General features: G+C 61.4%; 54 protein-coding genes and 1 pseudogene (2 of these 55 only partly in view). 33 read left to right on the forward strand and 22 right to left on the reverse strand.

Annotation, left to right across the window (positions count from 1 at the left end; genetic code table 11):
• Positions 1-127: the 5' end (the start) of a hypothetical protein gene (locus CRX69_RS15815; RefSeq protein ID WP_047227706.1), read on the reverse strand. 134 nt of this gene lie to the left of the window's left edge; the window shows 127 of its 261 coding nt (coding positions 1-127); it begins with the start codon at positions 125-127; the stop codon falls past the left edge of the window.
• 142 nt (positions 128-269) lie between these two features.
• Here CRX69_RS15815 and CRX69_RS15820 point away from each other — a divergent pair, with 142 nt between their 5' ends.
• The gene (locus tag CRX69_RS15820; RefSeq protein ID WP_047227705.1) at positions 270-620 is read left to right on the forward strand and encodes a hypothetical protein; all 351 of its coding nucleotides are present in this window, start codon (positions 270-272) and stop codon (positions 618-620) included.
• A gap of 177 nt (positions 621-797) precedes the next feature.
• On the opposite strand, the gene CRX69_RS15825 is transcribed toward CRX69_RS15820, so the two are convergent.
• Positions 798-1,232 (reverse strand): GNAT family N-acetyltransferase, encoded by a 435-nt coding sequence (locus CRX69_RS15825; RefSeq protein WP_076385461.1) that lies wholly within the window; start codon positions 1,230-1,232, stop codon positions 798-800.
• A gap of 201 nt (positions 1,233-1,433) precedes the next feature.
• Between CRX69_RS15825 and CRX69_RS15830 the strand changes: the two genes are divergently transcribed.
• From CRX69_RS15830 to CRX69_RS15840, 3 genes are read left to right on the forward strand one after another with little or no spacing between them, the layout of a single operon-like run.
• On the forward strand, positions 1,434-1,967 hold the full coding sequence (locus CRX69_RS15830; protein ID WP_047227703.1) for a cysteine hydrolase family protein: 534 nt from the start codon (positions 1,434-1,436) through the stop codon (positions 1,965-1,967).
• A 37-nt stretch (positions 1,968-2,004) separates the two neighbouring features.
• On the forward strand, positions 2,005-3,231 hold the full coding sequence (locus CRX69_RS15835) for a helix-turn-helix domain-containing protein (RefSeq protein WP_107322305.1): 1,227 nt from the start codon (positions 2,005-2,007) through the stop codon (positions 3,229-3,231).
• Between the two features lie 34 nt (positions 3,232-3,265).
• Positions 3,266-3,898, forward strand: a complete 633-nt coding sequence (locus CRX69_RS15840; RefSeq protein ID WP_107322306.1) for a Vgb family protein — start codon at positions 3,266-3,268, stop codon at positions 3,896-3,898.
• 56 nt (positions 3,899-3,954) lie between these two features.
• On the opposite strand, the gene CRX69_RS15845 is transcribed toward CRX69_RS15840, so the two are convergent.
• Positions 3,955-4,926: an EamA family transporter gene (locus CRX69_RS15845; RefSeq protein WP_107322307.1), complete on the reverse strand. Its 972-nt coding sequence runs from the start codon at positions 4,924-4,926 to the stop codon at positions 3,955-3,957.
• A gap of 298 nt (positions 4,927-5,224) precedes the next feature.
• Between CRX69_RS15845 and CRX69_RS15850 the strand changes: the two genes are divergently transcribed.
• Both CRX69_RS15850 and CRX69_RS15855 read left to right on the forward strand, forming a co-directional pair.
• Positions 5,225-6,355 carry a sensor histidine kinase gene (locus CRX69_RS15850; RefSeq protein ID WP_107322308.1) on the forward strand — a complete coding sequence of 377 codons (1,131 nt, stop codon included), beginning with the start codon at positions 5,225-5,227 and terminating at the stop codon, positions 6,353-6,355.
• Positions 6,356-6,452: 97 nt separating this feature from the next.
• Positions 6,453-7,544, forward strand: a complete 1,092-nt coding sequence (locus CRX69_RS15855; protein WP_047227698.1) for an SMP-30/gluconolactonase/LRE family protein — start codon at positions 6,453-6,455, stop codon at positions 7,542-7,544.
• A gap of 115 nt (positions 7,545-7,659) precedes the next feature.
• Here CRX69_RS15855 and CRX69_RS15860 read toward each other — a convergent pair whose 3' ends face one another.
• The 4 genes from CRX69_RS15860 to CRX69_RS15875 all read right to left on the reverse strand — a co-directional run bounded on the left by CRX69_RS15860 (position 7,660) and on the right by CRX69_RS15875 (position 12,227).
• Positions 7,660-8,040: a DUF1850 domain-containing protein gene (locus CRX69_RS15860; RefSeq protein WP_107322309.1), complete on the reverse strand. Its 381-nt coding sequence runs from the start codon at positions 8,038-8,040 to the stop codon at positions 7,660-7,662.
• The gene (locus tag CRX69_RS15865) at positions 8,037-10,064 is read right to left on the reverse strand and encodes a TRAP transporter permease (RefSeq protein ID WP_107322310.1); all 2,028 of its coding nucleotides are present in this window, start codon (positions 10,062-10,064) and stop codon (positions 8,037-8,039) included. Before CRX69_RS15865 ends, CRX69_RS15860 begins: the two co-directional genes overlap by 4 nt.
• Positions 10,065-10,144: 80 nt before the next feature.
• Positions 10,145-11,095, reverse strand: a complete 951-nt coding sequence (locus CRX69_RS15870) for a TAXI family TRAP transporter solute-binding subunit (RefSeq protein ID WP_047227696.1) — start codon at positions 11,093-11,095, stop codon at positions 10,145-10,147.
• 112 nt (positions 11,096-11,207) lie between these two features.
• Positions 11,208-12,227: a LacI family DNA-binding transcriptional regulator gene (locus CRX69_RS15875; protein WP_107323264.1), complete on the reverse strand. Its 1,020-nt coding sequence runs from the start codon at positions 12,225-12,227 to the stop codon at positions 11,208-11,210.
• Between the two features lie 178 nt (positions 12,228-12,405).
• Here CRX69_RS15875 and CRX69_RS15880 point away from each other — a divergent pair, with 178 nt between their 5' ends.
• The 3 genes from CRX69_RS15880 (at position 12,406) to CRX69_RS15890 (ending at position 16,096) form a co-directional block, all read left to right on the forward strand.
• On the forward strand, positions 12,406-13,572 hold the full coding sequence (locus CRX69_RS15880; protein ID WP_107322311.1) for a Gfo/Idh/MocA family protein: 1,167 nt from the start codon (positions 12,406-12,408) through the stop codon (positions 13,570-13,572).
• Positions 13,569-14,669, forward strand: coding sequence for a sugar phosphate isomerase/epimerase family protein (locus CRX69_RS15885; protein WP_047227693.1), 1,101 nt, complete (start codon positions 13,569-13,571; stop codon positions 14,667-14,669). Before CRX69_RS15880 ends, CRX69_RS15885 begins: the two co-directional genes overlap by 4 nt.
• A 194-nt stretch (positions 14,670-14,863) precedes the next feature.
• Positions 14,864-16,096: a nucleoside permease gene (locus CRX69_RS15890; protein ID WP_107322312.1), complete on the forward strand. Its 1,233-nt coding sequence runs from the start codon at positions 14,864-14,866 to the stop codon at positions 16,094-16,096.
• Between the two features lie 15 nt (positions 16,097-16,111).
• Here the strand turns inward: CRX69_RS15890 and CRX69_RS15895 are convergent, their stop codons facing one another.
• Positions 16,112-16,768 carry a polysaccharide lyase family 7 protein gene (locus tag CRX69_RS15895; RefSeq protein WP_076386707.1) on the reverse strand — a complete coding sequence of 219 codons (657 nt, stop codon included), beginning with the start codon at positions 16,766-16,768 and terminating at the stop codon, positions 16,112-16,114.
• 237 nt (positions 16,769-17,005) lie between these two features.
• Here CRX69_RS15895 and CRX69_RS15900 point away from each other — a divergent pair, with 237 nt between their 5' ends.
• The gene (locus tag CRX69_RS15900) at positions 17,006-17,341 is read left to right on the forward strand and encodes a lipoprotein (RefSeq protein ID WP_047227691.1); all 336 of its coding nucleotides are present in this window, start codon (positions 17,006-17,008) and stop codon (positions 17,339-17,341) included.
• 68 nt (positions 17,342-17,409) lie between these two features.
• Here CRX69_RS15900 and CRX69_RS15905 read toward each other — a convergent pair whose 3' ends face one another.
• From CRX69_RS15905 to CRX69_RS15930, 6 genes are all read right to left on the reverse strand, one after another.
• Complete coding sequence (locus CRX69_RS15905; RefSeq protein ID WP_047227690.1) at positions 17,410-17,964, reverse strand: thioesterase family protein; 555 nt, start codon at positions 17,962-17,964, stop codon at positions 17,410-17,412.
• 331 nt (positions 17,965-18,295) lie between these two features.
• A complete protein-coding gene (locus CRX69_RS15910; RefSeq protein ID WP_047227689.1) occupies positions 18,296-18,676 on the reverse strand; it encodes a RidA family protein in 381 nt (126 codons plus the stop codon).
• 37 nt (positions 18,677-18,713) lie between these two features.
• On the reverse strand, positions 18,714-20,540 hold the full coding sequence (gene kefC / locus CRX69_RS15915) for a glutathione-regulated potassium-efflux system protein KefC (protein WP_107322313.1): 1,827 nt from the start codon (positions 20,538-20,540) through the stop codon (positions 18,714-18,716).
• Between the two features lies 1 nt (position 20,541).
• Complete coding sequence (gene kefF, locus CRX69_RS15920; RefSeq protein WP_047227687.1) at positions 20,542-21,063, reverse strand: glutathione-regulated potassium-efflux system oxidoreductase KefF; 522 nt, start codon at positions 21,061-21,063, stop codon at positions 20,542-20,544.
• Between the two features lie 102 nt (positions 21,064-21,165).
• Positions 21,166-22,512, reverse strand: a complete 1,347-nt coding sequence (locus CRX69_RS15925) for a sensor histidine kinase (RefSeq protein WP_076385437.1) — start codon at positions 22,510-22,512, stop codon at positions 21,166-21,168.
• Complete coding sequence (locus CRX69_RS15930; protein WP_076385435.1) at positions 22,509-23,219, reverse strand: response regulator; 711 nt, start codon at positions 23,217-23,219, stop codon at positions 22,509-22,511. Before CRX69_RS15930 ends, CRX69_RS15925 begins: the two co-directional genes overlap by 4 nt.
• 261 nt (positions 23,220-23,480) lie before the next feature.
• On the opposite strand from CRX69_RS15930, the gene CRX69_RS15935 reads away from it, so the two are divergent.
• Genes CRX69_RS15935 through CRX69_RS15945 form a run of 3 tightly spaced genes read left to right on the forward strand, consistent with a single transcriptional unit; the run spans position 23,481 to position 25,044 of the window.
• Positions 23,481-24,266, forward strand: a complete 786-nt coding sequence (locus tag CRX69_RS15935) for an MlaA family lipoprotein (RefSeq protein ID WP_076385433.1) — start codon at positions 23,481-23,483, stop codon at positions 24,264-24,266.
• Positions 24,259-24,504 (forward strand): hypothetical protein, encoded by a 246-nt coding sequence (locus tag CRX69_RS15940; RefSeq protein ID WP_047227683.1) that lies wholly within the window; start codon positions 24,259-24,261, stop codon positions 24,502-24,504. Before CRX69_RS15935 ends, CRX69_RS15940 begins: the two co-directional genes overlap by 8 nt.
• Before the next feature lie 60 nt (positions 24,505-24,564).
• A complete protein-coding gene (locus CRX69_RS15945) occupies positions 24,565-25,044 on the forward strand; it encodes a VOC family protein (RefSeq protein WP_047227682.1) in 480 nt (159 codons plus the stop codon).
• Between the two features lie 161 nt (positions 25,045-25,205).
• On the opposite strand, the gene CRX69_RS15950 is transcribed toward CRX69_RS15945, so the two are convergent.
• Entirely contained in the window at positions 25,206-25,610 is a 405-nt protein-coding gene (locus tag CRX69_RS15950; protein WP_076385431.1) for a RidA family protein, read from the reverse strand.
• Positions 25,611-25,741: 131 nt separating this feature from the next.
• Here CRX69_RS15950 and CRX69_RS15955 point away from each other — a divergent pair, with 131 nt between their 5' ends.
• A complete protein-coding gene (locus CRX69_RS15955; protein ID WP_076385429.1) occupies positions 25,742-26,668 on the forward strand; it encodes a LysR family transcriptional regulator in 927 nt (308 codons plus the stop codon).
• Positions 26,669-26,701: 33 nt separating this feature from the next.
• Positions 26,702-27,094 carry a GFA family protein gene (locus tag CRX69_RS15960; protein ID WP_047227679.1) on the forward strand — a complete coding sequence of 131 codons (393 nt, stop codon included), beginning with the start codon at positions 26,702-26,704 and terminating at the stop codon, positions 27,092-27,094.
• Between the two features lie 15 nt (positions 27,095-27,109).
• On the opposite strand, the gene CRX69_RS15965 is transcribed toward CRX69_RS15960, so the two are convergent.
• The 3 genes from CRX69_RS15965 to CRX69_RS15975 all read right to left on the reverse strand — a co-directional run bounded on the left by CRX69_RS15965 (position 27,110) and on the right by CRX69_RS15975 (position 30,370).
• Entirely contained in the window at positions 27,110-28,570 is a 1,461-nt protein-coding gene (locus CRX69_RS15965) for an aldehyde dehydrogenase family protein (RefSeq protein ID WP_076385427.1), read from the reverse strand.
• A 275-nt stretch (positions 28,571-28,845) separates the two neighbouring features.
• On the reverse strand, positions 28,846-29,244 hold the full coding sequence (locus CRX69_RS15970; protein WP_076385425.1) for a RidA family protein: 399 nt from the start codon (positions 29,242-29,244) through the stop codon (positions 28,846-28,848).
• Positions 29,234-30,370: a DSD1 family PLP-dependent enzyme gene (locus CRX69_RS15975; protein ID WP_107322314.1), complete on the reverse strand. Its 1,137-nt coding sequence runs from the start codon at positions 30,368-30,370 to the stop codon at positions 29,234-29,236. The genes CRX69_RS15970 and CRX69_RS15975 overlap by 11 nt, the downstream gene beginning before the upstream one ends.
• A 95-nt stretch (positions 30,371-30,465) precedes the next feature.
• Between CRX69_RS15975 and CRX69_RS15980 the strand changes: the two are divergent.
• The 14 genes and pseudogenes from CRX69_RS15980 (at position 30,466) to CRX69_RS16060 (ending at position 47,203) form a co-directional block, all read left to right on the forward strand.
• Positions 30,466-31,349, forward strand: a pseudogene (locus CRX69_RS15980) (LysR family transcriptional regulator).
• Positions 31,350-31,779: 430 nt separating this feature from the next.
• Positions 31,780-32,448: a haloacid dehalogenase type II gene (locus CRX69_RS15985; protein ID WP_076385419.1), complete on the forward strand. Its 669-nt coding sequence runs from the start codon at positions 31,780-31,782 to the stop codon at positions 32,446-32,448.
• A 36-nt stretch (positions 32,449-32,484) separates the two neighbouring features.
• Positions 32,485-33,759, forward strand: coding sequence for an NAD(P)/FAD-dependent oxidoreductase (locus tag CRX69_RS15990; protein ID WP_107322315.1), 1,275 nt, complete (start codon positions 32,485-32,487; stop codon positions 33,757-33,759).
• An 86-nt stretch (positions 33,760-33,845) separates the two neighbouring features.
• A complete protein-coding gene (locus CRX69_RS15995) occupies positions 33,846-35,489 on the forward strand; it encodes an ABC transporter substrate-binding protein (protein WP_107322316.1) in 1,644 nt (547 codons plus the stop codon).
• Between the two features lie 45 nt (positions 35,490-35,534).
• Positions 35,535-36,491, forward strand: coding sequence for an ABC transporter permease (locus CRX69_RS16000; protein ID WP_076385414.1), 957 nt, complete (start codon positions 35,535-35,537; stop codon positions 36,489-36,491).
• Positions 36,488-37,363 (forward strand): ABC transporter permease, encoded by an 876-nt coding sequence (locus CRX69_RS16005; protein WP_076385412.1) that lies wholly within the window; start codon positions 36,488-36,490, stop codon positions 37,361-37,363. Before CRX69_RS16000 ends, CRX69_RS16005 begins: the two co-directional genes overlap by 4 nt.
• Position 37,364: 1 nt before the next feature.
• A complete protein-coding gene (locus CRX69_RS16010; RefSeq protein WP_076385410.1) occupies positions 37,365-39,209 on the forward strand; it encodes an ABC transporter ATP-binding protein in 1,845 nt (614 codons plus the stop codon).
• Positions 39,206-39,514 carry a (2Fe-2S)-binding protein gene (locus CRX69_RS16015; protein WP_076385408.1) on the forward strand — a complete coding sequence of 103 codons (309 nt, stop codon included), beginning with the start codon at positions 39,206-39,208 and terminating at the stop codon, positions 39,512-39,514. Before CRX69_RS16010 ends, CRX69_RS16015 begins: the two co-directional genes overlap by 4 nt.
• A complete protein-coding gene (locus tag CRX69_RS16020; protein ID WP_107322317.1) occupies positions 39,496-40,887 on the forward strand; it encodes an FAD/NAD(P)-dependent oxidoreductase in 1,392 nt (463 codons plus the stop codon). The genes CRX69_RS16015 and CRX69_RS16020 overlap by 19 nt, the downstream gene beginning before the upstream one ends.
• A complete protein-coding gene (locus CRX69_RS16025; protein WP_076385404.1) occupies positions 40,884-42,038 on the forward strand; it encodes an NAD(P)/FAD-dependent oxidoreductase in 1,155 nt (384 codons plus the stop codon). Before CRX69_RS16020 ends, CRX69_RS16025 begins: the two co-directional genes overlap by 4 nt.
• A complete protein-coding gene (argE, locus tag CRX69_RS16030; RefSeq protein WP_107322318.1) occupies positions 42,035-43,192 on the forward strand; it encodes an acetylornithine deacetylase in 1,158 nt (385 codons plus the stop codon). Before CRX69_RS16025 ends, argE begins: the two co-directional genes overlap by 4 nt.
• A gap of 267 nt (positions 43,193-43,459) precedes the next feature.
• Entirely contained in the window at positions 43,460-44,917 is a 1,458-nt protein-coding gene (locus tag CRX69_RS16035) for an NAD-dependent succinate-semialdehyde dehydrogenase (RefSeq protein WP_076385400.1), read from the forward strand.
• 40 nt (positions 44,918-44,957) lie between these two features.
• Positions 44,958-46,037, forward strand: a complete 1,080-nt coding sequence (locus tag CRX69_RS16040) for a tartrate dehydrogenase (RefSeq protein ID WP_076385398.1) — start codon at positions 44,958-44,960, stop codon at positions 46,035-46,037.
• A gap of 929 nt (positions 46,038-46,966) precedes the next feature.
• Complete coding sequence (locus CRX69_RS16060; protein ID WP_420821188.1) at positions 46,967-47,203, forward strand: integrase core domain-containing protein; 237 nt, start codon at positions 46,967-46,969, stop codon at positions 47,201-47,203.
• A gap of 138 nt (positions 47,204-47,341) precedes the next feature.
• On the opposite strand, the gene CRX69_RS16065 is transcribed toward CRX69_RS16060, so the two are convergent.
• On the reverse strand, positions 47,342-47,878 hold the full coding sequence (locus CRX69_RS16065; protein ID WP_047225871.1) for an Hsp20/alpha crystallin family protein: 537 nt from the start codon (positions 47,876-47,878) through the stop codon (positions 47,342-47,344).
• Positions 47,879-47,966: 88 nt separating this feature from the next.
• Positions 47,967-49,460: an arginine-ornithine antiporter gene (arcD, locus tag CRX69_RS16070; RefSeq protein WP_052915282.1), complete on the reverse strand. Its 1,494-nt coding sequence runs from the start codon at positions 49,458-49,460 to the stop codon at positions 47,967-47,969.
• 264 nt (positions 49,461-49,724) lie between these two features.
• On the opposite strand from arcD, the gene CRX69_RS16075 reads away from it, so the two are divergent.
• On the forward strand, positions 49,725-50,414 hold the full coding sequence (locus CRX69_RS16075; protein ID WP_047225681.1) for a phosphoribosyltransferase: 690 nt from the start codon (positions 49,725-49,727) through the stop codon (positions 50,412-50,414).
• Between the two features lie 29 nt (positions 50,415-50,443).
• Here the strand turns inward: CRX69_RS16075 and CRX69_RS16080 are convergent, their stop codons facing one another.
• Together CRX69_RS16080 and fnr are read right to left on the reverse strand one after the other, a co-directional pair.
• The gene (locus tag CRX69_RS16080) at positions 50,444-51,091 is read right to left on the reverse strand and encodes a BON domain-containing protein (RefSeq protein WP_076384342.1); all 648 of its coding nucleotides are present in this window, start codon (positions 51,089-51,091) and stop codon (positions 50,444-50,446) included.
• 238 nt (positions 51,092-51,329) lie between these two features.
• Positions 51,330-52,082 carry a fumarate/nitrate reduction transcriptional regulator Fnr gene (gene fnr / locus CRX69_RS16085; protein WP_047225683.1) on the reverse strand — a complete coding sequence of 251 codons (753 nt, stop codon included), beginning with the start codon at positions 52,080-52,082 and terminating at the stop codon, positions 51,330-51,332.
• Between the two features lie 390 nt (positions 52,083-52,472).
• Between fnr and CRX69_RS16090 the strand changes: the two genes are divergently transcribed.
• From CRX69_RS16090 to CRX69_RS16100, 3 genes are all read left to right on the forward strand, one after another.
• Positions 52,473-54,275, forward strand: coding sequence for a sensor histidine kinase (locus tag CRX69_RS16090; protein ID WP_107322320.1), 1,803 nt, complete (start codon positions 52,473-52,475; stop codon positions 54,273-54,275).
• The gene (locus CRX69_RS16095) at positions 54,272-54,634 is read left to right on the forward strand and encodes a response regulator (RefSeq protein WP_076384348.1); all 363 of its coding nucleotides are present in this window, start codon (positions 54,272-54,274) and stop codon (positions 54,632-54,634) included. Before CRX69_RS16090 ends, CRX69_RS16095 begins: the two co-directional genes overlap by 4 nt.
• A gap of 235 nt (positions 54,635-54,869) precedes the next feature.
• Positions 54,870-55,356, forward strand: the 5' end (the start) of a protein-coding gene (locus CRX69_RS16100) for a 2Fe-2S iron-sulfur cluster-binding protein (RefSeq protein ID WP_107322321.1). The gene runs 1,565 nt beyond the window's last position; only the first 487 of its 2,052 coding nucleotides appear in the window; the start codon lies at positions 54,870-54,872; its stop codon lies off the right edge, out of view.

Genomic DNA, 55,356 nt, shown 5'->3' on the forward strand with positions numbered 1-55,356 from the left:
TGTAGCGAATCCGCTTGTCGGTGACGCCGATTCGCTTGGCGATCCAGGCCGGGGTCTGGCCGATCTGGCTGATCAGTTTGTCAGCGTATTCGGTGCTGGGTTTGTAGAACTCGGCATTGGGTGTCATGGGTTGTTCCGCGCGGGCAAGTGGCAATGGCGCGACAGGTTGCGCGAATCATCGCCCGGTGTCGCGTATAAATTTCAGTAAAGCAGCATGAAGGCCCAGGCCGCAGTGCTACAGTCGGTTTTTTTCTCTATGAGTGAACGCAATGCGAATGCTGATGGTGGCCGTGGCCGCAACGTTGCTGGTTGGCTGCGCGGGTTCGGCGATGAACCAGGCCCGTACTCAAGCACCCTATAAGACATTGACTTCGGACAAGCCGCAGCAGGTGGTGGCCGAGTGCGTGCAGTTTTCCTGGCAGGACGAAGCTGTGTTTGGCGTCGATGCCGGTGCCTATCTGCAACCCGGCAAGACGGGTGGCATGACCGTGTACACCCGCTCGGCCGAGTCGTTTGTGGATCTGCAAACCAGCGCTTCCGGCACGGCGCTGAACTACTACGCCCGGCATGACGACTTTGTTGCCAAGCGTCGGTTGGCGGCGTTGGCGACTTGTCTGTAGACCACTTGCACTGCTATCGCGAGCAGGCTCGCTCCCACAGGTTTTTGTGTCGTTTGCAGATCCTGTGAACACTCGCAACCCATATGGGAGCGAGCCTGCTCGCGATGAGGCCGGCACAGCCCACATCACCGCAGTTGACCCACCGCTATCGCGAGTAAGTCCACAAGAGCCTGTATTTCACTCGGTCTGGCTCAGGCGCTTCTGGAAGAAGAAGCGCTGGTGGCCCGGCGGGTAATCGTCGATCTGGCCGATTTCCGTGAAGCCCAGTTGCCTGTAGAACGCGGGCGCCTGGAAGTCGAAGGTGTCCAGCCACATGCCCACGCAGTTTTTCTCTCGGGCAAAGTCTTCGGCCATCTGCATCAACGTCGAACCAGTGCCCTGGCCACGGGCCTGTTCCGGCACCACCAGCAACTCGATATAAAACCATTGAAAGAACACTCGACCGTAGAGCCCGCCCACGGTTTCGCCGCTGTGTTCGTCGCGCACCAGCCAGGCGACCAACTCAGGCACCGTCCCGCCGGTCTTGGCCGTGTTGTAGGCGCGCAGCGGGACGAGGATCGCCTCGCGGTCTTCTGCGGTGGGGGTGTCCGTACGTTCGATTCGTAGCGTCATCGGCAATGTCCTTGTGCGGTGGGGGATGAGCCGCACGAGCCTATCCCAAACCTGGCTTTTGCGTCACCCAAGCGACGGCGAACAGGCGTACTACGCAAACCGGGCCATACTGCCTAGTGTTTTGACGCGATCCGCGACAGGGAATGATCGCCAGGTTGTTAATCTGTTGTCGGGATCCAACACGTTTTGAAGAGGAACGTCATGAACACCGCATTGCTGATCATCGATGTCCAGAGCGCGCTGTGCAGCGGCCAAGAGGAGTGTTTCGACAGCCCACGCATGATCCGGACAATCAACGAGCTCAGCGCCAGGGCCAGGGCCGTCGGCTTGCCGGTGATCCTGATCCAGCACGAAGAGCTGGAGGGGGCGCTGACTTATGGTTCCAGCGCCTGGCAACTGGCCGACGGCCTGTTGACCGCACCGGATGACTTGCGAGTACGCAAGACCACGCCGGACGCCTTCTACCAGACCGATCTGCTGTCGCTGCTGCAAGCGCGGATGATTGATCGCGTGGTGATCTGCGGGTTGCAAACCGACTATTGCGTCAACGCCACCGTACGTCAGGCCCATGCCCTGGGTTACGACGTGGTGCTGGCCGCGGACGCCCATTCCACCGTGGACAACGGCAGCATGGCGGCCGAGCAGATCATTGCCAACCACAACAACCGGCTGGGACGCCTGAGCAGCGCGGTGTCGCGGATCGATGTGCTGCCGGCGGGGGAAATCCGTCTCTGACCGCGACACCCAAACCTGTGGCGAGGGAAACCGGACGATGGCATCGGATGCGTTGATCAGCGCCGCAGCACGAGCACTGGCGGCGGGGGATCCGGTGGCCGCGCTCAATCGCGTTTCCCTGCGTGACGATGCGCCGGCCTTGGCGCTTCGCGGCATTGCCATGGCGCAGTTGGGCGAGCTGGAGCGGGCCAGGGTGCTGATGCGGCGGGCGGCTCGGGCCTTCGGGCCCCGGGAGGCCGTGGCACAGGCGCGGTGCGTGGTGGCCGAAGGGGAGATCGCCCTGGCGTCCCGTGATCTGGCTTGGCCGGTGAAGCGCCTGGAGGCTGCGCGGGCGGTGCTTGAACGCCAGGGCGACCGGACGAACGTCGCCCACGCACGCTCAATCGAAATCCGCCGCTTACTGCTGCTAGGCCATCTCGACGAGGCCGAGGCGAGGCTGGTTGACCTTGACCCGGGCTGTCTTCCACCGCCGTCCAGAGCCGCTTGCGAACTGGTGGTGGCGGGCATCGCCATGCGGCGGTTACGAACGAAAACCGCACGGGCGGCACTTGAACGTGCCACCCAGGCTGCGCGACAAGCCGGCATTGGCGCGCTGACTGCCGAAGTCGAAAGCGCCTGGCGCGTCCTGCAGGCTCCGGCGGCGCGTCTGATTGCAGGGGGCGAGGAGCGCTTGCTGACCCTTGAGGAGGTTGAAGCACTCCTGTCCAGCGACGCGTTGGTGGTGGACGCATGTCGCAATGGCGTGAACAGGGCGAGCCTGCGGATCTCTCTTGCCAGGCGCCCGGTGTTGTTCACCCTCGCCAGGCAATTGGCTCAAGCCTGGCCTGCCGATGTGTCCAGGGAAACCCTCGTTGCCCAGGCCTTTGGCTTGAAACTGACGGATGATTCCCATCGCGCCCGACTGCGTGTTGAAGTCGGGCGCTTGCGCGTGGCGCTGCGCCCGCTGGCCGAGGTGACGGCGACCCCGCGTGGGTTTGCCCTGGTGCCGCGCAGGGAGGGCGAAGTGGTGGTGCTGGCGCGTCCTGTAGAAGAGCCCCACGCCGCAGTGCTGGCGTTGCTGGCCGATGGCCAATCCTGGTCCAGTTCCGCCCTGGCGCTGGCCCTGGATGCCAGCCAGCGCACCGTGCAACGGGCCCTCGATACGCTGGCCGCGTCGGGCAAGGTGCAGTCGGTCGGGCGTGGGCGGGCCTGTCGCTGGCTGGCGCCACCGCTGCCCGGATTCACGACGGTATTGTTACTCACCGCGCTGCTGCCCGATGGTTAGGATGCAGTCACACCCCAACGAGGAGGCTTGCAAGATGAAACGTTCAGATGCGCAGATCCTGCGTGAATACGGCCCTTTTCCCGGCGTCGATTGCGTGCATGGTGTCAGTCATGACGGCGAGCTCGTCTGGTTCGCTTCCGGCGACAAGCTGCATGCCCTCGATCCGGCCAGCGGCCAGACGTTGCGTTCGCTGGACGTTCCGGCAAACGCCGGAACGGCTTTTGACGGTGAACACCTGTTCCAGATCGCCGGAGACACCATTCGCAAGATCGACCCGCGCAACGGCCAGGTACTGGCGACCATTGCGGCGCCCAATAGTGGTGATGATTCAGGACTGGCCTGGGCCGAAGGATCACTCTGGGTCGGCCAGTACAAGGCGCGCAAAATCCTCCAGATCGATCCCTCCACTGGCAAGATCCTGCGCACCCTCGAATCCAACCGCTTCGTCACGGGCGTGACCTGGGTCGACGGCGAACTCTGGCACGGCACCTGGGAAAACGATGAAAGCGATCTGCGGCGCATCGACCCGCAAACCGCAGAAGTGCTGGAAAGCGTGACCATGCCGCCGGGGATTGGCGTGTCGGGGCTTGAGTCAGACGGCGGCGAGCGGTTCTTTTGCGGCGGTGGCAATAGCGCGAAGGTGAGGGCGGTGCGTCGGCCGGCCTGAAGCGTGTGTGGGAGCAGCTTTTGCTCCCACACAGCGACGATGGATGCTGATGTGTTTCAGCTGCGTCCAGCGGCTTCGGCAACCGGCGCTTTGATGCGCTCGACCTTGCGATAAGTCAGCAACACGATGCCGGTGACCACAATCGCGCCGCCAATCACCTGGCCCGGGTTGAGCATCTGGTCCAGCACCAGCCAGCCTATCAGCAGGGTCGCCAGCGGTTCGATGTTCATCACCGGGGCGTTGCGCGGCATGTCCAGGCGGGGCACGGAAATGAATAGCACGATAAACCCGGTGCCATAGAGCACCACCAGGGTCGCCAGGGCAAACCAGCCGGTGCTGCTGGCCGGCAGGTCGAAGCCACCGGGAAGGGCGCCGGTCAGGCCGGCGAGGTTGACGCTGCTGAACACGATGAAAATGGTCAGCAGGCTGCGGACCGAACCGCGCACCTGGGACAGTTTGTGATCGGTGATCCATAGCGCGCAGGCGAACACGCAGGCGGCACAGAAGGCCAGGCCCACGCCGAGCAACCATTGCGGGCCGACGCTTTCTTGCGACGACAGCCGGGCCGGTACTTCCAGCACGAACACCAGGCCAACCAGAATCATGCCCATCAACGCGGCAGTGCGCGCGGTCGGACGTGGCCCGCCGAGTGCCCAGGTCAGCAACGCCAAGAGGATCGGAAAGACATTGCCCACCAACAGCGCCAGGGCGACCGGCACCCGAGCCACGGCGGAATACAGGCACAGACTCTGGGCGGCAATCAACAGCCCCAGAGCCAATTGCCAGCGCCAGACCCCCTGCGGCAGGCGCAGGTTCTGGCGTTGCCAGAGCACCATTGCGGCCAGCACCAGCAAGGTGCCGCCCGAGCGCAGCAGGATCGCCAGCAAGACCCCGGCACCGTCATCAAATGCTGCCCTGGCAGCGACATGGTTGCCGGCGAAGGCACATCCCATGCACAGCAGAACCAGCACGGCGAGGTGCCGAGGGAGCGGAGTGGGGGTGTCAGGTACAGCCGTGGAGCGGGTCATGGCAGGGGGTCTCAAAGGGAGGCCGCCGAAGCAAGACGCTTCGGAACGGCTAATATAGTTATGGGTTGTCGTACAACATCAAAAGGGATTTGTACCGTATAGCGTTGCAAGAGACAAGTGCCCTATTTTGGCGCAAGGCTGTTCATTCAAGCGCCTACGCGGTGTGGCGTCAGCTGCGCGCGCGCCACGATGAATCACAAAGCCCCCTCGGTTTGCTGTACAACAATGGAACCGAGGCCGGCAGCCCATGCGTTGTTGCGTCACTGACCCTCGATAATCCCTTTGTGCGGAGCAACCCATGCGCCTGGCTGATTTCATCCTCGACAATATCGAGCCGATTCTTCAGGCGTGGGAAGACTTCGCCAAAACCATCACACCCGCCTCCCATGGCATGGATTCGGTGGCTCTGCGCGATCACGCCGAGCAGATGCTGCGCACCATTGCCGCTGACCTGCGCACTTCGCAAACCGTCAAGGAGCAGATCGCCAAGTCCCAGGGCGATGCGCCGGCGGCAGAGGCTGAAACTGCAGCCGAAACCCATGCGGTCATTCGCCAGTCCTCGGGGTTTACGGTGGAGCAGATGGTTTCGGAATACCGGGCGCTGCGCACCAGCGTGCTGATGCTCTGGATGCCGCAGACCCAACTGGACCACGAGCAAGTGGTGTCCGACGTGATCCGCTTCAACGAGGCCGTAGACCAGGCCCTGGCGGAGTCCGTGGTCAGCTATTCGGGCGCCGTCGATGCGGGTCGCAATATCTTCCTCGGGATTTTGGGGCATGACCTGCGCAGCCCCCTGGGCGCGATCCTGCTGAGTTCCGAAGTGCTGCTGCGGGCAGGCGACCTGCCCGCCAAAGCCACCAAGATCTCTTCGCGCATCTACACCAGCGTCAAACGGGCCAACAAGATTGTCGGCGATCTGCTGGACTTTACCCGTACCCAACTGGGGGCGGGCATTCCGGTGCAGCGCTTCAACGGTGACCTGGTAGCGGCCTGCGAGGGCATGGTGGAAGAGGCGCGGGCCTATCATCCGGAAAGCAGAATCATCTTTGAAACGACGGGCGCCCTTGAAGGCCTGTTTGACCAGGCGCGTATGGAGCAAGTGTTCGCCAACCTGATTGGCAATGCCGTCCAGCATGGCAGCGAGGGTGCGCCGATTACTGTTTCATTGAGTACCGAAGAGGATACGGCGGTGATTGCCATCAACAACCAGGGCAAGCTTATCGAGAAGGACGCCATTGCCAGCATCTTCAACCCGATGGTCCGGCAATTGCGCAGCGGTGATATGCAGTATGGCTCTGCGGCTGGGCTCGGGCTGGGCCTGCACATCGCGTCCGCCATCGTATCCGCCCATAAGGGCACTATCGAGGTTCATTCCAAGGCCAGATCGGGCACCACCTTCACCGTACGGATCCCGCTCCACGCCAGCTGAATTTTTTCTTGCACAGGGCAGAGCGCATACTTGTACGATGTCCTATCACGGAGTAAAACTGTCGTCGCCGTCCAATAATAATTAACGGAGACGCACGATGGATGCTTCGCAACCTGCAACGACTGCCCATCAGGGCCGCCGGGTATTCCTGAAAAAATCCTTGGTGGTTTCGGCCGCCGCCGCAACCCTGGGCAACCTGCCCGGGCTGACTCAGGCAGAACCCTTGAGCCAGCGCTACCCTGACCCGCTGATCAAGATCCTCGACCCCAGCTTCATGGACCTGCGGCTGTTCAACGCCAGTGTTGAAAAGCTCGCCAGCGGCCTGCGCTGGGCGGAAGGGCCGGTGTGGGTGGGCGACGGTCGTTATTTGCTGGTCAGTGACATTCCCAACAACCGCATCATGCGCTGGGATGAAGTCACCGACAGCCTGTCGGTTTACCGCGAGAACTCCAACTTTTCCAACGGCCTGTGCCGCGATCGCCAAGGGCGCTTGCTGGTCTGCGAAGGCTCCACCACGTCGACTGAAGGCCGGCGCGTCACCCGCACCGAGCACAACGGCACCATCACCGTGCTGGCGGACAGTTTCGAGGGCAAGCCTTTCAACTCGCCCAACGACATCGTCTGCAAGCGCGACGGTTCTGTCTGGTTCACCGATCCACCGTTCCAGACCGGCAACAATTACGAAGGGCATAAAGTCGCCCCTGCCCAGCCCCACGCGGTGTATCGCATCGACGGTGAAACCGGCAAGGTCACGCGAGTGATCGACGACATGGCAGGGCCCAACGGCCTGTGCTTTTCGCCAGACGAGAAGATCCTCTACGTGGTCGAAGGCCGGGCCAAGCCGAACCGCCTGGTGTGGGCGATCACGGTCAAGGACGATGGCACCCTGGGCGAACGGCGCAAGCACATCGAAGGCTTGGATTACGCGGCCATCGATGGGCTCAAATGCGACGAGAGTGGCAACCTCTGGTGCGGGTGGGGCGGTAATGGCGATCCCAAGGCCGACCTGGAAAAGCTCGACGGTGTGCGAGTGTTCAACCCCGAGGGCAAGGCTATCGGCCACATCTCCCTGCCGGAGCGTTGCCCTAACGTCTGCTTCGGCGGACGGGAGGGTAATCGCCTGTTCATGGCCGGCAGCCACTCGTTGTATGCACTGTTTGTGAATACCCGTGGGGCGACGTTTGCCTGAGTGACTGACCTTCAGGCCCTGGGTTTGATTGTGGTGAGGGGGGCAGTTGTGGGAGCAAGGCTTGCTCCCACAAAAAAACCTCGCCACAGAGTTCTGTTTGGACCAGGGGACCTGGTTATCCGCAACTCCACAACTCCACCGTTGGCTGACTTGCCTTGGGCGGTCCGAGCCAATGGCTCATCGGCTGGCAAGCCCCGTCGACGCACAACTGGTAATCACCCGCTTCGGGTGTTCGCCCCAGTTTCAGCGGTTGCAGGGGCGGCAACTGGCGCTGATAGTGCCAGCTGCCGTTTTTCAACCGGGCACCGTCCGGAACTTCCATGCCGGCGCCGTTGCCCTTGACCCTGGCTTCGCCCAGAACCAGGCCTTGTTCAGTCACGCGGTAATCTTCCTCCCAGCGGATTTTCTCGATGGTGTGATTCCACGCCAGGGTGAAATCCGTGACAGGAAGCTGGGCCCAGACCGCACCGGCCAGGCCCAGGCACAAACCGATCACGCCAAGGCCCGTCCGGTGCGCCGCGAGCGCCATACGTGTTGAAAGATCAGCAGAGCCCCCAGCACGAAGCCGATCTCATCGGTCAGCGGCAGCGCCACGACCAGCAAAGCCCCGGCGGCAAAGCACATCAGGCGTTCCCAGATCGGCATTTTCTGTTGCAGGTAGCCGGTGGACGCCATGCCCCACAGCCCGACCGCGAGCATCGTCTTGATCAGCATGTAAGCAGTCATCCATAGGCTGTCGCCCTGGAGCATCAGCGCCGGGTTATAGACCGCCATGAATGGAATGACGAAACCGGCAAGGGCGATGCGCACCGCCCAGAAGCTGATTTTCAGCCCCGTTTCCCTGGCAATGGGCGCAGCGGCGAAGCAGGCCAGCGCGACCGGTGGCGTCAGGTCGGCGAGGATGCCGAAATAGAACACGAACATGTGCGACACGATCAGTGGCACGCCCAGTTCCAGCAGGGCGGGCGCGGCGATCGAACTGGTGATGATGTAATTGGGAATGGTCGGAATGCCCATGCCCAGTACCAGGCAGGTGAGCATGGTCAGGATCAGCGACAGCAGCAGGTTGTCCTTGCCGATGGCCAGGATGTAGCCGGCGAAGGTTGACGCCACACCGGTCAACGACACCACGCCGATGATGATCCCTACCAGGGCGCAGGCAATCCCCACCGGCACCGCATGTCGTGCGCCGTCCACCAGTGCGTGCAGGCAAACCGTCAGGGTTTCCCGCGCGCCTTTGATGAACCAGCAGATCGCCACCAACACCGCGATCACCGCGAATATGACGCCAATGCCTAACTGGAAAAAGCCCACGCACAAGATGCCCAGGGCGATCCAGAAAGCGCAGCGCATTGCAAAGCTCGACACCCGCAAAATGATCGCCGAACCGAGAATCACGATGGCGGTGAGTGCCAGTCCGACCATGCCGGAAAAGAGCGGCGTGCGACCGGAGAACAGCAGGTAGATCAGCACGGCGAGTGGGATCAGCAGGTACCAGTTTTCTTTGACGGCGCCCAGCGCGCTGGGGCATTGGTCTTTGGGCAAGCCCTTGAGGTTGGAGCGCTTGGCTTCCAGGTGAACCATCCAGAACACCGAGCCGAAGTACAGGCACGCGGGAATCAACGCCGCTTTGGCGATTTCAACAAATGGCACGTTGATGGTCTCGGCCATGATGAACGCCACGGCGCCCATGATCGGCGGCATCAACTGACTGCCCATGCTCGAGGTGGCTTCCACGCCGCCGGCAAACGCGGCCTTGTAGCCGAAGCGTTTCATCAGCGGGATGGTGAATTGCCCGGTGGTCACCACGTTGGCGATGCCCGAACCGGTAATGGTGCCCATCAAGGCAGAGGAGGCAACCGCCACTTTGGCCGGGCCGCCGAGCTTGTGGCCGAACAGGCCCATGGCAAAGTCGGTGAACAGCTTGATCATTCCGGCCTTTTCAAGAAAGGAACCGAACAGAATGAACAGGAAAATGTAGGTGGCCGATACGTAGGTGGGCGTGCCGTACAGGCCTTCGGTGCCGAAGGATAATTGATTGACGATCTGATCGAAGCCGTAACCGCGATGGGCCAGGTCGCCTGGCAGGTATTCTCCGAACAGCCCATAGGCCAGGAACAGCCCGCAAATCAGCGGCAGGGCAATCCCCATCACCCGTCGGGCCGCTTCGAACACCAGCACGATCAAAATGATACCGATGATGAGGTCCGTGGACGTCAGGTCACCGGAGCGCTGGATCAGGTCGGCTTCGAACACCCACTGATACACCGCCGTCGCCACGCCGGCCAGGGATAACAGCCATGCCAGGGGCTGCCAGGGGCGGCTTGCGCCATAGGCGGGGTAACTGAGGAACACCACCCACAACAGGAAACCCACGTGCACGGCACGCAGCACCTGGCTGGAAATGGGGGAGAAGGCGGCGGTGATGATCTGGAATACAGAAAACAGCAGGGCCACGTAGAACAGCGTCTTGGGCCAGTCTCGTGGGTCGGAGGGAAGACCGTGCTGAATTTCACTCATTAACTGAAAGCCTCTTGTCTACATCGAAGGTGCGAACCAGGAGGGTGCAACGGCGATCATCGCCGCTGCACCGGGTCGGTCTACAGCGCGCCGACTTCCTTGTAGTAGCGCTCGGCACCGGGATGCAGCGGGATAGGCAGGTTCTTCGCGGCATTTTCCAGCTTGATGTCCTTGGCCGCCGAATGGGCGTTGCCCAGGCGGGTGAGGTTATCGAACATCAGCTTGGTCATCTGGTAGGCCACCTCGTCCGAGACGTCAGCGCGGGTAACCAGGATGTTGGTGATGGCCACGGTCGGCACGGCTTCGGCCTGGCCGTCGTAGGTATTGGCCGGGATATTTGCGCTCTGGTAGGCCGGGTTGCCGATCTTCGCCACCACGTCTGCCGGGATCGACACGTAGTTGAGCGCCATGGTCGAGGCCAGGTCACGAATGGCCGCCATCCCAAGCCCGGAGGACTGGAGCGTGGCATCCAGTTGGCGGTTCTTGATCAGGTCTACCGATTCGGCGAACGGCAGGTACTGGACCTTCATGTCGCTGTAGCTCAACCCTGCGGCCTTGAGGATGGCCCGCGCATTGAGCTCGGTACCGGATTTGGCCGCCCCCACGGAGATGGATTTACCCTTGAGGTCGGCCAGGGTCTTGATGCCCGACTCCTGGCTGGCAACGATCTGGATGTAGTTGGGGTAGGCGCCGGCGATGGCCCGCAGTTTGGTCAGAGGGGCTTTGAAACCGGCATCTTCCACGCCGTTCTTGGCGTCCGCCACCGAGTCGCCCAGCGCCAGCGCCAGCTCACCGCGACCGGCCTGCAGCAGGTTGAGGTTTTCCACCGAGGCCTTGGTGGCCTGTACCGACGTCTTGGAGCCTTCGATCCCGTTGCTGTAAATCTGCGACAGGCCGACCCCGATCGGGTAATAAACCCCGCTGGTGCCCCCCGTCAGGATGTTGATGTACACCGGTGCTGCCTGGGCTGTGGTCGTGACCACCAGTGCTGCCGCGGCGGCCAGAAGGGTGAAGCGCTTGTTGACTCGCATGGGAAACTCTCCGTCTTGTTATGGCTTTATGCAGAGTAGTGCCACTGTAGTCGAAACGGACCGGCAGGTGGCGAGTCAATAGCGCATCAAAAGGTGACGGGCGTCGTTTTTTTCAAGCATCTTTGTTAAACGCCGGGCCTGGCGCAGCGCTGCTGCCGCGCACGGTCAACTCGAACGGCAGCACGACATGCCGTTCGGCAAGCGGTGTTTTCTCGATCAGGGCGATCAGCATTTGCACCGCCCGCTGGCCGAAGGTTTCGGCAGGTTGTGAGAGAGTGGTCAGCGGCGGATCACAGTAGGCGGCGAAAGGAATGTCATCAAAACCCACCAGTGAAATGTCCTCGGGCACCCGCAACCCCATTTGCTTGATGCGCTTGAGCGCGCCAATGGCCATCTCGTCGTTTTCACAAAACAGCGCGCTGGGGCGCTCGGCCAGCTCCAGCATCGCGCCGGCCCCGTCGTAACCGGCCTTCAACGTGAAGTCGCCGTGACAGATCAGGCCAGGGTTTGCGGCGATACCGGCTTGGTGCAGTGCATCCTGATAACCGGCTACGCGGTCCAGGGTCAGGGGACTGCTTCGGGGCCCTTTGATGATGCCGATGCGCCGGTGGCCGAGCCCGATCAGGTGTTCGGTCATGGCCTGGGCGGCGGCCCGGTTGTCGAGGCTGATGGTCGGGTAGGGGGCGCCTTTGACCACTTCGCAGGCGTTGACCAGCGGCAAGGATTCGGCGCCCGCGGGAAGCGATTCGAAAGGGTTGCTCGCGCGCAACTGGATCACCCCGTCGGCTTGGTGCGCGTAGACGAGGGCGGCAAATTCGCGCTCGATCTCTTCCTGACCCTGGGTGTCGCACAACAGCAGTCGATAACCGGCCACCTGCGCAGCCTGCTGGGCCCCGCTGATGACCCGGGCGAAAAAGGTGTTGGCGATGGTCGGGACCAGAATCACCAGGTTGCCGGTTCTCCGGGAGCGAAACTGCACGGCCATCAGGTTGGGCCGATAACCGGCCTGTTCCACCGCCGCGTTAACCTTGTCGCGAGTCTGGGGCAGCACCCGTTCGGGAGATTTCAGCGTTCTGGAAACCGTGGCCACCGAAACTCCGGCCAGCCGGGCTACTTCACGGATATTGGACAAAATCACCTCGATTCGGCGCCAGGAATGCCGGCACGGTTGGGGAGCTTACCGCAGGTTGCGCGTCGCACAAATGCTCATGCATGTGCCAACGGGTTTGACATGCCGCAAAACTGAGCCTAGATTTCCGCCATGATGTAACCGGTTACATTGTCGTCAGTCCCAGCATAAGAGAGTCGCGATGAATCCTGTAGCAGCCAAAATAAGAATGGGCTTTGTCGGCGGTGGAGAGGGCGCTTTCATTGGCCAGGCCCACCGTCAGGCCGCGGGTCTGGACGGTGGTTTTGAACTGGTGTGCGGTGCGTTCAGCCGTGATGCGCACAACAATCAGCAGACTGGCGCGGCCCTGGGGCTGGCCGCGTCCCGTTGTTACAGCGATTGGCAAGGCATGCTCGACAGCGAAGCGGCGCTGCCGGCCCATCTGCGCATGGAACTGCTGGTCATCGTCACCCCCAATCATCTGCACGCCCCCATCGCCAACCAGGCGCTGCAGGCGGGTTTTCATGTGTTCAGTGAAAAGCCCGCCGCTATGAACCTGCGTGAGTTGCTGGCCCTCAAGCAAGTGCTTCAAAGCAGCGGCCGGCTCTACGGCCTGGCTCACACCTACCTGGGTTATCCGATGGTCTGGCAGGCCCGGGAGATGGTGCGCACCGGCGTGATCGGTGCGGTGCGCAAAGTGCTGGTCGAATACCCCCAGGGCTGGCTCAGTCAGGACGTCGCCGGGCAAGGCAACAAACAGGCCGGCTGGCGCGACGATCCTCAACAGTCAGGGTTGGGTGGTTGCATTGGCGACATCGGCACCCATGCGTTTTCCCTGGCGGAGTTCGTCGCCGACCAACCCATCGAGCAGATATGCGCGGCGTTGGGCACCCACATCCCGGGTCGGCAACTGGACGACGACGCGGCGATGCTGTTGCGCATGGCCGGTGGTGCCAGCGGCGTGCTGATTGCCAGTCAGGTCTGCGCAGGTGAAGAGAACCCGCTGAAAATCCGTCTGTATGGCGATAAGGGTGGCTTGGAATGGCGCCAGGAAGAACCGGCCAGCCTGATCCATCGTCCCCTCGACCAACCCCTGCGAGTCTTGCGGTCCGGTGTGGGCCAGTCCTGGCTGTGTGAGGCCGCCCGCCAGCGGATGCGGCTGCCGGCCGGGCATCCTGAAGGTTATCTGGAAGCCATGGCCAACCTCTATGGCGATTTTGCCCGTGCCATACGGGCCGCCGCGCCAGGGCCAGACGCCCCCGGCGTACCCGGCATCGAAACCGGTCTGCGGGGCATGGCCTTTATCGAAGCGGCCATTGCCAACCATCGCGGCGATACCAAGTGGACCGCACTGGCCTGCACACAATGAATCAGGAGAGCCCCGCCGTGAATCTCATTGCCCAAACACCGACAGGCCTGCGTGGCCCGGGTATTTTCCTGGCGCAGTTCATGTCCGCCGACGCGCCGTTCGACACCCTGGCGAACATCGCCCAATGGGCGGCCGCACAAGGTTACAAGGCCATCCAGCTGCCGACGTCGGGCACGCAATACATCGACCTGGCCCGCGCCGCCGAGAGCCAGGAATACTGCGACGAACTCAAGGCCATTTGCGCCCAGGCCGGTGTCCAGATCAGTGAGTTGTCGACGCACCTGCAAGGCCAGTTGGTGGCGGTGCATCCGGCGTTCGACGCACTGTTCGACGACTTCGCCCCGGCCCATCTGCGCGGTCAGCCCCAGGCTCGGACCGAATGGGCGATAGAGCAATTGAAGCTCGCCGCCCGCGCCAGCCAGCGACTGGGCCTCACCGCCCATGCGACGTTTTCCGGTGCGCTGTTGTGGCCGTACCTGTACCCGTGGCCGCAACGCCCCTCTGGCCTGGTGGAGCAGGGATTCGCCGAACTGGCCCGACGCTGGTTGCCCATTCTGGACTGCTTCGACGCAGCCGGCGTGGACCTGTGCTACGAGATCCATCCGGGTGAAGACCTGCACGACGGCGCCTCGTTCGAGCGCTTTTTGCAGGCCGTCGATCATCACCCTCGGGCAGCGATCCTCTACGACCCCAGCCATCTGCTCCTGCAGCAGATGGACTACCTGGGCTTCATCGATCGCTATCACGAGCGCATCCGCATGTTCCACGTCAAGGACGCCGAGTTCCGGCCCGACGCTCGTTCCGGCGTGTACGGCGGCTATCAGGGCTGGGTTGATCGTCCTGGGCGGTTCCGTTCGCTGGGCGATGGCCAGATCGATTTCAAATCGATCTTCAGCAAACTGACCCAATACGATTTCAGCGGCTGGGCGGTGTTGGAGTGGGAGTGTTGCCTGAAGGACTCGCAACAGGGCGCCGCAGAAGGCGCGGCGTTCATTGAGCGACACATGATCAGCAAGACCCGAAAGGCGTTTGACGATTTTGCCGGGGTAACGGCCGATGAAGATTCCAACCGGAGGTTGTTGGGCCTGTTGAGGTAACCGGCCCAACCCAAAACCCTATGGCGAGCAAACTCATTGTGGGAGCAAGGCTGGCCCGCGATGAACGAAAACGCGATTCAACGGTTGGACCGCGGCGCGGCCATCGCGGGCCAGCCTTGCTCCCACAGCGGCTCGCCACAACAGCACTTCTGAGCATTTTTCTTCACAAGAACAACAATAAAACGGTGACTGTCATGACCACGATGAACGCACGCTTGAGCGTGATGATGTTTCTGCAGTTCTTTATCTGGGGTGGCTGGTTCGTCACCCTGGGGACCTTTTTGTCCAGCACCCTGGGCGCCAGCGGTGGGCAGATCGGCATGGCGTTCTCCACCCAGTCCTGGGGAGCGATCATTGCCCCCTTCGTGATCGGCCTGATCGCCGACCGCTACTTCAATGCCGAACGCATCCTGGCGGTGCTGCATCTGTTGGGCGCGGTGTTGTTGTATCAGCTGTATGCGGCGGCGGATTTCAACGTGTTCTACCCGTACGTGCTGGCGTACATGGTGATCTACATGCCGACCCTGGCCCTGGTCAATTCCGTGGCGTTCCGCCAGATGCGCGACCCGGCGCTGGAGTTCTCCCGTATCCGGGTGTGGGGCACGATCGGCTGGATCGTCGCCGGCGTGGTGATCAGCTTTGTGTTTGCCTGGGATTCGCGCGAAGCGATCTCGGCGGGCGGCTTGCGCAATACCTTCCTGATGGCCGGCATCGCCTCGCTGGTCTTGGGACTCTACAGCTTCACGTTGCCGGCCACCGCACCGCTCAAGGCGCAAGCGAGCGCAGGTGGCGTCAAACAGCTGCTGGGCCTGGATGCCTTGGGCCTGTTGAAGGATCGCAGCTACCTGGTGTTCTTCATCGCCTCGATCCTGATCTGCATCCCCCTGGCCTTCTATTACCAGAACGCCAACCCGTTCCTGGCCGAAACCGGCATGACCAACCCCACGGCGAAAATGGCCATCGGGCAAGTCTCCGAAGTGCTGTTCATGTTGCTGTTGCCGCTGTTCATCCAGCGCTTCGGCATCAAGTTGGCGCTGCTGGTAGGCATGCTGGCCTGGGCGCTGCGTTACGTGCTGTTCGCCTACGGCAATAACGGCGACCTGGCGTTCATGCTCTTCACCGGCATTGCCCTGCACGGCATCTGCTATGACTTCTTTTTTGTCTCGGGGCAGATCTACACCGATGCCAAGGCGCCGGAGCGTTTTCGCAGCTCGGCCCAGGGGCTGATTACGTTGGCGACCTATGGCGTGGGCATGCTGATCGGCTTCTGGGTGGCGGGGCAGGTGACCGATCACTATGCCGTGGACGGCGGCCATGAGTGGAGGAGCATCTGGTTGTTCCCGGCCGGTTTTGCGCTGCTGGTGTTTGTCTGCTTCCTGTTTACCTTCAACGGCCGGCAGGCGGTCGTGGCCGCTTCTAAGGCCTGAGGTGCTGGACGTCAGTCATTTATGGCTGACGTCCAGTTTGGTGTAGGTCACTTTCCCGCCTTCGCTGGAAGAACCGACGTTGTCCAGGGTGTAGACGCCGGCCTTGAAGTAAAAGTTGTAGCCATGCCAGGCGCGGTCCAGCTTCACCTGCTTGCCAACGTTGTTGATCAGCACCGTGAGCTTGCCTTGCTTGTCCATTTGCAGGGAGTAGCTGAAGGTTTTGTTCAGTGCCACTTTCGGCACGGTATAGATCACCGGGCTCTTCTTGTCCTTGGGTTTTACCCGATATTCCACATCGATGTTGCCGGTGCCCTTGGCGTAGCGATACACCAGCTTCAACAGCGGCGTAGGGGCATCCTTGGCGTGGATCTGCGCCACGACTACACGGCCCTGGGAAGGGACCTGGTTCACCGCCAAAGTACCTTTGAGGGTATTGACGCCGCTGTTGTAACGCCAGTTGCGCAACTTGCCGTCTTTGGTGGTTTCGCGCAATTCGGAGCGCGGATAGTCACTTTTACCGGTGTGGGAGCCGGTTACCGGCGCCCAGAAGACAATCCGCTCGCCGGAGCGGTTGAAATACTTGTTCTGCAGCGTCGGCATGGCCTTGGTCGCCACGACCTGCGCCGGGGTCTGCACGGGCAGGGTGATGTTCCAGACAGTCAAATCGATCATGGTCAATGCTCCGACGGAACCGGCCATTACTCATCAGCCGGAATGGGCAAGATTACCTTCCGTGGCACAGTGTCCATGGTATCGACGGGGGCCTGTTTAGCTGCAGAGGCAACTGACGAATGGCTCTGCGCTGAGCCTTGCGGCCGGTTGAGCGCAGTGATGTCAATTTGACGCTGATCGGTTAGAGTACGCGCCGCCCGAGAGATGGATCCCGGGCGTTTTCTCATGGAGTATTCAATGAACCACCTCAGCAAAATTGTCGCCTGCGCACTGGTTGGCCTGGCCCTGGCGGGTTGCACCGGCACCCCGATGAAAACCAAGCAGTACGACAGCAGCCAATACACCGTGGTCGGCCACAGTGAAGCGAAGGCCACCGGCCTGCTGCTGTTCGGCATGATCCCGATCCGCCAGAACAACCGTTTCGTGCGCGCTCAGAATGCCGCGATCCTGGCCAAGGGCGGCGATGCCATGATCAACACCCAGGTGCAGGAAGACTGGTTCTGGGCCTGGGTCCTGACCGGTTACACCACCAAGGTGTCCGGTGATGTGGTCAAGCTGAAAACCGTTCAGTAAGACTCACGCTGTTGTGGGGGAGGGATGTGCAGTGCCGGCTGGCGCGGATCGATCTGATCCAAACACTGCTAGTCAACAGTACGAGCACTTTCCTCCTCCCGAAGCCCAAGGCTCATGTCATCGCAGCTTTGCGACCAGGCGCTGAGCCATTCGGGCATGGCCGGTGAGTGTTCGGCCAACCCCAGTGCGCGAATAAACTCTCCCGGTGCAATCGTGCCTTGGGCCGAACGGAACAGGCCGCGCATCATCACCACGCCCACCACGCGCCCCTGGCTCAGGAAGCGGTGTTCCATGAAGGTCCACTTCTCGTCCCAGCCCAGCAGGCGGGTGTGCACTTCGAACGCTTCGAACAGCTTCAGCTCCCGGCGAAACTTACCCCACACATCCCCCACGATCGGCACTGCCCGGTTGCGCAAGGCCACTTTGTAGGCGCCGCTGCGCAGCACGTAATCCATACGCCCTACGTCGGCAAGGGTGAAATAGCGGCCGTTGGTGACATGGCGGTTGAGGTCCAGGTCCAACGGCCACACCCGCATGCGCACCACGGTGGTATCCAGGGGGCCGGTCGGCTTGCGCCAGGGACGACGAAACAGCATGAGCAACAGTCGGAACCAGAGATTCATAAATACGCCCGCGAGGGTGGAAAACGCCGCACTTTAGACAGGCGCCGAGGCCTGGGCTAGGTGCGCAAATGACTGTTTTCGTGGAAATCGCGCATTTGGGACATGTCCGGCGGGTTTGAACTCATCAGGAACCTGAGTTTGCGACGGCTGCGCCGCCGAGCGGGAGCAAGCTCCCTCGCCATAAAGGGCACTTTGGATTATCGATCGTTCCCACGCTCCTGCGTAGGAACGTCGCCAGGGACGCTCCGCGTTCCGCTTCTGGAAGGTGACGCAGAGCGTCACGGGATGCATTCCCACGCAGAGCGTGGGAACGATCAACAAAGGCACAACCTCAGCCTTTGGCCGCCATCGCAGTCACTTCCACTCGCATTCCTTCAACCGCCAGCGCCGCCACGCCCACTGCGGCGCGTACCGGCCAGGGTTTGGCGAAGAAACGCTGATACACCTCGTTGAAGGCCGCGCGGTCGGCCATGTCGGTGAGGTAGATGGTCAGGTGCAAGACCCGGTCCATGGAGCTGCCGGCGCCTTCCAGGGCTGTCTTGAGCGCCTGCAATGTGCATTCGCTTTGCAAGGTGATGTCACCCAGTTCCAGGCTGCCGTCAGGGCGAGTGGGGATCTGGGTAGAAACCAGCAGGCCGCCGAAGCCGGCGACGTCGGAAGAGATGGAGTCCGCGTCCGGGTCGGGGATGAACGTGATGTCTTGGTTTGCCATGAAAGCCTCTTGTTCAGGAAAGGGTTAAGGGGACGGATCAGCTGCGCGCCTCATCCGTTTCGTTTCGATGATGGTCAGGCCAACTGTCGACGGGGCGCGCACGGTCTTCGTTGAACATTTCGGTGAGCAACGCGTTGGTGCGCTGGTAGGCGTCGTGCCTGAACTTGAGGTCGTCTTCCGGCTGGGCGACGATTTCCTCCAGCATCTGCAGATTCAAACGACGGAACTGATCCGCGCGCTCGCGCGCTTCGTAAGCCCCGACGCCCATCTGCACCAGCGCATTTCGGCCCAATGCCAGCGCGCTCTCGAAGGTTTCCCGCTCGGCGGTCTCTACGCCCATCTGCCGCAGGGTGATCAGGTGCCCCATGTCCCGCGCACGGACGATCAGTTTCAACGCGGGGAAGTGCTCCTGGGCCAGTCGGGTCAGCGTCAGGTTGTCCTGCTGGTCGTCAATCGCATTGATCAGCACCACCGCCTGGCCGGCGCCGGCCGCGTGGAGCAGATCGAGGCGAGTGGCGTCGCCGTAGAACACTTTTACGCCGAATTTGCGCAGCGTCTCGATGTTGTCGGGGTCATGGTCCAACACCACCACCTCGACGCCGCAGGACATCAAGAGACGCCCGGCGATCTGTCCGAAGCGGCCGAACCCGGCGATGATCACCCGTGGGTTCTGCTGATCGACGAGGTCGGATTCCTGGCGGTCTTTCTTGGTGGCGGACTCTATTCGATCCAGCAGCAGGATCAGCAAAGGCGTCAGGCACATGGACAGGGCCACCGCCAGCGTCAGGCTCTTGCCCCACTGGTCGGTCAGAATGCCGGCCAGCGTGGCGGCGCCGAACACCACGAAGGCGAACTCGCTGCCCTGGCCGAGCAACACCGCTTGCCATGAGCGTTGGCCGGCAGGGACGTTCAGCAAACGGCTGACGGCCTTGATCACCAGCAATTTGATCAGAATGAAACCCAGGGTCAGGGTCATGACCTTCAGCGGTGCATTGATCAGCGTGCCGAAATCGATCGACATGCCGACACCGATAAAAAACAACCCCAGCAGTAAGCCTTTGAACGGTTCGATGTCGCTTTCCAGGGCATGGCGGTATTCAGAACTGGCCAGCAGCACCCCGGCGAGGAACGCGCCCATGGCCATCGACAAGCCGGCCTCTTCCAGCAGAAACCCGAAGCCGAACACTAGAAACAGCGCCACGGCGCTGAAGATCTCACGCAGACCCGAGCGCGCGGCGAAGCGCAGCAGCGGGCGCGTCACGTAGCGTCCCAACAGCACGACGATGCTGATGGCCACGACGATCTTGATAATCGAAAGCACCAGAGCGGTGCCGGACGGCGTGTCGCCGTGGGCCGCCAACAACGGAATCATGGCAACCAGCGGAATGGCCGCGATGTCCTGGAACAGCAGGACGGCGAAGCTGCTGCGCCCGACGGCGGTCGACGTCAGGTTGCGCTCGTTCATGGCTTGCATGGCGATGGCCGTGGAGGACAGGCTCAGGGTCAGGCCGACCAGCAGCGCGGCCGTCCAATTCAGCCCCAGGGCCGCACAGAACACCGCGATTGCCCCGCCACAGGCGAGCATCTGCAAGGCACCGCCACCGAACACCATCCTGCGCAACGCCCAGAGCCGCTTGGGATCGAGCTCGAGCCCGATGACGAACAGCATCAGGACGACGCCGATTTCGGCGAATTCCAGAATCGCCTTTACGTCAGTAACGAGCTTGAGTCCCCACGGGCCGATCACGCACCCGGCCAGCAGATAACCCAACACCGGGCCCAGGCCCAACCTGACGGCAATCGGCACGATCAACACTGCCGAACCCAGGTAGATAAGCAGTTCAATCAGGCTGTGAGTCTCCATATCAATCTTCCTTCCAGGAGGCCAGGCGTGCGCTGTAGTGTTCGATTTGTGCATCCAGGGTTTCGGACGCGCCGGCATACGCGCCGTGTACCACGACCGGCTCCAGCCAGCGCATGTGGCAGTAGACGGCCGTTGCGTGGAGGGGCTGGGCCAGCACCTGGAAGCCCGGGTAGGCGCCGATCTGGAAATGATCGTGGTTGCCACCCGTGGAGACGGCCCACAGCAGGGGCTTGTCTTTGAGGGCTGTGGCGTCTCTGCCATAGGCCCAGCCATGGGTGAACACTTTATCGATCCACAATTTCAGCAGCGGCGGCATGCTGTACCAATACATCGGGTGTTGGAGGACGAGCAGTTGGCACTGTTCGATGGCGCGTTGTTCGGCCTCGACGTCGATGTCGAAGTCCGGATAAAGATCGTAGAGAGACCGTATGACCACGTCCGGATGGCTGGATGCCCGCTGGAGCATTTGCTGGTTGACCCGTGATTGGTCAGGGTAGGGGTGGGCGTAAATGATCAGAATCATCAGGGCAATTCCGGTAGGCCGGTCCTGGTCAAAAGGTCGGACATCCTACCGAGGAAGGCGCGTGTTGTTTAGAACATTGTTTGCCGGCGTATGGTGCCGGGGTCAATTGAGCGGCAGCGAGACCTTGACCTCCAGGCCGCCGCCCCGCCGATTCCTGAGGGTCAGCGTCCCGCCATGCTCCAGCACCGTCGCCCGCGCTGCCGACAGCCCCAGCCCGACACCGCCGGTGTGCTTGTTGCGCGAGCCTTCGATGCGAAAGAAGGGCGCGAAGACTTGCTCGTGGAACTGCGGGGCGATACCAGGCCCGCGGTCGTGGACGCGAATTTCGACACGGTCCATGAACGCCTTGAGCTGAACGCCCGGCTCGCTGCCATATTTGCTCGCATTGTCGATCAGGTTGACCAGGGCTCGCTTGATCCCGATGGGCCGGCCCATGTAAACGAAACGAGGAGCGCCCTCGAATGAAACCTCGGTGCCGGCATCCTTGAAGTCGTCGACGACCGTGTGCAGCAGTTCGGCCAGGTCGAACGCGGTGGCGTGTTCGAGCCGAGCTTCGTCGCGGAAGAATTCCAGCGCACTATTGACCATCGCCTGCATTTCATCCACGTCCCTGAACAGCCTCGATTGCTGTTCGGCGTCGTCGATGAACTCTCCACGCAGGCGCATGCGGGTCAGGGGGGCGCGCAGGTCGTGGGAGATGGCTGCGAGCATCTGCGTGCGGTCCTGGACGAAGTGTTGCAGCTGGGCCTGCATGGCATTGAACGCGAGGATCGCCTGACGGATTTCGTGAGGCCCGACCACCGGGATGGGCGGCGCCCTGAAGTCCACGCCAAAGCGCCTGGCGCCTTCGGCAAAGCGTTCCAGCGGTGTCGCCAGATGCCGTGTAGCAATCAGGGCGACGATAAACGTCGATAGAAGAATCAGCCCGATAATGATCAGGTTGCGCATCCACTCTTTCAGGCCCCAACTGCGAGAGGCTACGGAAAATTCCACCCAGGAATCGTCGGCCAATTGGATGAGGACCGCGTAGCGCCTGTCTGGCTGGTCGGCGGGCCAATCGCCGGGCTCGAAGGCCTCTATCCTGGCCTCGGGCCTGCCCAGTTGCTTGCGCAGGAACGTCGCCCCCTCACTGAACTGTGGGTCGTCGATCACCGGCACTCGTGCGTCTTCACGACGGGGCAACCATTGTGCGGTGAACGCCTGGTCGCTGGCTGCCCTGGCGATATCGGGCCGTTGTCCGGGCGCCACCGAGTCGATGATACGAGTGATGGCGGCGGCTTTCTCCATCAGGCCGGTTTCCATCAGGGGAGGGCGTGCCCAGGTCCCAGCCAACAGGCCGAACAGCTCGTTCAGGGCCAGTAAAGTCAGCATGGCGAGCATGGTGGTCAGGGCAATCCAGCGGGCTACCGTATCGCGTGGCCGATGGAAAGCTGAGTGCCGGGGCTTCATCGCTTCACCACATGGGGGCTGAAAAGGTAGCCGCTGTTGCGAATGGTGCGGATCATCGATGGGCCAGTGATATCGCTCTCCAGCTTGCGGCGCAGCCGGCTGACCTGGACGTCGATGCTGCGATCGAAGGCGTCGTATGTTTCGCCGCGGGCCAGGTCCAGCAATTGCTGGCGAGTGAGGACCCGGCGCGGGTGTTCGGCAAAGACCAGCAGCAACTCAAACTCGCCGGTGGACAGCGGGATCATGACTTTGTCCGGTGAGCGCAACTCGCGGCGGGCGACGTCCAATTGCCAGTTTTCGAACTCCAGAATCAGGCGCGAGTTGTTGTTCAATGTGCCCCTGGCTTCGCCGGTGCGCCTGAGCACGGCGCGCACCCTGGCCAGCAGCTCGCGCGCATCGAACGGCTTGGTCAGGTAATCATCCGCCCCCAACTCAAGACCGACGACGCGATCACTCAGCTCACCCATGGCCGTGAGCATGATGATGCCGACCGTATGCTCGGCCCGCAGTCGCTGGCAGAGCACCAGTCCACTGTCTCCCGGCAACATGACATCGAGGATGATCAGGTCCGGCAAGCGACGCGCCACCGCCTGCCACAGGGCAGCACCGTCGGCGGCCACTTCGACGCTATAGCCATGTTGCTCGAGGAATTTGCGCAAGAGGGCGAGGACTTCGAGGTCGTCGTCCACCAGTAATAGATGGCTCACAGTGGGCACGCAGGGCAATGAATACAGAAGGGGATACTAGGGTCAATCCGGGGCCTGCGTCATATATTTCAACTCGGTAATAAAGTTGCCGACGAGCAATGTTGTGGAAATCTTCAGGCAAAGAATCAGGGGCAGGATCACCCGATGTCAGTCAGTTAAACGACGGCCAACCCAACACAACCCTCGCCACCAGAGCTGTGTACGGCGGTGTCTTCCCAAACTGACCGGTATCGCCCCAATTCCTCGCCGAGATAGCCTTGTATGCCGATCACCAAGCCCGCTCCGCTGTTTGTTCGTTGCACTGTTGTCGTAGGACTCGTGGCATTCGCCAGCGGCTGCACCAGCACGCCCGCTGCAACCCCTGGCAGTTGTGAACGTGCGAGCTACACCGTCGATGATCCGGCAGAGCCCGTCAACCGGGGTATCTTCGCCTTCAACCGGACTGTCGATGACTATGCGCTGGCCCCGGTTGCCCGTGGTTATCTCAAGCTTCCGGACGTGGTGCAGACGGGGGTGCATAACTTCGTGGCGAACTTCGGTGAGCCCAAGGTCTTCATCAACGATCTGCTGCAAGGCAACGCTCAACGCTCGGTCAACACCCTGGGTCGCTTCGTCATCAACACCACCGCAGGCATCGTCGGGCTGATCGATGTGTCGGGCAAACTGGGTATCGAGCGCCACAAGGCCGATTTCGGCCAGACGTTCGGCGTCTGGAACATCGCTCCCGGGCCGATCGTCGAACTGCCGTTGCTGGGAACGTCCAACCTGCGCGACGCAACCGGCAAACTGCTGAGTTCTACGGTCGATCCGTTCGGCAGCAACAGCGATACGGTCGATACGTTAGGCACGATCAATACCGTAGGTGGGGTCGTTGATGGTCGTGCCGAGGCGCTCCCGCTGACGGACAAGTTGCGGGCCCGGCCGGATTACTACGTGGCGCTTCGTGACGCGGTAGCGCAGCGGCGCGCCGATTTTGTCGCCCAGGGCAAGTTGGGCGCGGTGGCGGGGGACGACGCCTGCCCGGAGGGAGAGACCGTGGATGAGTAACCCTGTATTGGTTCTGCACCGGCGAGTGAAAAACCTTGAGCAAGGCATTCTGCATTGCCGGGAGATCGAGTTGCAGTTGACGGAGGATGGCCGACATTTACTGCTCAGCCGTTACCTGGAGTTGTACAGCCATGACCAGGTTGGCGCGTGCGACATCCAGAATTACCGGGTGCCTCTGGCGAGCATGATTCGCTGGATGGTCAGTCATGGGGAGCGGATGAGTCCACTGGTCCGCTAGCCTTGCGCCAACGCAGAGACTGCTAGACTTTACCGTCCAGTTATCTCTCGGAGAGATCGGATGAATAACAAAAACACGATTTGTCTCTGGTACGACGGTGCTGCGCTGGAGGCTGCGCAGTTCTACGCCGCGACGTTCCCGGACAGTGCGGTGCAGGCTGTTCATCACGCCCCCGGTGACTACCCGATGGGCAAGCAGGGCGATGTGCTGACGGTCGAGTTCACGGTAATGGGCATTCCCTGCCTGGGGCTGAACGGAGGCCCGGCGTTCCAGCATACCGAGGCTTTTTCGTTCCAGGTCGCGACTGATGACCAGGCCGAAACGGACCGCTTGTGGGATGCGATTATCGGCAATGGCGGCCAGGCCAGTGCCTGCGGCTGGTGCAAGGACAAGTGGGGCCTGTCCTGGCAGATCACCCCGCGCGTGCTGACCGCCGCGATAGCCAATCCCGATCAGGCAGCGGCCAAGCGCGCGTTCGAAGCCATGATGGAGATGACAAAGATCGACATCGCGGCCATCGAAGCAGCGTTGAAAGGTTGAGCGGCGCAGGCTGACAGTCCGCTATCGCGAGCAGGCTCGCTCCCACATTGGATCTGTGTCGGTCTCGATGGGTGGGTCAACACAATCCCCTGTGGGAGCGAGCCTGCTCGCGAAGACGGCGGGACATTCAACAGCCGCAACCTGACCCACCGCCAGTCAGCTCACCCCTGGGCGGTTTCAGGCAACCTGGCAATCACCTTGATCTCGAACTGAAAACCATACAACCAGGTCACCCCCACCGCCGTGAGCGTCGGGTGCGGTGCGCTGCCCCAGAATTCGGGCACCACTTTCCAGATCGTTTCGAATGTCGATTTGGGGTCGACGATGAACACGGTGACGTCAACCACATCATCAAAGGTGCAATCGGCGGCGGCGAGAATCGCCTTCAGGTTGTTGAACGCCCGCCGAACCTGGTCCTCCAGTTCAGGCTCTGGCGAGCCGTCTTCGGTGCTGCCGACTTGCCCCGATACGAACAAAAAGCCATTGGAACGAATCGCCGGCGAATAGCGATTACGCTCATAAAGTGCCTGGCGTCCGGCGGGGAAAACTACATCGCGCTGTGTCATGGGTGCCTCCATCAAAGGGTCGGATTCAATGTTGAAAACACTCTAGGGGCTTGTGCGCGGACGATAAACGAGCAACCTTGGCGATCACTGTTTGTAAAATCCAAACAATCTGACGAACACCCGGGGCAGCAATGGATCGTTTCGACGCGATGCAAGCATTCGTTCGAGTGGTGGAGGCGGGCAGCTTTACCAAGGCCGCCGAAACACTGCACATGAGCAAGACCACCGTGACCCAACTGGTGCAGCAACTGGAGGCCCGGCTGCGCGTCAAGTTGCTTAACCGCACCACGCGCAAGGTCAACGTCACCGCTGACGGCGCCGCTTATTACGAGCGGGTGATTCGCCTGCTGGCCGACATGGACGATGCCGAGACCAGCCTGTCCGGCGCTCAGGCACTGCCCAGAGGGCGATTGCGAGTGGACGTGCCAAGCCCGTTGGCGACCATGATCCTGATGCCGGCATTGCCGCAATTTTACGCGCGATACCCGGACATTCAGATCGACATGGGCGCAAGCGACCGCATCGTCGACATGCTCGATGAAAACGTCGATTGCGTGGTGCGCGGCGGCGAGCTGACGGATCAGTCGCTGATCGCCCGGCGCGTCGGCGACCTGGCTCTTGGCGTGTTTGCCGCACCGAGCTATCTGCAGCGCGTGGGCACGCCTGCGCATCCGCGAGAACTGGAAGATTCCCAGCATCGCATCGTCGGCTTCCTCTGGGCGCGCACCGGCAAACCGCTCCCTTACGCCATGCACAACCACGGCGAGCATTTGCACATCAAAGGACGCTACGCACTGGCCGTCGATGATGGCAACGCCTACCTCGCGGCCGGCCTGGCGGGGTTGGGTGTGCTCTGGCTACCCGAGTACATGTCCAGATCCCACCAGGCGCGAGGTGAGTTGGTGCGCCTGTTCGAAGACTGGCGCCTCGACCCGATGCCGCTCTACGTGGCCTATCCTCCTAACCGACACATCAGCGCCAAGTTGCGGGTGTTCATTGAATGGGTGGTGGAGTTGATGGCACAGCATGCGCCTGTTCTCGACCGATCCGGGTCATGAAACCCGACCACATGACTGCAGAGGAGACGTACCATGGACCAATTCACCGGCGGTTGCCTGTGCGGCAACGTTCGCATCCAAGCCTCGGGGCGCCCGTACCGGGTTGGTCTTTGCCACTGCCTCGACTGCCGCAAGCATCACGGGGCGCTCTTCTACGCCTCCGCCGTGTTTCCCCAGGATGCCGTGACGATCGAGGGCGAAACCCGGGACTACGCCGGGCGCTTCTTCTGCCCGCGCTGCGGCTCGTCGGTGTTTGCCCGTAGCGGCGACGAGGTGGAAGTGAACCTGGGAACGCTGGATGCCCCGGATCAACTGATGCCCACCTACGAAAGCTGGACCGTGCGCCGTGAGTCCTGGTTGCCGGCGTTTCCGTTCACCAGGCACTACCCGCATGATCGTGAGGGTAAGGGGCGCTCCGAGGAGTAGGCGCGGTAGCGGGTCTTAGCCAAAGCCCACAATCGCCTTGATCTCCAGGTACTCCTCAAACCCATGGAGACCATACTCACGGCCATTGCCGGAACGCTTGTAGCCACCGAACGGCGCCATCGGATTCCACGCCGGATAGTTCAACAGCACTTGCCCTGCGCGGATACGCGAGGCAACGCTGCGCGCCTGTTCAAGGTCCTGACCCTGAACGTGAGCGCCTAGCCCATAGACGGTGTCGTTGGCGATGGCGACCGCTTCATCCACCGTGTCATAGGGGATGATGCACAGCACCGGGCCAAAGATTTCTTCCTGGGCGATGCGCATGGCGCTGTCCACCTCGGAGAACACAGTGGGGCGCGTGTAGAAGCCTTTTGCAAAACCCTGCACGCGGCCTGGCCCACCACACAGCAGTTTTGCACCCTCGTTCAGGCCCACTTCGATCATGGCCTGCACGCGCTTGAACTGGGCTTGATTGGCGATGGGACCGAGGATGGTTTCTTCCGATTGCGGATCACCGACGATGATCGCATTGGCGGTGGCGGCAGCCAGGGCTTCGACCTCCGCTAACCTGTTTCTTGGCACGATCATGCGGGTTGGTGCGCTGCATGACTGGCCGACATTGCGAAACGCCGACATCACCCCCGGTGGCACGGCTTTGTCGAAGTCAGCGTCTGGCAGCAGCACGTTCGGTGACTTGCCGCCCAACTCCTGGGTCACGCGTTTCACCGTCGGGGCGGCCGCCTGGGCCACCAACGCGCCTGCGCGGTTCGAGCCGGTGATGGAGATCATGTCGATATCGGGATGCGCCGCCATGGCCGCACCGACCTCGGCACCGCTGCCGTTCACCAGGTTGAAGACACCGGGAGGAAGGCCCGCGTCATGCACCAGTTGCGCGAAGAGCAGGGCGCTCAGGGGCGACAGTTCGCTGGGTTTGAGAACGACCGTGCAACCCGCCGCAATGGCCGGAGCGACTTTTGCGGTGATCTGATACAGCGGCCAGTTCCACGGCGTAATGAGACCGCAGACGCCGATGGGTTCGCGGGTAATGGCTGTGCCGCCTTCGACCTTCTGGAAACAATAGCTGGACAGCACATCGCGGGCCACGCGCACGTGCTCGGCCGCCAGTGGCACTTGCATCGCCCGGGCAAAACCGATGGCCGCGCCCATTTCCAGAGAGAGCGCCTGGGCCAGCGCCTCCTTTCGTTCAAGGATCAGTTCATGGATTCTGCCGATCACCAGCGCGCGCGAAGCTGGCGAAGTCGAGGACCAGCCGGGGAAGGCCGCACGCGCCGCCGCGACCGCCCGATCAACATCCTCACACGACCCTTGGGCGACTTGGGCAACAACCTCTTCGGTGGCCGGGTTGATCACCGGCAAGGTGGCCGCATGTGCCGGGGACGACCAGTCACCATTGATATAAAGCTGTCTGGTTGTGTGCGGATCAAGGGTGTAGCTGTTCGAAGATCGGGTTGTCATCCAACGGGCTCCCATAGAGCGTTTATGGCATGGCCTGCAGCAGGTCGCTATGCCGTGTCTGCTCAATAAACTAACAAAGCGGCCCTGATCAATTGTGCCGTTCTCGACCTTGGCAAAGGAGAATCTGCTGTATCTGGCGCGCTAACTTGGCAAAAACGTAGCGGCATCCGTTTCAGGGCGTAGCCCTTGGGTTCAGACAAGCTTGCCAGTGCTGGCGACGCTGGCCGATTCAGGCATTGGCTTTCGATCCCGCTCCACAGGGGCATCCACTTCCCTTAGGAATGGCTTGCGTCGCGCGCCAGCGCTTGGACTTCAATCAGGTAGCCATGATGCAGCGCCGGGACGGGCACCACGGCGCGTGCGGGGCGGTGCTCGCCCAGATAGCGGGCATAGATTCGGTCGAAGGCCGGCCAGTGTTCGATGCCGGCGACATAGACCGTCACCTTCACCAGATCCCTCGGTCCCCGGCCAGCGGCGTCGAGAATCGCCAGCAGGTTTTCCAGGGCGATGGCGGCCTGGACCTCGAAGGGCTGGTCGACGCTGTGGCTGCCATCGGCGCGTACCGGCAATTGCCCGGACACATACAGGACGCCCTGGTACGACAGCGCCTGGGCGTAATGTCCACCCGGCGCTGCGGCGTGAGTGGTATGGATAAACCCGATTTCACCAGCCATGCAGACGGCTCCAGTTGTGCACTTGGCCCGTGGCATCACAGGCGAGGTAATGAGGGAACTGTGCGCCAGTGGCACAAGCATGGTTGGGCAGGATGCGCAGGCGGCTGCCGATGGGAAACCGCGCGGTGATATCCACGTGCTCGGCGTTCGTCAGGGTGATGATGCCGTGCTCCTGATTGGCGCTGGTGAGCAGCGCGCCGTCGATCCAGTCGCCGGTTTCGCTACACACTTGTCCATAGCCGAAGTCCCGTGACTGGCGCTGCGTACCCCGGTCACGACTCATGGCCATCCAGCCGGCATCGGTGATGATCCAGCCTTTTTCCTGTTGATGACCGATGACGGTGGTCAGCACGCTCAGCGCCAGTTCGCCTGCCTGGCAGACGCCGACGTTGTGCATCACCAGGTCGAAGAATACATAGACGCCTGCGCGAACCTCGGTGACGCCTTCCAGGTTCTGTGCCGACAGCGCCGTGGGTGTGGAGCCGATGCTCACCTCAGGGCAGGCCAGCCCGGCCTCGCGAATGCGTTGGGCTGCACGAACGCAGAGGTTGCGTTCCTGTTCGGCCAAGGCTTGCAGCGCGTCTGGCGTATCGAGTTCGTAGCTGGAGCCGGCGTGGGTCATCACGCCGCAAAGCTGCATGCCGCCTTCATCAAGTAGCCGGGCGATGCCCACGAGTGAATCGTCCTCGACCCGCACGCCGGACCGATGGCCGTCGCAATCGATCTCGATCCAGACCTCGAACCGCTCATCGTGCTGCTGGCCGAAATCGACGATGGCCCGGGCCGCCGTCAGGCTGTCCGTGAGGATGCTCAAGCGACAGCCTTGGCGCCTGAGCGTCAGGGCTTGGGCCAGTTTGCCGGGCGCCATGGCCACGGCGTAGAAAATGTCCTGGATGCCGGCTGCGAAACAATGTTGCGCCTCCTTCAAGGTAGACACGGTGACACCGTTGGCGCCCGCGGCGATCTGCGCCTGAATCACGGGCAGGCATTTACTGGTCTTGATGTGGGGCCGTAGACGCACACCCAAGGTGTCCATGCGTTGCTGCATGCGCTGGATGTTGCGCTGCATGCGCGGTACATCGATGAGCGCGACAGGGGTATCAAGGAGGGGAATTGAGGCGGTCATGAGCAGCACTCGGTGGGATAGGGACAGGGCGACTCTACTCAGGAATCGTGAAGTCGTGGTTCAATGCTGTGTCATCAATCATTAAGTTGAACTGAATGATTAGCATCGAAGACCTGCGCATGGCCGTGACGCTGGCGCGCTCCGAGTCGTTGAGCGCAGCGGCCAGGGCCCTCAATGTCTCGCCACCTGCGTTGTCCATGCGCTTACGCAAACTGGAGACACTGCTCGGCCTGACCCTGGCCAACCGCGATGCTCGGCGCTTGAGCCTCACCGCCGATGGCGAGCGCTCTCCCGCCAGAGCGCGCTGTTGCTGGAGCAACTGGAGGCGCTTCCCGAGTCGTTCAAACAGCCGGACAATCAACTGGCCGGCACCCTCAGGCTGGCGGCGCCGTTCGGCTATGGACGGCAACGCATCGCGCCGTTGCTGGCGCGTTTTGCCAGGTTGCATCCACAGTTGTGCCTGCACCTGGATCTACGGGAAACGCCCTGGCCCGATCGTCACGACAGTGATGCGGTGATTCACATCGGCAACCTCAGTGACAGCCAGTGGGTCGCCCGGCCCCTGAGCCACAATGCCCGCTGGTTATGCGCCAGCCCCGCCTACCTGGAGCGGCACGGCACGCCGTCTTCACCGGAGCAACTGGCTGAGCACCGCTGTATTTGCATTCGCGAAAACGATGAGGACGTCACGCTGTGGCATCTGCGCAATGAGCAGGAACGCAAGACCCTGCGCATCCAGCCAGCATTGCTGAGCAACGACGGCAGCGTGGCCCGACGCTGGGCCGAAGAGGGGCTGGGCCTGGTGCTGCGCTCGCAATGGGATGTCAGCAGAGCCATCGCCGAGGGCAACCTGGTCCGGGTGCTCGCCGATTGGCAATTCGACAGCGCACCGATCAACCTGCTGGTGCCGTCGCGCAAAGTTCGCAGCGCTCGGGTGCAGGCGTTGGTGAGTTTTCTTGAGGCTGAGTTGAAAGCCTGACGTCATCGCGAGCAGGCTCACTCCGGCAATGAATCTGTGGCAAACACAAAGGTGGCTGCCCCATCAAAACCCTGTGGGAGCGAGCCTGCTCGCGATAGCGGCGGCCCGTTCAACCTGGATGCTGGAACGGCCCGCTGCAGGCGTAGATTCTGCCGCAAAGCGGCCTTCACTGCGTCGCCAGACGCACCATAACTGTCCGCAAACCCACAGAAACACGGGTGCAACGCCCGTGTCTGGAGCATCCCGCAAAGTCTGCTGAGCGAGCCCTGCAAAACGGTGGTTTGTACCAAGCGGCCGGTATTTTTAACCGTTTATCCACGGTCTCATGGTGTTGTAATAAAAACGTGATGCAGCGTTGTACCGGTGCTTCACGAACGGCATCAATGTTTGCCTCGGCATTGCCTTAAACAACAAATCCAGGACCGCACTCATGAGCTTTCTTCGACCCAAGTACATCACCTTCGACTGCTACGGCACGTTGACCAACTTCCAAATGGGCACCATGACCCGCGAGCTGTTCGCCGATCGTGTCGATGCCGGGCAGATGGACCAGTTCGTCAAGGATTTCTCCGCTTATCGTCTGGATCAGGTGATGGGCGAGTGGCGGCCCTATGATGAAATCATCAAGACGTCCCTGATGCGGGTCTGCAAGCGCTGGGGTGTCGAATATCGGGGCGAAGGCCAGCTCTATTACGACGCCGTGCCCACGTGGGGCCCTCACGCCGATGTACCGGCGGGTCTGTCGAAAATCGCCGACAAGATTCCCCTGGTGATTTTTTCCAACGCGATGGACGAACAGATCATGTCCAACGTCGACAAGCTTGGCGCGCCTTTCCATAAAGTCTTTACCGCCCAGCAGGCCCAGGCCTACAAGCCGCGCCTGGCGGCCTTCGAATTCATGCTCGATAACCTCGGCTGCGGGCCGGAGGATGTGCTGCATGTCTCGTCCAGCTTTCGCTACGACCTGATGTCGGCCCACGACATGAAGATCAAGAACAAAGCCTTCGTCGCCCGCGGTCATGAGCAGCCGGCGAACGCTGTGTATGGCTACCACCAAATCCCGGACATCGGCGGTTTGGCCGGTCTGGTCGGGCTCTGAGTTGAGCGCACTCTTCAAGGTGAAAAGGGGTTAGACATGGGCAGTGAGTCTTATTGGCTCGATACCGCACCGGCCTTCACCGGTGCCCAGCTCGGCGGATTGCCCGGGCGGGTAGACGTGGCCATTGTCGGTGGCGGTTTCACCGGTCTGGCGGCGGCCCGGGCCCTGGCCTTGAAGGGGGCCAGCGTGGCGGTGCTGGAAGCCGGCAGGGTGATTGGCGAAGCGTCGGGGCGCAATGGCGGTCAGTGCAACACCGGCGTTGCCCAGGACTACGCGTCACTCACCGCCAGCCTTGGCGCCGATAAAGCGCGGGCTTATTACCTGGCCTATGAAAGCGCCGTACAGAGTGTGGTTTCGCTGGTGGAGCAGGAAGCGATTGCCTGCGATCTCACTCGCCATGGCAAGCTCAAACTGGCCGCCAAAGCGTTGCACTACGAAGGACTGGCGCGCACCTGTGAGTTGATCCGCAAGGAAGTCGATGCCGACGTCGAGTTGCTGTCTGCCCAAGCGGTGCGGGCGGAGGTCAATTCGACCCAGTTCCACGGTGGCCTGCTGCAGCGCAACGGCGTGCAGATGCATGTCGGGCGCTTCGGTGTCGGCCTGGCCGAGGCGGCGGCCCGTCACGGGGCGTTGGTGTTCCAGGGCGTGTCGGTGAAGGACTGGAAGGCGAACACAGGCGGCTATCAGGTCAACACCAGCAAGGGCGCGCTGCAGGCCTCGCAGATCCTGCTGGCCACTGGCACCTGTCAGCAAGGTGGATTGGGCTGGTACCGGCGACGAATCGTACCGGTGGGCAGCTTCGTCATCGCCACCGAAGTGTTGCCCCAGGCGCTGATCGACAGCTTGCTGCCGGCGCGTCGCTCCTACGTCACCAGCCGCATGATCGGTAACTACTTTCGCCTGACGCCGGACAACCGGCTGTTGTTTGGCGGTCGGGCGCGGTTTGCCATGTCTGACAGCGTTTCCGACGCCAAGAGCGGCAAGGTGCTGCAAGCGGCGATGGTGCAGATGTTCCCGCAGTTGGCCCACGTCAGGATCGACTATTGCTGGGGCGGGTTGGTGGACATGACGTCCGACCGTTTACCCCGGGCCGGCCAGCATGGGGGGGTGTATCACTCCATGGGCTACAGCGGCCACGGCGTGCAGATGTCGGTGCACATGGGGCAGGTCATGGCCCAGGTCATGGCCGGCGAGGTCGAGGCCAACCCTTGGCGCGAGCTGGATTGGCCGGCCATTCCCGGGCATTTCGGCAAACCCTGGTTCCTGCCGCTGGTAGGCGCGTATTACCGCCTGCAGGACTACCTGCACTGAGTTTCATGGCGTTGTTTGGCGTTTCAACCACGTTGCGTTAATCGTGCGCAATCGAGCCCTATCATTTTCCGAAAGGTAGAACTGACATGACTGACAACAAAAATGGCATTGAAGACCAGTTGATCACCGGTACAGAAAGTCTGCGTGTTTTCGAAGGGCTCAATCGCGGCATGTCTCGCCGCAATGCATTGCAGATGCTGGGGTTGGCAGGTGTGGCCGCAGCAGGTGCAGGCAGCCTCTTCGGCGCCGCCGGCAAGCTGTTCGCCGAAGAAGCGGCAAGCCCGGGCAAAGGCAAGCCGGGCGGGCGTATCCGCGTCGCCGGCATCTCCAGTTCCACCGCCGACACCCTGGACCCGGCCAAAGGCTCATCGTCCACCGACTACGTGCGTCATTACATGTTCTACAACGGCCTGACGCGCTTCGACAGTCACATGGTGCCGCAACTCGAACTGGCCGAGCGCATCGACACGACAGACGCCACGCTCTGGGTGATTACCCTGCGCAAGGAAGTGACTTTCCACAATGGCAAGGGGCTGACCGCCGCTGACGTGGTGTTTTCCCTGTTGCGACACAAGGATCCGATCACGGGATCCAAGGTCTTGCCGCTGGCGTCGCAGTTCGCCGAGGTCAAGGCCATCGGCAGCCATGAAGTACAGATACGTCTGAGCGGCCCGAATGCCGAGCTGCCATCGGTCCTGGCCATCTCCCATCTGTTGATCGTGCCTGAAGGCACCAGCGATTTCAGCCAGGGCATCGGTACCGGTCCGTTCAAGGTCAAGGAATTCAAGCCGGGAGTGCGTTCCATCGGTGCGCGCAATACCAATTACTGGAAACCCGGCCTGCCGTATCTGGACGAGATCGAGTTCATCGGCATTCCCGACGAGCCATCGCGGATCAACGCGCTGCTATCGGGCGATGTGCAGATTGTCAACGAGGTCAACCCGCGTTCCACCACTCGTATCAAGAACAGTGCTGGCCATCGGGTCGTGGACTCGCCGTCGGGTAACTACACTGACTTGATCATTCGTCAGGACCAGATGCCGGGCCAGAGCCCGGAGTTCACTCAGGCGATGAAGTTGCTGTTGGACCGTGAACAGATCAAGTCGGCAATCTTCCGTGGCTACGCCAGGGTCGGCAACGATCATCCGATCGCCCCCGGCGCACGGTTCTTCAATGCTGACCTGCCACAGCGGACCTATGACCCGGAAAAAGCGCGTTTCCTGCTGAAGAAGGCGGGCATGGAAAGTATCACCATGCCGGTGATGTGCTCGCCGGCTGCCACCGGCTCGGTGGACGTTGCCGTGTTGCTGCAGCAATCGGCCAAGGAGGCCGGGCTCAAGCTCAATGTCAACCGCCTGCCGAGCGATGGCTACTGGTCCAACCACTGGGCCAAGCACCCGATCAGCTTCGGCAATATCAACCCGCGGCCCAACGCCGACATGCTGTTCTCGCAGTTCTTCCAGTCCACGGCGCCGTGGAATGAGTCCGCCTGGAAGAACCCGCAGTTCGATCAGCTATTGGTCCAGGCCCGCGGCGAAACTGATGAGGTCAAGCGCGGCAAGATGTACGCCGACATGCAGACCCTGGTGCATGACCACTGCGGCATCGGCATCCCGGTGTTTATCAGCAACATCGACGGTGTCGATCAGCGCGTCAAAGGCTATGGCACCAACCCGCTGGGCGGTTTCATGGGCTACATGTTCTCCGAGCAAGTCTGGCTGGACGCCTGATGAACGCCGGGTATTGGCTGGGTGACAGGGCAGGAGGGCAGGCGGATGAATAGCAGCACACTTTGGTTGATCGGCCGGCGCATGGGCGCCGCGATCGTGACGTTGTTGATCGTCTCGATGGTGGTGTTCGCCATCACGGCGGTGTTGCCGGGAGACGCGGCGCAACAGGCCCTGGGACAGTTCGCCACGCCGGAGCAGGTGGCGGCCCTGAGGGTGAAAATGGGCCTCGATCAGCCGGGTGTGTTGCGTTACCTGCATTGGCTGACGAGCCTGCTCAGCGGCGACATGGGCGTGTCGGTGTCCAACGCCGTGCCGGTCACGGAACTGATGGCCGGACGGGTGCCCAACACCCTGATGCTCGCGGCCGCCACAGCGCTGGTATCGGTGCCAGTGGCACTGACCCTGGGCATAGGTTCGGCGATGGGGCGTGGTGGTCGCGTCGACAGCTTCATCAGCTTTTTTACCTTGATGATGGTGGCGGTACCGGAGTTTCTGGTCGCCACCCTGGCAGTGTTGATTTTCGCGGTGAACCTGGGTTGGCTCTCGGCGTTGTCCTATTCCAGCGAGATCACCTCACCGTGGCAATTCATGCGCACCTACGCCTTGCCGGTCATGACCCTGTGTTGCGTGATCATCGCGCAAATGGCGCGCATGACCCGGGCGGCGGTGATCGATCAACTCGACAGCCCCTACGTGGAGATGGCCCGTCTCAAAGGTGTGAGCCCGGTGCGGGTGGTACTGCGTCATGCGTTGCCCAACGCCATCGGGCCTATCGCCAATGCCATCGCCTTGAGTCTGTCCTACCTGCTGGGCGGGGTGGTGATCGTCGAGACAATTTTCAACTATCCCGGCATTGCCAGCCTGATGGTCGATGCCGTGACCAACCGTGATATGGCGTTGGTCCAGGCCTGCACCATGTTGTTTTGTACCGCGTACCTGACATTGGTGTTGATTGCTGATCTGTGCGCGATCCTTTCCAACCCGAGGCTGAGAAATCAATGAACAATCTCATTGGAAAATCCCCGACCGCGGCGGTCGCTCTGGCGTTGGGCAAAGACGCTCACGCCACGTCCTGGCTGGGACTGGTGGGCGCCGCGATGTGTGTTTTCTGGTTGTTGGTGGCGATCTTCGGTCCGTGGCTGGCACCGCACCCGGTGGGGGAAGTGGTCTCTGACAATGTTTTCGACAGCCTCAGTGTCGCTTATCCGTTAGGCACCGATTACCTGGGCCGCGACATGCTCAGTCGGGTGCTGGTCGGCGCACAGTTCACCGTGGGCCTTGCGCTGGTGGCTGCGGTCCTGGCCAGTGGGCTGGGGACCAGTTGCGCACTGCTGTCGGTGGTATCACCCAAGTGGCTGGATGAGCTGATCAGTCGCCTGATGGACGCCTTTATTTCGATCCCGAGCAAGATGCTGGCGTTGATCATGGTCTCGGCATTTGGCTCGTCGGTGACTTTGCTGGTGTGTACGGCGGTGCTGAGCTACTCGCCGGGCGCGTTCCGTATTGCCCGCAGCATGGCGGTGAACATCGAGGCGCTGGAGTACGTGCAAGTGGCCCGCACCCGTGGCGAACGTCGACTGTACATCGCTTGCGTGGAGATCCTGCCCAACATGCTCAACCCGGTGCTGGCTGACTTGGGCTTGCGTTTCGGCTTCATCGTGCTGCTGCTCAGCGGCATGAGCTTCCTCGGCCTGGGTGTGCAACCACCGGATGCCGACCTGGGCTCGCTGGTGCGCGAAAACATTGGCGGGCTCAATCAGGGAGCGCCGGCCATCGTGATTCCGGCCCTGGCCATCGGCACCCTGACCATTGGCGTCAATCTGTTTATCGACCGCCTGTCTTCGCGACGTAGTCGACGTACGGGAGGTCATTGAAATGAGCGAATTGATCCGAGTCGAAAACCTGCGGGTAGTCGCTTGCGGCGAGCGCAGTGAGGTGGAGATCGTCAAGGGCGTGAGCTTCTCGCTGGAGAAAGGTGAGGTGCTGGCGCTGATCGGCGAGTCCGGTTCCGGCAAGACCACCATAGCCCTGGCGTTGCTCGGCTATGCCCGGCGCGGCTGTCGCCTGGCCGGTGGCGTGGTGCAGATTGGCGAACATGACATGCTGGCGTTGAGCGAAGGCGAGCTGCAAAGTCTGCGCGGCAATCGTGTGTCCTATATCGCCCAAAGCGCCGCCGCGGCGTTCAACCCGGCGAAAAAACTCATCGACCAGGTGGTGGAAGGGGCGTTGATTCATGGCCTGGGCAGCCGGCCCGTACTGGAAGCCAAGGCCATCGAACTGTTCCGCGACCTGGCGCTGCCCGATCCCGAGCGCATCGGCCAACGCTATCCCCATCAAGTCTCCGGCGGGCAACTGCAACGGGTGATGGCGGCCATGGCGCTGATCAGCGATCCGCTGCTGGTGGTGCTCGATGAACCGACTACAGCCCTGGACGTGACCACCCAGATCGACGTGTTGCGCGCTTTCAAGCGCGTTGTGCGCGAGCGGGGCGCGACGGCGGTCTATGTGTCTCACGACCTGGCGGTCGTCGCGCAGATGGCCGATCAGATCGTGGTGCTCAACGGCGGGCAGATCTTCGAGCAGAGCGCCACCGCGCCACTGCTCAAAGGCCCGGCGCACGCCTACACCCGCAGCCTGCTGGCGGCGGCGCGGCCGGATACGACGATCCGTCCGCCCTGCGGCGTGGCTGGCGATGCGCCGCTGCTGACTATCCAGGGCTTGACCGCTGGCTACGGCAACAAGAATCAACAGGGCATGCCGTCGATCCGGGTGCTGGAAGACATCGACCTGACCGTGCGCCGGGGCCAGGCCATCGGTGTGATCGGCGAATCGGGCTCGGGCAAATCAACCCTGGCCCGGGTGGTGGCGGGGCTGTTGACCCCGGCCCTCGGCGGGTTGACGTTTGACGGTCAACCCTTGGGCGGCAGCCTGTCCGAGCGCACTGACGAGCAATTCCGGCGCATCCAGATGGTCTTCCAGAACGCCGACACCGCGCTCAACCCGATGCACAGCGTCAGCAACATTCTGAGCCGGCCACTGAAGATGTATTTCGGCCTCAAGGGCGCGGCGCTACGTGAACGTATCGGCGAGTTGCTGGACCTGGTGCGTCTGCCTCGGGACCTGGCCGAACGCCGCCCGAGCGAACTCTCAGGCGGGCAAAAACAGCGGGTCAATTTGGCTCGGGCGCTGGCGGCCAAGCCGGATCTGATCCTGTGCGATGAAGTGACCTCGGCACTCGATACGGTGGTCGGCGCGGCCATCCTCGAGCTGCTGCGCGACCTGCGCCAGCAATTGGGGGTTTCGTACCTGTTCATCAGTCACGACATCTCCACGGTGCGGGCGCTGTGCGACGACATTGTGGTGATGTACAGCGGCCACAAGGTTCAAGAGGGCACCCGGCAATCGTTCGCCCAGCCACCCTTTCATCCTTACACCGACCTGCTGATCCATTCGGTGCCGGAATTGCGCCAGGGCTGGCTGGAAAACTGTGGCACCACCACCTGCGGCACGCTGCCCGCTTTGGGAGCAAAGGCCACTGAGCCGGGGCTCTGCACGTTCCTCAATCGCTGCCCGGTGCGGGTCGATGGCCTGTGCAACCACACCGCGCCACCCCGGCGAATCATCGACGGCGGCAGTGAAGTCCTCTGCCATCACGACAGCGCCGAGCTGCTCAAGAGCCAACAGGATGCCAACAGCATGATCATGGGAGCCTACGCATGAACGCTCGTTTCGTGAGGTTGGCCGAGCAGGGCCGGCCCATCGTCCATTTGAAAGTCGATGGCGAACCCATCGAAGCCTTGCAGGGGGACACACTCATGGTCGCATTGCTGACTCGGGGCCCGGCGTTGCGCCAGTCGGAGTTCGATCCTGGCAGCCGGGCCGGTTTCTGCCTGATGGGCGCCTGCCAGGATTGCTGGGTCTGGACCCGCAGCGGTGAACGGCTGCGTGCCTGTTCCAATGAAGTGCGCGAAGGGCTGGACATCATCACCAAGCAACCGGAGGCGATATGGCCACTGCGCGGCTGAGCAATCATCGAGTCGTCATTGTCGGCGCCGGGCCTGCCGGCATCCGTTGCGCCCAAACCCTGGTCGCGGCGGGCTTCAAGCCGGTCCTGATCGACGAAAACCGTCGTGACGGCGGACAGATCTACCGGCGCCAGCCTGAAGGCTTCACTCGTAACTACGCCACGCTTTACGGCACCGAGGCGGACAAAGCCCGGGACTTGCACGAAAGCTTCGACCGTTTGCGCCCACAGATTGACTATCGTCCGGACACGCTGGTGTGGAACCTCACGCCCGGGCAACTGTGCTGCGTCAGCCAGGGCCTGCATTCGACGGTGGATTACGATGCATTGATTCTTTGCACCGGCGCCACTGACCGCTTGATGCCGATCGAGGGCTGGCAGTTGGGCGGCACCTACAGCCTCGGTGGAGCGCAGATAGCCTTGAAGGCCCAGGCGGTGTCCATCGGCCACCGCGTGGTGTTCATGGGCAGCGGGCCGCTGCTGTATCTGGTTGCCAGCCAATACCTCAAGGCCGGTGCCAACGTGGCGGCGGTGCTGGACACCGCGCCGCTGGGCCTGCGCATCAAAGCCTTGCCCAAACTCATGGCGCGCCCCGGATTGCTGTTTACCGGCATGAAGCTGTTGGCTCAATTGTATCGGGCGAAAATCCCGGTGCACCTGGGTGTCTCTCCGTTGCAAGTGTTGGGTGAGGCGACTTCCGGCGTCAGTGGCGTGCGGGTACGCACGGCGGCCGGTGAAACCTTGACCGTGGATTGCGACGCGGTGGCGCTGGGTTATCACCTGCGCCCGGAAACCCAGCTGGCCGACCTGGCCGGTTGTGCTCTGCGTTTTGACGAGGCTTCAGGCCAATGGTGGCTGGACACGGACGAAGACGGCCGGACCTCGGTCAGCGGTGTTTATGCCGCCGGAGATGGGTCGAAGATCCGTGGTGCTGATGCCGCCGAGCATGCCGGGCGCCTGGTCGCCCTGGCGTTGTTGAGCGATTTGCAGCAACCGGTGGACGTCGCGCAGGTCGCCGCGCAGCGTCAGGCGCTCAACGTCATGGATCAATTTCGTCTCGGTCTGGCCCAGGCGTTTCCCTGGCCCGCCGCGCAAGCCAAAGCCTTGCCGGATGAGGCCATTGTCTGCCGCTGCGAGATGATCAGCGCCGGCGAATTGCGCCGTACCGTCAGTGAAAAGGGCGCCTGTGAAGTCAACCGGGCCAAGGCCTTCAGTCGGGTGGGCATGGGCCGCTGCCAAGGGCGTTATTGCTCTCAGGCCGGGGCCGAGGTCATTGCCGCAGCCGCCGGTGTCCACGTTCAGGAAGTGGGCCGGCAACGCGGACAGGCGCCGGTCAAACCGCTTTCGATGCTCACTCGGGAGGTGACGCCATGACGGTCAATAAAGCTGATGTGGTCATCGTCGGCGGTGGTTTGATGGGCTCGGCGGCGGCATTTTTCCTGCGTCAGCGGGGCCAGTCGGTGATCCTGCTGGAGCGTGACCAGATCGGTCAGTACGCCAGTGGCGTGAACTTCGGCAACGTGCGGCGCCAGGGGCGTTTTCTTGGCCAGCTGGAACTGGCGAATCGTTCCTGGGCGCTGTGGAAGCGCCTGCCGGAACTGATCGACGACGACCTGGAGTTCATCGCCAGCGGGCATATGCGCGTGTGTTATCGCGAAGAGGAGATCGCCGAACTGCAAGCCTATGCCGACGCCCCTGAGGCAGAGCAGTTGGACTTGAAGATCTTTCGTGGCGCTGAGCTGCACGAGCGTTTTGCGTTCCTCGGGCCAGACGTCAAGGGCGGCTCCTATGCGCCGCACGACGGTCACGCCAACCCACGTCTGGCGGCCCCGGCGTTTGCCAGGGCGGCGCGGCGACTCGGCGCACGCATCGAGGAGCGGACAGAAGTGGCTGAAGTGCAGAAGGCCAATGGTGATTTCAGTGTCACAACCACCGATGGCCGTCAGTTCAGCGCCGCTCAACTGCTGATTACGGCGGGTGCCTGGGGGCAGAAACTCTCGGCGCAGTTTGGTGAGCCGGTGCCGCTGGACACTAACGGCCCACAGATGGCCGTCACCGAACCGGTGCCTTATGCCTTGCCGACGGTGATCGGCGTGTACACCAAAATTCCTGAGGAAGTGATCTATTTCCGGCAGATTCCCAGGGGCAACATCGTCATCGGTGGCGGCTATCGCAGCAAGCCGGACATGCTCAACCGCCGGGCCTATGTCGAGCCGCGCAGCATTCTCAACCAGCTTGACCAGATGCGTCGCTTGCTCCCAGGCGTCGGCAACCTGAACATCATTCGCGTGTGGAGCGGCATCGAAGGTTATCTGCCCGATTCCCTGCCGGTGATGGGCCCCAGCGGCAACGTGGACGGCTTGTATTATGCGTTCGGTTTCTGCGGCCACGGCTTTCAGCTCGGGCCAGGGGTTGGCGACGTCATGGCCGAGCTGATCAGCACCGGCAGTACCAGCACCTCGATCGAACCGTTCTCCATTCGCCGATTCGCCCCCACTGCCGAGCAACGGAGCAAAGCCTCATGAAACCTCGCGTGCTAGCTATTTTCGAACGCCTGCTGGCGTTTGAAACGGTCTCTTCAGAGTCGAACATGGCCCTGATCGAGTACGTGCGCGAGCTGCTGCTGAGCAAGGGCATCGAGTCGCTGATCGTCAAGGATGAAAGCGGCAAGAAGGCCAACCTCTTCGCCAGCATCGGCCCACGGGAGTTGCCGGGGATTCTGCTGTCCGGACATACCGACGTGGTGCCAGCGGCGGGGCAGGCCTGGACCGTTCCGGCGTTCCAGGCGACGGTGCGGGACGGGCGGGTGTACGGTCGTGGCAGTTGCGACATGAAAGGGTTCATCGCCTTGGCCATCGATGCCATGCTCGATGCCGCCGACCATCCCCTGAACCGACCGCTGCAACTGGCGCTCTCCCATGACGAGGAAATCGGTTGCGTGGGTGTACGCCGCTTGCTTGACGTGCTGCACCTGGCACCGGTGCGGCCGTTTTTGTGCGTGATCGGCGAGCCGACCAACATGCAGTTCGTGCTCGGGCACAAGGGCAAAGGCTCTTATCGCACTTACTGCCGTGGCCTGGAGGCGCACTCGTCCCTGGCGCCGCGTTCGGTCAATGCGATTCATGTGGCCTGCGATTTCATCGCCGCGTTGCGCCAGAGCCAGCAGCAGCTGCAAGAGCAGGGCGCCCGGGACGCCGATTACGACGTGCCCTACAGCACCGTGCACGTCGGGCAGATTGTCGGTGGCAAGGCGCTGAACATCGTGCCAAACCTGTGCACCCTGGATTTCGAAGTGCGCAACCTGCCGGCCGACGATCTGGATCAGTTCCTCGAGCAACTGCGCGAGCACGCCGAAGTGATCGTGCGCGAGGCCAGGAAACTCTCCAGCGTGGCGGACATCGAGATCGAAACCCTGAACGTCTATCCGGGGCTGGATACTCATCCGAGCGTTGAGGCGGTGCGCTTTCTGAAGAACTTCGCCGCAGCGGACACCGGCACCGCCAAGGTTTCCTTCGGCACCGAGGGAGGGCTGTTCAAGCAGCGCCTGGATGTGCCGGTGGTGGTCTGCGGCCCGGGCTCCATCGAGCAGGCGCACAAGCCCGACGAGTTCATTGAAATCAGCCAGATGGAAGCGGGGGAGCGGTTTCTGGAAGGGTTGCTGGGCTCCTTGAAAATCTAAGCCATACACAGAACAAAATGTGGGAGTACTCGTGTGGGAGCACAGCTTGCTCGCGATGAACGATGACATGGTCTTGATCAGTGTCTGATCCACCGCAATCGCGAGCAAGCTTTGCTCCCACAGGTTTCGGTGTTTAGCCTGGGGCTTCGGTAGAGCCTGCCGTCCCACCTCGAAACTTCAGCATCCAACACTGCCCAAAACCCGCTTTCAGCATCCTCATCCGCGGCATCTCCCTAGACTGGAAATACCTCGGAACAGGACGCGATCATGCTCAAGAATCAATTGAAAGACCCCAGCCTTTTAGCAGAATTCGCCTACGTCGACGGGCAGTGGATCGGTGCCGATGACGCCGCCACGCTCGACGTCATCAACCCGGCCACGGGCAAAGTGCTCGCTCGGGTGCCGGCCATGCAGGGAGTGGAAACCCGGCGTGCCATCGACGCCGCCGAGCGTGCCTGGCCGGCCTGGCGTGCGCGCCCGGCGGCGGAGCGCGCGGTGCTGCTGGAGCGTTGGTATCAGGCCATGATCGACAACCTGGACGATCTGGCGCTGATCATGACGTTTGAACAGGGCAAGCCGCTGAACGAAGCCAAAGGCGAAATCCGCTACGGCGCCGGCTTCGCCAAATGGTTTGCCGAAGAGGCTCGCCGGGTTTATGGCGAAACCATCCCGGCCCCCAGCGGCGACCGTCGTCTGCTCACCCTCAAGCAGCCAGTGGGTGTCTGCGCGGCGATCACTCCGTGGAATTTCCCCAACGCGATGATCACCCGCAAATGCGCGCCAGCCTTGGCGGCGGGGTGCCCGGTGATCGTCAAACCGTCGGACCTGACACCTTTGTCGGCCCTGGCCCTGGCGGTGCTGGCCGAGCGGGTCGGGATTCCGGCGGGAGTGTTCAACGTGGTGACCGGCATGCCGGCGGGCATCGGCGAAGAACTGACCGGCAACCCGACGGTGCGCAAGATTTCCTTCACCGGGTCCACGGCGGTCGGTCGCCTGCTGATGCGCCAGAGCGCCGAACACATCAAGCGCCTGAGCCTGGAGCTGGGCGGCAACGCGCCGTTCATTGTGTTTGACGACGCGGACCTGGAGCAGGCCGTGGCCGGGATCATGCTCAGCAAGTTTCGCAACGCTGGCCAGACCTGCGTCTGCGCCAACCGCATCCTGGTGCAGGACGGTATTTACCAGCGCTTCGCCGAGCGCCTGGTGCAAGAAGTGGGCAAGCTCAAGGTCGGCAATGGCCTGGAGGCCGACGTGATGATCGGTCCGCTGATCAACATGGCGGCGGTGAGCAAAGTCGCTCGGCATATCGATGATGCGTTGAGTCAGGGCGCGCGTCTGCTCTGTGGCGGCATTCCCGAGGGTGACAGCCAGTTCGTCCAGCCCACGGTGCTTGGCGAGGCCCACGCTGGCATGTTGCTGGCCAGTGAGGAAACGTTTGGCCCGGTTGCGCCGCTGATGCGTTTTTCCACCGAGGAAGAGGCGCTGGCGCTGGCTAACGCCACACCGTATGGCTTGGGGGCTTATTTCTTTACCCAGGATCTGCGCCGCTCATGGCGGTTCGGCGAGGGACTGGAGTTCGGCATGATCGGTCTTAACACAGGACTCATTTCCATGGAAGTCGCGCCCTTCGGTGGTGTCAAACAGTCGGGCCTGGGCCGTGAGGGCAGCAAATACGGCCTGGATGAATACCTTGAAATCAAGGCCTTCCACATCGGTGGGCTGTGATGTGTCCATTGTTTGCACACCTACCAGGGAGCCACGATTGATGAGCAAACCATTTCGAATCGCTGCCATCGCCGGCGATGGCATCGGCAAGGAAGTCCTGCCTGAAGGGCTTCGGGTACTGGAGCAGGCCGCGAAAAAATGGCAGTTGTCGTTGAGCATCGAAGTGCTCGATTGGGCCCACTGCGACTACTACCTGGAACACGGGCAGATGATGCCCGCTGACTGGTTCGAGCAACTCAAGGGCTTCGATGCGATCTACTTCGGCGCCGTGGGCTGGCCGGACAAAGTGCCGGATCACATTTCCCTGTGGGGCTCGCTGCTCAAGTTCCGCCGCGACTTCGACCAGTACGTGAACATTCGCCCGGTGCGACTGTTCCCGGGCGTGCCGTGCCCCTTGGCCGGGCGAGAAGCGGGGGATATCGATTTCGTGGTGATCCGTGAGAACACCGAAGGCGAATACTCCTCCGTGGGCGGCAAGATGTTTGAAGGCACCGAGCATGAGTTCGTGCTCCAGGAGTCGGTGTTCACCCGGCGCGGCGTCGATCGGATTCTCAAGTTCGCCTTCGATCTGGCCCAGACCCGACCGCGCAAGCGCTTGACCGCGGCGACCAAGTCCAACGGGATCTCCATCAGCATGCCGTATTGGGACGAGCGCACGGCGTTGATGGCCGAGCAGTATCCGGATGTGCAATGGGACAAACAGCACATCGATATCCTGTGTGCGCGTTTCGTTCTGCAGCCGGACCGTTTTGATGTGGTGGTGGCGTCAAACCTGTTCGGCGACATCCTCTCCGACCTCGGCCCGGCCTGCGCCGGCACCATCGGCATCGCGCCGTCGGCCAACCTCGATCCGCAGCGACGCTTCCCGTCGTTGTTCGAACCGGTGCATGGCTCGGCGCCGGATATTTATGGACAGAACATCGCCAACCCGATTGCGATGATCTGGTCAGGGGCGTTGATGCTCGATTTCCTGGGCAATGGTGATGAACGTTATCGCGCCGCCCATGACGGGATTCTCAAGGCCATTGAACAAGTGATTGCCCAAGGGCCGATCACCCCCGACCTGGGCGGACAGGGCTCGACCCAGGATGTCGGCAGGGCCATCGTTGCGGCGCTTTGACGCTTTACTAACCTGTGACACCTTTTTGCCCGCTCACACTGCGGGCTTTTTTTGGAGTTCGATCGCAAAACTCAAAATCCCCTGTGGGAGCGAGCTTGCTCGCGATAGCGGAGGGTCAGTCACCGGGGATTTTGACAGTGCCGTCGCCATCGCGAGCAGGCTCGCTCCCACAGTTTTTTCGGGGTGGCTGCACGATTCACATCCACCGCAGATCCCCTGTGGGAGCGAGCTTGCTCGCGATAGCGGAGGGTCAGTCACCGGGGATTTTGACAGTGCCGTCGCCATCGCGAGCAGGCTCGCTCCCACTGTTTTTGGGGTGGCTGCAAGATTCATATCCACCGCAGATTCCCTGTGGGAGCGAGCTTGCTCGCGATAGCGGAGTGTCAGCCAGCGGGGATTTTGACAGTGCCGTCGCCATCGCGAGCAGGCTCGCTCCCACAGTTTTTTTGGGGTGACCGCAAGATTCACATCCACCGCAGATCCCCTGTTGGAGCGGGCTTGCTCGCGATAGCGGYGTGTCAGRCASCGGGGATTTTGACRGTGSCGTCGCCATCGCGAGCAGGCTCGCTCCCACAGTTTTTGGGGTGGCTGCAAGATTCACATCCACCGCAGATCCCCTGTGGGAGCGGGCTTGCTCGCGATAGCGGGGTGTCAGCCACCGGGGTTTTTGACCGTGCCGTCGCCATCGCGAGCAGGCTCGCTCCCACAGTTTTTGGGGTGGCTGCAAGATTCACATCCACCGCAGATCCCCTGTGGGAGCGAGCTTGCTCGCGATAGCGGAGTGTCAGTCAGCGGGGATTTTGACAGTGCCGTCGCCATCGCGAGCAGGCTCGCTCCCACAGTTTTTTTGGGGTGACCGCAAGATTCACATCCACCGCAGATCCCCTGTTGGAGCGGGCTTGCTCGCGATAGCGGGATTCAGGAATGAGATGCGCAAGCATGGACTCCTGCACAGCATGAGTCGTAAAGGTGAGTGCTGGGACAACGCCCCGATGGAGCGTTTCTTTGGGAGCCTGAAATCAGAGTGGGTGCCAGACGATGGCTACAGCTCGGAGCATGAAGCCCGCGTGGATGTGCAACGTTATGTGATGCGATACAACAACGTCAGGCTCCATAGCTACAACGACTACCGGTCGCCGGTAGCCATGGAGAAACTGGCGGCGTGAAACCTTAACTGGTGTCCAGAATTACTTGACCAGTTCAGCCTGCTCGCGAAGCGGCCCATCAGCTTCAACAACACATCTAAATGCACAGGCAAAAAAAAGCCCCTCGTCGTTGGCCGGCGAGGGGCAGGGTGCACAGCGTCAGTCAGCCTTGATCGGCACGACTTTTTCCGCTTTCAGCGCTTCCGGTTTTTTAGGCAGCGTCAGGGTCAGCACGCCTTTGCTGAACTGAGCTTCGATCTTGTCGCTATCGATGCCTTTTGGCAGGTTGAAAACCCGTTCGAAGGAGCCGTAATGGCGTTCGGACAGGTGATAACCTTTTTTCTTTTCTTCCTTGGCTTCTTTCTTCTCGCCCTTGATGATCAGGTTGCCATTGGCGAGCCGGATTTCGATGTCTTTCTGATCCATGCCGGGCAATTCGGCTGTGATTTCAAAGCTCTTTTCCTTCTCGCTGATGTCCACGGCCGGCAGGCTCGTGGAGAACTCCCTGCGCCAGAATGGCTCGACATCGAACAGTCCGCGACTGAAAGGAGAAAGACCTGTACCCCGGTTGAAGTCATCGAACAGGTGATCCACCTGCTGACGGAGCTTTTCCAGTGGATGCCAAAGGTCATTCTTGGCCGGATGTTGAGTGTTGTCTTGGGTATCGACCGGCATTTTTTTCACTGAATTGGACATTTGATTTTCCTCTTTGGTGATGTCCGGGCGGGACTTGGCATCATTGCCAGGGACCGGTTCCGGACGGGTCAATGCACGCTTGCAAGCCTTACAACGAGAGCTGGCCGGACCAGAGCATCCAGCCGGCGAAAATCGCCGCCACCCAGATCACCAGCAGCAACCCCCAGCCGAAACCATTGAGCGCATGCCCGGTCCTGGCCCGTTGCGCGCTGAGGTAAATCAGCGAACCGGGGGCATAGAGCAGGGCGCTGAGCAGCATGTAGCGAGGGCCAGCGGCGTAGAGCAGCCAAATGCAATAGGTGGTGGCGACCAAGGCGATGGCCATGTCGCGCAATTGCAGGGCGCGGTGCCCGGCGTAGGTCTGGCCTTGCCAGGTCATCTTCAGCGCGTACAGGCCGCTGAACAGATAAGGCAGCAGGATCATCGAGGTGGCGAGCGAGATCAGGGCCAGGTAGCTGGCGCTCGAATACAGCGTCAACAACAGGAACAGCTGAATGCAGCCGTTGGTGATCCACAGCGCGTTGGCCGGCGCGCCGTGCTGGTTTTCCGAGGCCAGCGCGCGGGGCATGACCTTTTCCCTGGCCGGCGTGAACACCGATTCCGCTGCCAGCAGGGTCCAGGCCAGCAGCGCACCACCGACCGACACAATCAGGCCGATACTGATCAACACCGCACCCCAAGGACCGGCCACCGCCTCCAGAACACCCGCCATGGATGGGTTCTTCAGGGCAGCCAGTTCAGGTTGTCTGAGGATCCCCAGAGACAGGAGCGACACGGCAATCAGCAGCAGCAATGTCAGGACGAAACCGATCACCGTGGCCCTGCCCACATCCGCCCGGTCGGCGGCACGGGCGGAAAACACGTTGGCACCTTCAATGCCGATAAAGACCCAGACCGTCACCAGCATGGTGCTCTTGACCTGATCCAGGGTACTACCCAATGCCGGCGTGCCCCAAAAGTCGACCATGAAGGTGTCTTTGGAAAATCCGGCGATCACCAGGCCGATGAACAGCAGCAAGGGCACGACTTTGGCCACGGTGGTCAGGGCGTTGGCCTTGGCCGCTGTGCGCATCCCGCGCAGGATCATCCAATGCAACGACCACAGCACCACCGACGCACCGGCAATCGCGGCCTTGTTATTGCCTTCGCCGAACAAGGGAAAAAAGTAACTGAGTGCCGCGAACAGAATCACCAGATAACTGACGTTGCCAATCCACGCACTGATCCAGTAGCCCCACGCCGAATTGAAGCCCAGGAACTCACCCCCAAGCGCACGAGCGTAGGCGAACACGCCATTATCGAGTTCCGGTTGACGGTTGGAGAGGGTCTGATAGACCAGGGCCAGTGACAGCATACCCACGCCAGTGATCAGCCAGCCGATCAGGATAGCCCCGGCACCCGCGCTGGAGGCCATGTTCTGGGGCAGGCTGAAAATGCCGCTGCCGATCATCGAACCCACCACCAGCGCAACCAGCAGGCTCAATGACAGGCGTTTGGGTTCGACCTTTCGCAAACTGCCGGCCAAAGGATGAGGTTTGACGGCCGGGATGACCGGCTCAGTGCCTTGCAGGTGCGTTGCCATGATTGAAGCCTCCACGAGACGAAGGGGTCGACGACCTTCGCCGAAGCGAAGGTTCTAGCGCGGGTTATTAATCTCTGCGTGAAGAGGCTGGGGAGCATTGATTTAGATCAGAGGTTATGCAGGGCGTGCATGCGTGAATTTCATAGGAAAAGGGCCGAGCTGCCTTGCAGGGAAATTGACATAAATCAACGCCGAGGCCGCTCTATCAGAGGACGCTGGATTGACGCTGAACGACGGGGCGCAACAGCCTGTGGAGGTTTTCCAATGAGTCAGAGTCCCTCAATGCAAACAGTGTGGAAGGACCGCAGCGCAGCGGGGCAAGGGCTGGTGGAACATTTGTTCAAATACGCCCATCGACCCGATGTCATCGTCCTGGCCTTGCCCCGTGGCGGAGTTCCAGTGGCTTATGAAGTGGTCACCGCTCTGCACGTGCGCCTTGATCTGATGCTGGTTCGCAAACTGGGTGTGCCGTCCAACCCTGAGTTCGCGATGGGCGCCATTGCCAGTGGTGGCATACAGATCCTCAATGACGACGCTCTTCGTGCCCATCCGATTGATCAGCCCAGTTTCGACGCCGTGGTTGCCCGGGAAACCCGGGAGCTGTTGCGTCGTGAGCAGGCGTATCGAGGCACTCGTGAGCCTGTACAACTCAAGGACCAGGTGGTCATCCTGATTGATGACGGTCTGGCGACGGGGGCCTCGATGATGGCAGCGATCCACGCGGTCCGCACGCAAGGGCCTTCGCGCGTTGTGGTCGCCGTGCCGGTTGGGCCGCTTGAAACAGTGGAGGCGCTACGCAGCGAAGTGGATGAGGTGATTTGTCCGCTTATTCCTGACTGGCTGGTTTCCATAGGCTATTGGTACAAGGACTTCCCTCAGACATCCGATGAAATCGTCATCGATTTGCTGCAGCGGGCCTGGCAACGGGAGTCGACCGCCGCGTCTCAGGGGTAGAGCGGCGGGACTGCGAACGGGCCTGCGACTCAGACAAGCAACAGGTGATCGTCCACCTCTCTGACCCCCGGCACCGACCAGGCCGCCCGTTCCGCGATTTTACGCTGGCGCCATAAATGGACTTTGCCTTCGAGCCTCACCACATCCCCATCGACCTTGACGTGAATTGCCTTGGCATCCACTTCGGCATTGCGTTTAAGGGCCTCTTCGATACGACGCTGGATGTTGCCCGCGTCCACTCGAGGGCGCAGGGTTAGCCGATTGTTCACGCCCACCACGCCGGACAGCTTGAACACGGACCGCTCCACGCTTTCTTTCTGGTATTGCCATTCCACTTCGCCTTCCAGGCTGACCCAGCCGTTCTGCACGATGACTTTTATGTCGCCTTCAGGAACGTCGCAGCTCCAGTTGATGATCTTCAAGGCGCGATTGGCAATGGTGTCGTCTGCGGTGCCGGCGTTTTTATTCAATCGGACCTGGATTTCCTCAGCTACGGCGCGCACGCCCTCGATGCTTTTGACGGCGCGTTCGGCGCTGATCTTTTCTGCATAACTGCCGACATGACCGGAAAGGGTGACGACGCCATTGTCCACGGCCACGCCAATATGGGCTGCATTGAGGTCGGGTTGGAATTCCAGTTCTTCCAGAATGGTCTTGCGCAGGGTCAAGTCGCTCATCGTGGCGTCCTCCAGGTAATGCGAAGCGGGCGGGGCTATCAGGGCCCGGTCTGCTTTTTCTACGCCTGGGTGATGCCGACACATTGAGCTAAATCAACAAGGGTGTAAGTGGGTCAACGCGCTGTCGGGGCAACAGCCTGTGATTTGATGAAAGTCAGCAGGGCGGTCGACCGTGTCAGCGGGGCGGGCGATCAGGCGACGGGCAGGTGATCAGTGATGCAAGCGCCTCGAGAGGGTTTCACCGCTCTGAATGACGATGGCAACCAGCCACTTTTTGCTTGAGGCCGGGCAGGTCCAGGATGGTGACGTTGCGTCCATGCATTTCTACCAGTTCCTCTTCTCGCAGGTGCGCGATACCCCGGCAGATCGTTTCCAGCCGCAGGCCCAGATAAGAGCCGATAGCCTCGCGGCTCATGCGCAAGACGAATTCCCTGGAGGAGTAACCGCGCATGTTAAGTCGCTGAGACAGGTTCAGCAGAAACGCCGCAAGACGTTCATCGGCATTCATGTTGCCAAGCAACAGCAGCATGCTGTGGTCGCGCACGATCTCCTGGCTCAGGAGCTTGTTGAGGTTGTGCTGTAAAGAGGGCAAATCGTGGGCAAGTTTTTCCAGGTTGCTGAAAGGAATCGGGCAAACTTCGCTGTCTTCCAGCGCTATTGCATTGCAGGCGTAATGATCGGTGCTGATGGCGTCCAGACCGAGCATTTCGCCTTGCATCTGGAAACCGGTGATTTGCTCGCGACCGTCTATCGACAATACGCTGGTCTTGAAGAAACCCAGCCGCACTGCATACAACGAGCGCAGCGGATCGCCGGTGCGGTACAGCGCCGTGCCTTTTTTGACCTTGACTCGCTGGGAGATCAAGGTGTCCAGACGCTCGACTTCGCCGCCCGTCAGCCCGATAGGCAGGCACAGCTCAAGCACGCTGCAGTTGGAGCAAGCGGTTTTAAGGGAATGCACGCGCAGAAGTCGTGCTTCTGATTCGCTCATCGGAATAAACTCCTTTGCTGGAGCAATCATAGAAGATCAAATCCGTTGCGCCTGTTCTTTGTCGTATATAGATAGACCGGCTGTCATGTTTCAATCTGCAAGCACAGGTCCTGAAGCGAATGGTTCGACAAACACGAGGCCGACTACACTCAATTGCTGCTCTTTAGCGCGCTAGAAAAGATCCCTGTCCAGGTTCAAACACCGAACCTGTTGAACTTTCATGAACTAGCGCGGTGAATAGGGATCTAGACCTCCAACATAACGGCTCTATGAAACATATCCGAACCCGCATTCAGAAGGATTATCCGAGCTGGAATCACCGACTCCGGCCATAAACCGGGGGCGATGGAGAGCGTGGGCGTTTCAGCCAGGCGGATTGAGGATTACCAGATGTCGAACATTGAAGAGCTTGCCGTGGAGGTTTGCGCTCCGAGCGAGTACCAGAGCCTGCTCACCCTGGGCGCGAGCGCGCTCGACGCCATACCGGGGGCGGTATACCTCTGTGATCACGAGGGTTGGCTCGTCAGGTACAACAGTGAAGCGGCCGAGCTATGGGGCAGGACGCCCATTATCGGGAAAAACGGTGACCGCTTCTGCGGCTCGCACCGGCTTTTTTTACCGGATGGCACGCCGCTGGCTTTCGAAGACTGCCCCATGGCTTCGGTGCTTATTACCGGCGCTGCGACACGCAATCAGGAAGTGATCATTGAGCGTTCGGATGGAACGCGGCTTATGGCGCTGGTGAACATCCGGGCCCTCAGGGATCGGCGCGGGGCCATTCAAGGGGCGATCAACTGTTTTCAGGATGTCTCGGCGCGTCATGCGATGGCCGAAGAGCTTCGTCGCAAGAGTGCCGACCTCGAGGATTTTTTTGAAAACAGCGCGGTGGGGCTTCACATTGTCAGCAACGCGGGCATCATCCAGCGTGCGAACAAGGCCGAGCTGAACATGCTGGGCTATACGGCTGACGAATATATCGGCCGCCACATTACGGAGTTTCATGTGGATGAGCCCGTTATTGGTGACATCCTCAATAAACTGGGCAGCGGCGAAAGCCTGGACAGCTACCCGGCGCGGTTGAGGGCCAAAGACGGCACGATCCGGCATGTAGCGATTACCTCCAATGGGCGTTTCGAGGACGGTAAGCTCTTTCACACACGCTGTTTCACCATCGACGTCACGCTCGCCCAGCAAATGGAAAGCCAGATTCGCGAAAGCGAACGGCATATGCGCAATCTTCTCGAGGCTCTGCCCGCTGCGGTTTATACAACCGATGCACAAGGGCGCATCACCTTCTTCAATCGGGCGGCTGTCGAATTGTCTGGCCGAACCCCACAGTTGGGGGACATGTGGTGCGTGACCTGGAAAATATTCAATACCGATGGAAGCGCGCTTCCCCACGACCAGTGCCCGATGGCGGTGGCCTTGAAGGAAAACCGCCCGATACGTGGTGTCGAGGCCATTGCCGAACGGCCGGATGGCACTCGTGTGCCGTTTGCGCCGTATCCCACACCGCTGCATGACGCCGATGGCAACCTGGTGGGCGCTATCAACATGCTGGTGGACATCACCGAGCGAAATCAGGCGCAGAACCGGCAGAAGACCCTGATCGACGAACTCAATCATCGGGTCAAGAACACCCTGGCCACCGTGCAATCCCTGGCGGCACAAACGGCGCGCAATGCCGAGGATGCGAACGACGGTTACAGGCGTTTCGAAGCCAGGCTGCTTGCGTTGTCCCGGGCACACGATCTGTTGACCCGGCGCCATTGGGGCCATACCCCCCTGGGGTCCCTTGCCCATGAAGTGCTGATGCCGATATTTGGCCAGGAACCCAGTCGAATCGTGGTTGAGGGCGACCCTGTCGATGTCGGCACCCGCGTTGCGCTCAACCTCACCATGACCCTCAATGAACTGGCGATCAATGCACTGAAATACGGCGCGATGTCAGTAGAGACGGGCACGCTTTCAGTGAAGTGGGTTGTGCAACCACAATCCGATGGAATGCTACTGACCCTGGACTGGCGCGAGCAGGGCGGGCCACGGGTGGCCCAACCCAAGCGGGAAGGGTTGGGTTCGCGTTTGATGAAGCGCTGCATCGAGCGCGATTTGGGCGGGACATTTGATCTGACCTTCGACCCGAAGGGCGTTTGCTGCCGAATCTCGTTTCTGATCCGGGCGTCCAGCCCATGAGTTCGTTCCCCGGAGTCAGGGTGCTGCTGGTTGAGGACGAAGGCACCATCGCCATGCTGGTCGAGCAAATGCTGGAAGAGCTCGAATGCGTGGTGGTGGCGTCAGTGGCACGGCTCGCTACGGCGTGCGAAGTGGCGAACCGGGTGGCAATTGACCTGGCCATTCTCGATGTCAACCTGGCCGGCGAGCGGGTTTTTCCGGTTGCCGAAATTCTCCAGGCGCGCCAGATTCCGTTTTTATTCAGCACCGGATACGGTGCCAGCGGGCTGCCGAATGAGTTCGCCCATCGTCCTGTGTTGCACAAGCCATTCTCCGAAAACGAGTTGCAACTGAAAATCGCTCTTGCGCTGGGGCGCTGACCTTCAGCGATGAGCGGGCACGCTGTCCGGCCCTGGTGATTCCCCGCAGGCGCCCTGGACGTGTTCATTCCAGTTTATGAAACAGTGGATTGCAGTTCGTGCGTATTCCTCCCCAATCCCTTTGGGAAGAAGATAACCCCACCTGCAATGCACCCTCGGCAAGAGGCGTAGCGCAGTCCCCCTGACCGTAGCGTCTTAACGCAGCCTGCAAGGCTGCGGGCGCGAGGAGTAGCTGATGGACGAAGCCGCGAAACCACAATCCTCACCCTGGCATGAAGGCGAACTGACCTTGCAACGCTCGGTCGGTGCGGTCGACATGATGACCAGCGTCGGCCAGCGACAATTGGCGCGCAACTGGATGCCGGACCAGCACCGGGAGTTCTACGCACAGTTGCCTTTCGTGGTATTGGGCGCCGTGGATCGGCAAGGTGACGTGTGGGCGACCTTGCGCACCGGCAAACCCGGTTTCATGAGCTCACCTGATCCGCAAACCTTGCAGATCAATCTCAAGCCACAACCCAGCGATCCGGCCCAGGAGGGCATGGGCGAGGGGGCTGCCATCGGCATGCTGGGTATCGAGTTGCACACCCGTCGGCGCAATCGCATGAACGGCAACATTCGCCGTTTGCTCGATCACGGGCTGGAGATTTCCGTCAGCCAGGCCTATGGCAATTGCCCTCGCTATATCAACCTGCGCCAATATTCCTTTGTCCGCGAACAGG

It is taken from the genome of Pseudomonas rhizophila (genome assembly GCF_003033885.1).
GTDB lineage: Bacteria > Pseudomonadota > Gammaproteobacteria > Pseudomonadales > Pseudomonadaceae > Aquipseudomonas > Aquipseudomonas rhizophila.

What these genes read in the sequence shown, in the direction of transcription:
- CRX69_RS15855 (WP_047227698.1), top strand. Translation starts at nt 6,453, where the DNA reads ATGGATGCTTCGCAACCTGCAACGACTGCCCATCAGGGCCGCCGGGTA.
- CRX69_RS15900 (WP_047227691.1), top strand. Translation starts at nt 17,006, where the DNA reads ATGAACCACCTCAGCAAAATTGTCGCCTGCGCACTGGTTGGCCTGGCC.
- CRX69_RS16095 (WP_076384348.1), top strand. Translation starts at nt 54,272, where the DNA reads ATGAGTTCGTTCCCCGGAGTCAGGGTGCTGCTGGTTGAGGACGAAGGC.
- CRX69_RS16010 (WP_076385410.1), top strand. Translation starts at nt 37,365, where the DNA reads ATGAGCGAATTGATCCGAGTCGAAAACCTGCGGGTAGTCGCTTGCGGC.
- CRX69_RS15910 (WP_047227689.1), bottom strand. Translation starts at nt 18,676, where the DNA reads ATGGCAAACCAAGACATCACGTTCATCCCCGACCCGGACGCGGACTCC.
- CRX69_RS15840 (WP_107322306.1), top strand. Translation starts at nt 3,266, where the DNA reads ATGAAACGTTCAGATGCGCAGATCCTGCGTGAATACGGCCCTTTTCCC.
- CRX69_RS15890 (WP_107322312.1), top strand. Translation starts at nt 14,864, where the DNA reads ATGACCACGATGAACGCACGCTTGAGCGTGATGATGTTTCTGCAGTTC.
- CRX69_RS15845 (WP_107322307.1), bottom strand. Translation starts at nt 4,926, where the DNA reads ATGACCCGCTCCACGGCTGTACCTGACACCCCCACTCCGCTCCCTCGG.
- CRX69_RS16040 (WP_076385398.1), top strand. Translation starts at nt 44,958, where the DNA reads ATGAGCAAACCATTTCGAATCGCTGCCATCGCCGGCGATGGCATCGGC.
- CRX69_RS15935 (WP_076385433.1), top strand. Translation starts at nt 23,481, where the DNA reads ATGCCGATCACCAAGCCCGCTCCGCTGTTTGTTCGTTGCACTGTTGTC.
- kefF (WP_047227687.1), bottom strand. Translation starts at nt 21,063, where the DNA reads ATGATTCTGATCATTTACGCCCACCCCTACCCTGACCAATCACGGGTC.
- CRX69_RS16060 (WP_420821188.1), top strand. Translation starts at nt 46,967, where the DNA reads ATGCGCAAGCATGGACTCCTGCACAGCATGAGTCGTAAAGGTGAGTGC.
- CRX69_RS15830 (WP_047227703.1), top strand. Translation starts at nt 1,434, where the DNA reads ATGAACACCGCATTGCTGATCATCGATGTCCAGAGCGCGCTGTGCAGC.
- CRX69_RS16025 (WP_076385404.1), top strand. Translation starts at nt 40,884, where the DNA reads ATGACGGTCAATAAAGCTGATGTGGTCATCGTCGGCGGTGGTTTGATG.
- CRX69_RS16090 (WP_107322320.1), top strand. Translation starts at nt 52,473, where the DNA reads ATGTCGAACATTGAAGAGCTTGCCGTGGAGGTTTGCGCTCCGAGCGAG.
- CRX69_RS16020 (WP_107322317.1), top strand. Translation starts at nt 39,496, where the DNA reads ATGGCCACTGCGCGGCTGAGCAATCATCGAGTCGTCATTGTCGGCGCC.
- CRX69_RS15995 (WP_107322316.1), top strand. Translation starts at nt 33,846, where the DNA reads ATGACTGACAACAAAAATGGCATTGAAGACCAGTTGATCACCGGTACA.
- CRX69_RS15960 (WP_047227679.1), top strand. Translation starts at nt 26,702, where the DNA reads ATGGACCAATTCACCGGCGGTTGCCTGTGCGGCAACGTTCGCATCCAA.
- CRX69_RS15880 (WP_107322311.1), top strand. Translation starts at nt 12,406, where the DNA reads ATGAATCCTGTAGCAGCCAAAATAAGAATGGGCTTTGTCGGCGGTGGA.
- CRX69_RS15905 (WP_047227690.1), bottom strand. Translation starts at nt 17,964, where the DNA reads ATGAATCTCTGGTTCCGACTGTTGCTCATGCTGTTTCGTCGTCCCTGG.
- CRX69_RS15955 (WP_076385429.1), top strand. Translation starts at nt 25,742, where the DNA reads ATGGATCGTTTCGACGCGATGCAAGCATTCGTTCGAGTGGTGGAGGCG.
- CRX69_RS15965 (WP_076385427.1), bottom strand. Translation starts at nt 28,570, where the DNA reads ATGACAACCCGATCTTCGAACAGCTACACCCTTGATCCGCACACAACC.
- CRX69_RS15865 (WP_107322310.1), bottom strand. Translation starts at nt 10,064, where the DNA reads ATGAGTGAAATTCAGCACGGTCTTCCCTCCGACCCACGAGACTGGCCC.
- CRX69_RS15825 (WP_076385461.1), bottom strand. Translation starts at nt 1,232, where the DNA reads ATGACGCTACGAATCGAACGTACGGACACCCCCACCGCAGAAGACCGC.
- CRX69_RS15970 (WP_076385425.1), bottom strand. Translation starts at nt 29,244, where the DNA reads ATGGCTGGTGAAATCGGGTTTATCCATACCACTCACGCCGCAGCGCCG.
- CRX69_RS15820 (WP_047227705.1), top strand. Translation starts at nt 270, where the DNA reads ATGCGAATGCTGATGGTGGCCGTGGCCGCAACGTTGCTGGTTGGCTGC.
- CRX69_RS15850 (WP_107322308.1), top strand. Translation starts at nt 5,225, where the DNA reads ATGCGCCTGGCTGATTTCATCCTCGACAATATCGAGCCGATTCTTCAG.
- fnr (WP_047225683.1), bottom strand. Translation starts at nt 52,082, where the DNA reads ATGAGCGAATCAGAAGCACGACTTCTGCGCGTGCATTCCCTTAAAACC.
- CRX69_RS15990 (WP_107322315.1), top strand. Translation starts at nt 32,485, where the DNA reads ATGGGCAGTGAGTCTTATTGGCTCGATACCGCACCGGCCTTCACCGGT.
- CRX69_RS15950 (WP_076385431.1), bottom strand. Translation starts at nt 25,610, where the DNA reads ATGACACAGCGCGATGTAGTTTTCCCCGCCGGACGCCAGGCACTTTAT.
- CRX69_RS16000 (WP_076385414.1), top strand. Translation starts at nt 35,535, where the DNA reads ATGAATAGCAGCACACTTTGGTTGATCGGCCGGCGCATGGGCGCCGCG.
- arcD (WP_052915282.1), bottom strand. Translation starts at nt 49,460, where the DNA reads ATGGCAACGCACCTGCAAGGCACTGAGCCGGTCATCCCGGCCGTCAAA.
- CRX69_RS15885 (WP_047227693.1), top strand. Translation starts at nt 13,569, where the DNA reads ATGAATCAGGAGAGCCCCGCCGTGAATCTCATTGCCCAAACACCGACA.
- CRX69_RS16065 (WP_047225871.1), bottom strand. Translation starts at nt 47,878, where the DNA reads ATGTCCAATTCAGTGAAAAAAATGCCGGTCGATACCCAAGACAACACT.
- CRX69_RS16005 (WP_076385412.1), top strand. Translation starts at nt 36,488, where the DNA reads ATGAACAATCTCATTGGAAAATCCCCGACCGCGGCGGTCGCTCTGGCG.
- CRX69_RS15940 (WP_047227683.1), top strand. Translation starts at nt 24,259, where the DNA reads ATGAGTAACCCTGTATTGGTTCTGCACCGGCGAGTGAAAAACCTTGAG.
- argE (WP_107322318.1), top strand. Translation starts at nt 42,035, where the DNA reads ATGAAACCTCGCGTGCTAGCTATTTTCGAACGCCTGCTGGCGTTTGAA.
- CRX69_RS15985 (WP_076385419.1), top strand. Translation starts at nt 31,780, where the DNA reads ATGAGCTTTCTTCGACCCAAGTACATCACCTTCGACTGCTACGGCACG.
- CRX69_RS15835 (WP_107322305.1), top strand. Translation starts at nt 2,005, where the DNA reads ATGGCATCGGATGCGTTGATCAGCGCCGCAGCACGAGCACTGGCGGCG.
- kefC (WP_107322313.1), bottom strand. Translation starts at nt 20,540, where the DNA reads ATGGAGACTCACAGCCTGATTGAACTGCTTATCTACCTGGGTTCGGCA.
- CRX69_RS16080 (WP_076384342.1), bottom strand. Translation starts at nt 51,091, where the DNA reads ATGAGCGACTTGACCCTGCGCAAGACCATTCTGGAAGAACTGGAATTC.
- CRX69_RS15945 (WP_047227682.1), top strand. Translation starts at nt 24,565, where the DNA reads ATGAATAACAAAAACACGATTTGTCTCTGGTACGACGGTGCTGCGCTG.
- CRX69_RS15895 (WP_076386707.1), bottom strand. Translation starts at nt 16,768, where the DNA reads ATGATCGATTTGACTGTCTGGAACATCACCCTGCCCGTGCAGACCCCG.
- CRX69_RS16015 (WP_076385408.1), top strand. Translation starts at nt 39,206, where the DNA reads ATGAACGCTCGTTTCGTGAGGTTGGCCGAGCAGGGCCGGCCCATCGTC.
- CRX69_RS16035 (WP_076385400.1), top strand. Translation starts at nt 43,460, where the DNA reads ATGCTCAAGAATCAATTGAAAGACCCCAGCCTTTTAGCAGAATTCGCC.
- CRX69_RS15925 (WP_076385437.1), bottom strand. Translation starts at nt 22,512, where the DNA reads ATGAAGCCCCGGCACTCAGCTTTCCATCGGCCACGCGATACGGTAGCC.
- CRX69_RS16075 (WP_047225681.1), top strand. Translation starts at nt 49,725, where the DNA reads ATGAGTCAGAGTCCCTCAATGCAAACAGTGTGGAAGGACCGCAGCGCA.
- CRX69_RS15975 (WP_107322314.1), bottom strand. Translation starts at nt 30,370, where the DNA reads ATGACCGCCTCAATTCCCCTCCTTGATACCCCTGTCGCGCTCATCGAT.
- CRX69_RS15870 (WP_047227696.1), bottom strand. Translation starts at nt 11,095, where the DNA reads ATGCGAGTCAACAAGCGCTTCACCCTTCTGGCCGCCGCGGCAGCACTG.